At 40.9% G+C, this 57,671-nt stretch carries 56 protein-coding genes and 1 other annotated feature (2 of these 57 cut by a window edge); of the genes, 46 read left to right on the plus strand and 10 right to left on the minus strand.

Annotation, left to right across the window (positions count from 1 at the left end):
• Positions 1–598 carry the 3' portion of a potassium channel protein gene (locus I6N90_RS19460; protein WP_197937322.1) on the plus strand. The gene continues 419 nt to the left of window position 1, outside the view, so the window shows 598 of its 1,017 coding nt (coding positions 420–1,017); the start codon falls outside the window, past its left edge; the stop codon is at positions 596–598.
• A gap of 230 nt (positions 599–828) precedes the next feature.
• On the opposite strand, the gene I6N90_RS19465 is transcribed toward I6N90_RS19460, so the two are convergent.
• Positions 829–1,713: an SDR family oxidoreductase gene (locus I6N90_RS19465; protein ID WP_197937323.1), complete on the minus strand. Its 885-nt coding sequence runs from the start codon at positions 1,711–1,713 to the stop codon at positions 829–831.
• Between the two features lie 187 nt (positions 1,714–1,900).
• Here I6N90_RS19465 and I6N90_RS19470 point away from each other — a divergent pair, with 187 nt between their 5' ends.
• From I6N90_RS19470 to I6N90_RS19510, 9 genes are all read left to right on the plus strand, one after another.
• Positions 1,901–2,863, plus strand: coding sequence for a helix-turn-helix transcriptional regulator (locus tag I6N90_RS19470; RefSeq protein ID WP_197937324.1), 963 nt, complete (start codon positions 1,901–1,903; stop codon positions 2,861–2,863).
• 56 nt (positions 2,864–2,919) lie between these two features.
• Entirely contained in the window at positions 2,920–4,158 is a 1,239-nt protein-coding gene (locus I6N90_RS19475; RefSeq protein ID WP_197937325.1) for an aminopeptidase, read from the plus strand.
• Between the two features lie 70 nt (positions 4,159–4,228).
• Positions 4,229–6,238, plus strand: a complete 2,010-nt coding sequence (locus tag I6N90_RS19480) for a hypothetical protein (RefSeq protein ID WP_197937326.1) — start codon at positions 4,229–4,231, stop codon at positions 6,236–6,238.
• 190 nt (positions 6,239–6,428) lie between these two features.
• Positions 6,429–7,478, plus strand: coding sequence for a fatty acid desaturase (locus tag I6N90_RS19485; RefSeq protein ID WP_197937327.1), 1,050 nt, complete (start codon positions 6,429–6,431; stop codon positions 7,476–7,478).
• A 222-nt stretch (positions 7,479–7,700) separates the two neighbouring features.
• Positions 7,701–8,837, plus strand: coding sequence for a sensor histidine kinase (locus tag I6N90_RS19490; protein WP_197937328.1), 1,137 nt, complete (start codon positions 7,701–7,703; stop codon positions 8,835–8,837).
• Positions 8,834–9,436 (plus strand): response regulator transcription factor, encoded by a 603-nt coding sequence (locus I6N90_RS19495; RefSeq protein WP_197937329.1) that lies wholly within the window; start codon positions 8,834–8,836, stop codon positions 9,434–9,436. The genes I6N90_RS19490 and I6N90_RS19495 overlap by 4 nt, the downstream gene beginning before the upstream one ends.
• An 879-nt stretch (positions 9,437–10,315) precedes the next feature.
• Positions 10,316–11,707: an ABC transporter substrate-binding protein gene (locus I6N90_RS19500; protein ID WP_197937330.1), complete on the plus strand. Its 1,392-nt coding sequence runs from the start codon at positions 10,316–10,318 to the stop codon at positions 11,705–11,707.
• Between the two features lie 210 nt (positions 11,708–11,917).
• The gene (locus I6N90_RS19505; protein WP_197937331.1) at positions 11,918–13,351 is read left to right on the plus strand and encodes an ABC transporter substrate-binding protein; all 1,434 of its coding nucleotides are present in this window, start codon (positions 11,918–11,920) and stop codon (positions 13,349–13,351) included.
• Between the two features lie 216 nt (positions 13,352–13,567).
• Positions 13,568–15,040, plus strand: a complete 1,473-nt coding sequence (locus tag I6N90_RS19510; protein WP_197937332.1) for an extracellular solute-binding protein — start codon at positions 13,568–13,570, stop codon at positions 15,038–15,040.
• A gap of 60 nt (positions 15,041–15,100) precedes the next feature.
• Here I6N90_RS19510 and I6N90_RS19515 read toward each other — a convergent pair whose 3' ends face one another.
• Both I6N90_RS19515 and I6N90_RS19520 read right to left on the minus strand, forming a co-directional pair.
• Positions 15,101–16,066, minus strand: coding sequence for an acetylxylan esterase (locus tag I6N90_RS19515; protein ID WP_197937333.1), 966 nt, complete (start codon positions 16,064–16,066; stop codon positions 15,101–15,103).
• A 172-nt stretch (positions 16,067–16,238) separates the two neighbouring features.
• Entirely contained in the window at positions 16,239–18,647 is a 2,409-nt protein-coding gene (locus I6N90_RS19520; protein WP_197937334.1) for a beta-propeller domain-containing protein, read from the minus strand.
• Positions 18,648–18,894: 247 nt separating this feature from the next.
• On the opposite strand from I6N90_RS19520, the gene I6N90_RS19525 reads away from it, so the two are divergent.
• The 4 genes from I6N90_RS19525 to I6N90_RS19540 all read left to right on the plus strand — a co-directional run bounded on the left by I6N90_RS19525 (position 18,895) and on the right by I6N90_RS19540 (position 22,928).
• Positions 18,895–19,263 carry a GntR family transcriptional regulator gene (locus I6N90_RS19525; protein WP_197937335.1) on the plus strand — a complete coding sequence of 123 codons (369 nt, stop codon included), beginning with the start codon at positions 18,895–18,897 and terminating at the stop codon, positions 19,261–19,263.
• Positions 19,260–20,138 (plus strand): ATP-binding cassette domain-containing protein, encoded by an 879-nt coding sequence (locus I6N90_RS19530; RefSeq protein ID WP_197937336.1) that lies wholly within the window; start codon positions 19,260–19,262, stop codon positions 20,136–20,138. Before I6N90_RS19525 ends, I6N90_RS19530 begins: the two co-directional genes overlap by 4 nt.
• A complete protein-coding gene (locus I6N90_RS19535; protein WP_197937337.1) occupies positions 20,138–20,830 on the plus strand; it encodes a hypothetical protein in 693 nt (230 codons plus the stop codon). Before I6N90_RS19530 ends, I6N90_RS19535 begins: the two co-directional genes overlap by 1 nt.
• 187 nt (positions 20,831–21,017) lie before the next feature.
• Positions 21,018–22,928 carry a sensor histidine kinase gene (locus I6N90_RS19540; protein ID WP_197937338.1) on the plus strand — a complete coding sequence of 637 codons (1,911 nt, stop codon included), beginning with the start codon at positions 21,018–21,020 and terminating at the stop codon, positions 22,926–22,928.
• Between the two features lie 100 nt (positions 22,929–23,028).
• On the opposite strand, the gene I6N90_RS19545 is transcribed toward I6N90_RS19540, so the two are convergent.
• Both I6N90_RS19545 and I6N90_RS19550 read right to left on the minus strand, forming a co-directional pair.
• Positions 23,029–23,271, minus strand: a complete 243-nt coding sequence (locus tag I6N90_RS19545) for an NHLP leader peptide family RiPP precursor (protein ID WP_197937339.1) — start codon at positions 23,269–23,271, stop codon at positions 23,029–23,031.
• A 127-nt stretch (positions 23,272–23,398) separates the two neighbouring features.
• Positions 23,399–24,331, minus strand: coding sequence for a hypothetical protein (locus tag I6N90_RS19550; protein WP_197937340.1), 933 nt, complete (start codon positions 24,329–24,331; stop codon positions 23,399–23,401).
• Between the two features lie 341 nt (positions 24,332–24,672).
• Between I6N90_RS19550 and I6N90_RS19555 the strand changes: the two genes are divergently transcribed.
• The 6 genes from I6N90_RS19555 (at position 24,673) to trhA (ending at position 28,628) form a co-directional block, all read left to right on the plus strand.
• On the plus strand, positions 24,673–25,242 hold the full coding sequence (locus tag I6N90_RS19555) for a hypothetical protein (protein ID WP_197937341.1): 570 nt from the start codon (positions 24,673–24,675) through the stop codon (positions 25,240–25,242).
• A 110-nt stretch (positions 25,243–25,352) separates the two neighbouring features.
• Entirely contained in the window at positions 25,353–25,688 is a 336-nt protein-coding gene (locus I6N90_RS19560; RefSeq protein ID WP_197937342.1) for a LapA family protein, read from the plus strand.
• 9 nt (positions 25,689–25,697) lie between these two features.
• A complete protein-coding gene (locus I6N90_RS19565; RefSeq protein ID WP_197937343.1) occupies positions 25,698–26,630 on the plus strand; it encodes a TRM11 family SAM-dependent methyltransferase in 933 nt (310 codons plus the stop codon).
• A 32-nt stretch (positions 26,631–26,662) separates the two neighbouring features.
• The gene (locus I6N90_RS19570; protein ID WP_197937344.1) at positions 26,663–26,866 is read left to right on the plus strand and encodes a hypothetical protein; all 204 of its coding nucleotides are present in this window, start codon (positions 26,663–26,665) and stop codon (positions 26,864–26,866) included.
• Positions 26,867–27,153: 287 nt separating this feature from the next.
• Entirely contained in the window at positions 27,154–27,846 is a 693-nt protein-coding gene (locus I6N90_RS19575) for a hypothetical protein (RefSeq protein WP_197937345.1), read from the plus strand.
• Between the two features lie 137 nt (positions 27,847–27,983).
• Positions 27,984–28,628: a PAQR family membrane homeostasis protein TrhA gene (gene trhA, locus I6N90_RS19580; RefSeq protein ID WP_197937346.1), complete on the plus strand. Its 645-nt coding sequence runs from the start codon at positions 27,984–27,986 to the stop codon at positions 28,626–28,628.
• A 15-nt stretch (positions 28,629–28,643) separates the two neighbouring features.
• Here trhA and I6N90_RS19585 read toward each other — a convergent pair whose 3' ends face one another.
• Both I6N90_RS19585 and I6N90_RS19590 read right to left on the minus strand, forming a co-directional pair.
• Positions 28,644–29,459 carry a lipase family protein gene (locus tag I6N90_RS19585; RefSeq protein WP_232243172.1) on the minus strand — a complete coding sequence of 272 codons (816 nt, stop codon included), beginning with the start codon at positions 29,457–29,459 and terminating at the stop codon, positions 28,644–28,646.
• 127 nt (positions 29,460–29,586) lie between these two features.
• Positions 29,587–30,774: a magnesium transporter CorA family protein gene (locus tag I6N90_RS19590; protein ID WP_197937348.1), complete on the minus strand. Its 1,188-nt coding sequence runs from the start codon at positions 30,772–30,774 to the stop codon at positions 29,587–29,589.
• A 205-nt stretch (positions 30,775–30,979) separates the two neighbouring features.
• Here I6N90_RS19590 and I6N90_RS19595 point away from each other — a divergent pair, with 205 nt between their 5' ends.
• Positions 30,980–31,537, plus strand: a complete 558-nt coding sequence (locus I6N90_RS19595; RefSeq protein ID WP_197937349.1) for a general stress protein — start codon at positions 30,980–30,982, stop codon at positions 31,535–31,537.
• A 238-nt stretch (positions 31,538–31,775) separates the two neighbouring features.
• Here I6N90_RS19595 and I6N90_RS19600 read toward each other — a convergent pair whose 3' ends face one another.
• The gene (locus I6N90_RS19600) at positions 31,776–33,011 is read right to left on the minus strand and encodes an NAD(P)/FAD-dependent oxidoreductase (protein ID WP_197937350.1); all 1,236 of its coding nucleotides are present in this window, start codon (positions 33,009–33,011) and stop codon (positions 31,776–31,778) included.
• Positions 33,012–33,153: 142 nt separating this feature from the next.
• Between I6N90_RS19600 and galE the strand changes: the two genes are divergently transcribed.
• Positions 33,154–34,146 carry a UDP-glucose 4-epimerase GalE gene (gene galE, locus I6N90_RS19605; protein ID WP_197937351.1) on the plus strand — a complete coding sequence of 331 codons (993 nt, stop codon included), beginning with the start codon at positions 33,154–33,156 and terminating at the stop codon, positions 34,144–34,146.
• Between the two features lie 119 nt (positions 34,147–34,265).
• Positions 34,266–34,730 (plus strand): hypothetical protein, encoded by a 465-nt coding sequence (locus I6N90_RS19610; RefSeq protein WP_197937352.1) that lies wholly within the window; start codon positions 34,266–34,268, stop codon positions 34,728–34,730.
• Positions 34,731–34,862: 132 nt separating this feature from the next.
• On the opposite strand, the gene I6N90_RS19615 is transcribed toward I6N90_RS19610, so the two are convergent.
• Positions 34,863–35,090, minus strand: coding sequence for a DUF1128 domain-containing protein (locus tag I6N90_RS19615; RefSeq protein WP_197937353.1), 228 nt, complete (start codon positions 35,088–35,090; stop codon positions 34,863–34,865).
• A 169-nt stretch (positions 35,091–35,259) separates the two neighbouring features.
• Here I6N90_RS19615 and yyaC point away from each other — a divergent pair, with 169 nt between their 5' ends.
• From yyaC to I6N90_RS19705, 19 genes are all read left to right on the plus strand, one after another.
• Complete coding sequence (gene yyaC / locus I6N90_RS19620) at positions 35,260–35,805, plus strand: spore protease YyaC (protein ID WP_232243173.1); 546 nt, start codon at positions 35,260–35,262, stop codon at positions 35,803–35,805.
• A gap of 2 nt (positions 35,806–35,807) precedes the next feature.
• On the plus strand, positions 35,808–36,650 hold the full coding sequence (locus I6N90_RS19625) for an alpha/beta fold hydrolase (RefSeq protein WP_197937355.1): 843 nt from the start codon (positions 35,808–35,810) through the stop codon (positions 36,648–36,650).
• A 32-nt stretch (positions 36,651–36,682) separates the two neighbouring features.
• Positions 36,683–37,336, plus strand: coding sequence for a DUF6483 family protein (locus I6N90_RS19630; RefSeq protein ID WP_197937356.1), 654 nt, complete (start codon positions 36,683–36,685; stop codon positions 37,334–37,336).
• Positions 37,337–37,346: 10 nt separating this feature from the next.
• Positions 37,347–38,555, plus strand: a complete 1,209-nt coding sequence (locus tag I6N90_RS19635) for a class I SAM-dependent methyltransferase (protein WP_197937357.1) — start codon at positions 37,347–37,349, stop codon at positions 38,553–38,555.
• A 79-nt stretch (positions 38,556–38,634) separates the two neighbouring features.
• Entirely contained in the window at positions 38,635–40,314 is a 1,680-nt protein-coding gene (locus I6N90_RS19640; RefSeq protein ID WP_232243199.1) for a histidine kinase N-terminal 7TM domain-containing diguanylate cyclase, read from the plus strand.
• 158 nt (positions 40,315–40,472) lie between these two features.
• Positions 40,473–41,555 (plus strand): HD-GYP domain-containing protein, encoded by a 1,083-nt coding sequence (locus I6N90_RS19645; RefSeq protein WP_197937359.1) that lies wholly within the window; start codon positions 40,473–40,475, stop codon positions 41,553–41,555.
• A gap of 163 nt (positions 41,556–41,718) precedes the next feature.
• A complete protein-coding gene (gene thiL, locus I6N90_RS19650) occupies positions 41,719–42,783 on the plus strand; it encodes a thiamine-phosphate kinase (RefSeq protein ID WP_232243174.1) in 1,065 nt (354 codons plus the stop codon).
• A 13-nt stretch (positions 42,784–42,796) separates the two neighbouring features.
• Positions 42,797–43,285 (plus strand): tRNA (adenosine(37)-N6)-threonylcarbamoyltransferase complex ATPase subunit type 1 TsaE, encoded by a 489-nt coding sequence (tsaE, locus tag I6N90_RS19655; RefSeq protein WP_197937577.1) that lies wholly within the window; start codon positions 42,797–42,799, stop codon positions 43,283–43,285.
• Positions 43,282–44,094: a tRNA (adenosine(37)-N6)-threonylcarbamoyltransferase complex dimerization subunit type 1 TsaB gene (gene tsaB, locus I6N90_RS19660; protein WP_232243175.1), complete on the plus strand. Its 813-nt coding sequence runs from the start codon at positions 43,282–43,284 to the stop codon at positions 44,092–44,094. Before tsaE ends, tsaB begins: the two co-directional genes overlap by 4 nt.
• 2 nt (positions 44,095–44,096) lie before the next feature.
• Positions 44,097–44,591, plus strand: coding sequence for a ribosomal protein S18-alanine N-acetyltransferase (rimI, locus tag I6N90_RS19665; protein ID WP_197937362.1), 495 nt, complete (start codon positions 44,097–44,099; stop codon positions 44,589–44,591).
• Complete coding sequence (tsaD, locus tag I6N90_RS19670) at positions 44,588–45,658, plus strand: tRNA (adenosine(37)-N6)-threonylcarbamoyltransferase complex transferase subunit TsaD (RefSeq protein ID WP_232243176.1); 1,071 nt, start codon at positions 44,588–44,590, stop codon at positions 45,656–45,658. The genes rimI and tsaD overlap by 4 nt, the downstream gene beginning before the upstream one ends.
• A 160-nt stretch (positions 45,659–45,818) precedes the next feature.
• Positions 45,819–45,989, plus strand: a complete 171-nt coding sequence (locus I6N90_RS19675; RefSeq protein WP_197937363.1) for a hypothetical protein — start codon at positions 45,819–45,821, stop codon at positions 45,987–45,989.
• 213 nt (positions 45,990–46,202) lie between these two features.
• Positions 46,203–46,445, plus strand: a binding site (T-box leader).
• A gap of 88 nt (positions 46,446–46,533) precedes the next feature.
• A complete protein-coding gene (locus I6N90_RS19680; RefSeq protein ID WP_197937579.1) occupies positions 46,534–48,054 on the plus strand; it encodes a 2-isopropylmalate synthase in 1,521 nt (506 codons plus the stop codon).
• Positions 48,055–48,529: 475 nt separating this feature from the next.
• Positions 48,530–49,255, plus strand: coding sequence for an ABC transporter ATP-binding protein (locus I6N90_RS19685; protein ID WP_197937364.1), 726 nt, complete (start codon positions 48,530–48,532; stop codon positions 49,253–49,255).
• 4 nt (positions 49,256–49,259) lie between these two features.
• The gene (locus I6N90_RS24895) at positions 49,260–49,430 is read left to right on the plus strand and encodes a hypothetical protein (protein ID WP_232243177.1); all 171 of its coding nucleotides are present in this window, start codon (positions 49,260–49,262) and stop codon (positions 49,428–49,430) included.
• Positions 49,431–49,468: 38 nt separating this feature from the next.
• Positions 49,469–50,404 carry a polyprenyl synthetase family protein gene (locus tag I6N90_RS19690; RefSeq protein WP_197937365.1) on the plus strand — a complete coding sequence of 312 codons (936 nt, stop codon included), beginning with the start codon at positions 49,469–49,471 and terminating at the stop codon, positions 50,402–50,404.
• 126 nt (positions 50,405–50,530) lie between these two features.
• On the plus strand, positions 50,531–50,701 hold the full coding sequence (locus I6N90_RS19695; RefSeq protein WP_197937366.1) for a competence pheromone ComX: 171 nt from the start codon (positions 50,531–50,533) through the stop codon (positions 50,699–50,701).
• Between the two features lie 30 nt (positions 50,702–50,731).
• Complete coding sequence (locus tag I6N90_RS19700; RefSeq protein ID WP_197937367.1) at positions 50,732–53,128, plus strand: ATP-binding protein; 2,397 nt, start codon at positions 50,732–50,734, stop codon at positions 53,126–53,128.
• Complete coding sequence (locus I6N90_RS19705) at positions 53,106–53,756, plus strand: response regulator transcription factor (RefSeq protein WP_197937368.1); 651 nt, start codon at positions 53,106–53,108, stop codon at positions 53,754–53,756. The genes I6N90_RS19700 and I6N90_RS19705 overlap by 23 nt, the downstream gene beginning before the upstream one ends.
• A 66-nt stretch (positions 53,757–53,822) precedes the next feature.
• Here the strand turns inward: I6N90_RS19705 and I6N90_RS19710 are convergent, their stop codons facing one another.
• Entirely contained in the window at positions 53,823–55,757 is a 1,935-nt protein-coding gene (locus I6N90_RS19710; protein ID WP_197937369.1) for an ABC-F family ATP-binding cassette domain-containing protein, read from the minus strand.
• A gap of 143 nt (positions 55,758–55,900) precedes the next feature.
• On the opposite strand from I6N90_RS19710, the gene I6N90_RS19715 reads away from it, so the two are divergent.
• The 4 genes in view from I6N90_RS19715 to I6N90_RS19730 are tightly spaced (at most 27 nt apart) and all read left to right on the plus strand, a layout consistent with a single transcriptional unit that may run on beyond the window.
• Positions 55,901–56,530 carry a 5-formyltetrahydrofolate cyclo-ligase gene (locus I6N90_RS19715; RefSeq protein WP_197937370.1) on the plus strand — a complete coding sequence of 210 codons (630 nt, stop codon included), beginning with the start codon at positions 55,901–55,903 and terminating at the stop codon, positions 56,528–56,530.
• 16 nt (positions 56,531–56,546) lie between these two features.
• Positions 56,547–57,026 (plus strand): cyclic pyranopterin monophosphate synthase MoaC, encoded by a 480-nt coding sequence (moaC, locus tag I6N90_RS19720; RefSeq protein WP_197937371.1) that lies wholly within the window; start codon positions 56,547–56,549, stop codon positions 57,024–57,026.
• A gap of 27 nt (positions 57,027–57,053) precedes the next feature.
• The gene (locus I6N90_RS19725; protein WP_197937372.1) at positions 57,054–57,548 is read left to right on the plus strand and encodes a MogA/MoaB family molybdenum cofactor biosynthesis protein; all 495 of its coding nucleotides are present in this window, start codon (positions 57,054–57,056) and stop codon (positions 57,546–57,548) included.
• Positions 57,545–57,671 carry the beginning of a molybdopterin-binding protein gene (locus tag I6N90_RS19730; RefSeq protein ID WP_197937373.1) on the plus strand. Its footprint extends 926 nt past the window's final position, so only the first 127 of its 1,053 coding nucleotides appear in the window; it begins with the start codon at positions 57,545–57,547; the stop codon falls past the right edge of the window. The genes I6N90_RS19725 and I6N90_RS19730 overlap by 4 nt, the downstream gene beginning before the upstream one ends.

Consider the following 57,671-nt stretch of genomic DNA (forward strand, 5'->3'; position numbering starts at 1 on the left):
GTCGATTGTCATTATTGATGAAGTTGGGAAACATCCAATGGAGCATCAGCCGCAAGTACACTTCATAAATGGTGATCCTTCTGAGGATGAGGTGTTATCAAAGGCAATGATTGAGAAGGCTCGCGCAGCGATCATATTTGGCGATGTTCGAATAGATGAGGGGTCATTAGTTGATGGCAAGTCGTTGTTGATTGTTTCAAGCATTGAGAGAATTGCCCCTCACGTACATACGACTGTTGAAATTATTCAGGAGAAGCATATTCGCAACTTCCATCATGTTAAAGTAAATGAGTTTGTATTGTCCCATGATGCAATATCGCGCTTAGCAGTACGTTCGGTTATGCAAGAAGGTAATTCAGAGGTGTTCAGACAGCTATTAAGCAGAGATTATGGCGACGATATTTATGAAGTTGCGATTGATCGTGCTTGGCGGACTTATGGCGACGCATTTAAAGGTTTGTTGGAGCAAGGAGCGACATTGCTTTCTGATCGTGGAGATTTGGGCATAAATCGCAAATTGGATCAGCCTATTCCTGCGGATGCGAGATTGTATATTATAAGCGATGAAGCGACACATCGCCGTATTGTTGGAAAGTAAGAAAATAATGGAGCGCAGCCTCATAAGTAGGGTGATCTACTTATGAAGCTGCGCTTCGCTTTTCAGTGAAGGTAAAGCGAAGCGCAACGGTGCATGTAACCCGAGAAAATCGGGTTAGCGCTATGCGCTAGTGCGCAAGGATGCCAGAAACCCGAGAAAATCGGGTTAGCGCTATGCGCTAGTGCGCAAGGATGTCAGAAACCCGAGAAAATCGGGTTAGCGCTGAGCGTTTACAAGAACCCGCGCTCTTTCGCATACCGTCCCCAATGAGGGCGGTTTCCATCCGTGTCTGTGAAGCCGTATTCATCGGATAGTTCCCAGCTAGGCAAGACTTTCCCACTCTTCAAAGCGAAGTTAGGGTCAGCAGCTAAAGCGGTGATTCCGCGACCAATAAAGTAGGGAGTCTCTGATTGGCCGAAATGTTCATCTTGTGACTTACTCTCCCCGACTGCATCGCGCCAATTATCTTCGCTAACGCCAAAATGATCCAACATTTCCTCAGAACGCAGGAAACCAGGAGTAACTGCAACTGCGGATACGTTGTGAGGGCGCAGATCTTCCGCCATAGCTGTTGCGAGATGGATTGGAGATATTTTGGCTAGACTGTAGAAGAGATTTCCCCGATAACGGTAGTCAATTCCATCGGTAACTTCAATGATAAGACCAGATTTTCTCGCCACCATTAATGGGGCTCCGTAGTAGCTTGTAATGAGATGTGCTTTGACTGCTCTATCTTGGACAAGTAGGCCATTAGTGAGGGAATGCTCCCAGAACGGCTTATCCCATTCCACTAGCTTCTCCCCACCCCAAATATTGTTTACTAGAATGTCCAGTTGCCCCTGTTGTTCTTCTTTGATTCGTTCGAATAAAGCTGCTACTTGATGATCGACAGTATGATCGATTTGTACAGGTATCCCGATGCCGCCCGCAGTAGTAACAAGCGCGGCAGTTTCTTGAATCGTTTCCGCACGATTTAAATCAGAAGCTTGGCCTGTTACACTTCTGCCTGTGCAGTAGACGGTTGCTCCAGCTTCACCTAAACTCACAGCGATTCCTCGACCGGCACCTCTCGTTGCTCCAGCTACGACTGCAATTTTCCCCAATAATGGCTTCATTATAATTTCCCCTATTAATTGACGTATTTTAAGTTTGGCCCTATTAAGCGGTATTCATCTATCCAATAGCTTCAAACGCAAAACCATTTGAACATCCTAAGTATATCAACACATATACGACAACTACTGTCATATATGAAAGGGTATACTATCATTAGTATCAATAACGTGCATAAGGAGAGAGATTATGCGAGCCAGTCGATTGTTATCGATCGTATTATTGCTTCAAAGTGAAGGGAAAATGTCTTCAAAGCAACTAGCAGAGCGGCTGGAGGTGAATGTTCGGACGATTTTACGTGATATGGATGAGCTAAGTTCGTCCGGAGTTCCGGTATATTCTGAACGAGGGCAACACGGAGGATGGCAACTATCTGAAGGTTACCGAACAAGCTTAACAGGTATACATCCAGACGAACTCGCTGCACTTTTAGTATCCAGTCAAGCAGAGCCACTTAGTGATCTCGGGCAGTTGAAGCAGCTCGATACCGCGATGCAGAAAATATTAGCAGCAACAACTGAAGCTGCACGCTCGAATGCGGCAGCCGTACGGAAAAAAATTCATATCGATGGGGCTAGCTGGTATGCGAGCTCTAACCAAGTAATATCGGGAAAGTCACTATTAGCTGTAGTACAAGAAGCGTTGTGGCAGAATAGAGCGTTAAAATTAACATATCAACGTGAAGAGATGCAGGTGGAGCGGACTGTTTTGCCTCTTGGACTTGTTGCGAAACGAAGCATCTGGTACTTGGTAGCAAAAACTAGTGAGGACGAATTGCGTACTTTCCGCATTTCTCGACTACTATCAGTTGAGGTACTTCCGGATTCATTTACTCCTCCAAGTGACTTTGATCTTGCCCTGTACTGGCAGCAATCGCTAGTACAATTTAAAGAAAGCTTACCTCGGTATCCTGCTCGTATAAAGCTGAAACAATCACAATTACAGCGGCTTCAGAATGAACGTTTCGTAGCAATTGGTATAGCCCGTTCTGTACAAGAAGGTTGGCTGGAAGCAGATGTTACCTTTGAAACAATCGACTCTGCCTGTGAAATGATCTTAAGTTACGGTGCGCGAATTGAAGTATTGGAGCCAGCTGATCTTAGACAGCTAGTTATGGATGAAATAGAAACGATGAGAATGGTATACTTATAAAGTCCATAGCAATAGGACATTGATAATCCATTTTAAACACTTAAGGAGATGTACATATGAGCATAGCGATGGAAACTTATTTTGAAAAATATGCCGAACTAATTATTAGAACGGGTGTAAATGTTCAACAAGGACAGCCGGTATATGTAAATGGAGCTTCAATTGAAATCGCACCACTAGTGAGACTGATTGCAGCAAAGGCATATGAAGCAGGTGCATCAAACGTTCATGTAGAATGGTCGGATGATAAGCTCGCTCGATTGAAATACGAAAAAGCTTCCGACGAAGCTTTCAGCTACTTCCCTCAGTGGGAAACAGACAAGCGTAACGACTTTGTTGAAAAAGGTGCAGTTTTTATTTCCATCACTTCTTCCAGCCCGGATCTTCTAAAAGGTATACCTTCAGAGCGTATTTCTGCATTCCAGAAAGCAGCTGGTCAAGGACTTAAGGAATTCCGCAGAGCTATCCAATCTGACAAAGTGAGCTGGACAGTTGTAGCGGCGGCTGGTTCCGATTGGGCACAAAAAGTGTTCCCGAATGCTTCTCCAAGTGAAGCAGTTGAGCTGCTATGGAAAGCAATCTTTGATTCCGTTCGTTTGCATGCTGACGATCCGGTTGCTGCTTGGGAGACACATAACGATACGTTGCACACGAAGGCTGATATTTTAAACAATCATCACTTCCGCAAGCTTCATTACACTGCACCTGGAACAGATATTACGGTTGAACTGCCAGAAAAGCATATTTGGGTAGCAGCGAGCAGTACTAATCAGGATGGAAATCCATTTATGGCGAATATGCCAACTGAAGAAGTATTTACAGTGCCGCTTAAGACGGGCACAAACGGTTATGTGTCCAGCACAAAGCCACTTAGCTATGGTGGTAACCTAATTGACCGTTTCAAGCTAACGTTCGAGAATGGCCGAATTGTAAAAGCTGAGGCTGAAGAAGGCGAAGAAATTTTAAATAAGCTGATTGAAATCGATGACGGTGCTCACTATCTTGGGGAAGTAGCTCTTGTACCACATGAGTCGCCAATCTCACAATCGGGTATTTTGTTCTACAACACGTTGTTTGATGAAAATGCATCGAATCACTTTGCGATTGGCAGCGGCTATGCTTTCAACGTAGAGGGTGGCAAAACAATGACACCGGAAGAGCTTGAAGAGAGCGGAGTAAACGCAAGCCTTACGCATAACGACTTTATGATCGGATCTGCAGAGATGGATATCGACGGTATTTTGGATGATGGTACAGTCGTTCCTGTGTTCCGCAAAGGTAACTGGGCTATTTAATATTTGCTCAACGGATTTACACGAAGTAACTAAAACTAGAAGCTAATCATAGTTCAGAGGAGTCTTGGTTATGCCGGATTGGTCTTATCAGACCTTGTTTCGTCCTATATTATTCCGACTGCCTTCGCGAATTAGCCGTTCTATTACACTTCAAGCAATGGGGCGCATTAGCAAAATACCTGGCGGTTCATTCGTTATTCGAACGTTAGGTCATATGGAACAATCTCCATTGCTCGAACGCAAACTTGGTGGACTTTCCTTAACATCTCCGATAGGTCTGTCTGGTGGAGTTGATCTTGAGGGGACGGCGCACCGAGCGCTTGCACAATTTGGGTTTGGTTTTATCGAGATTGGACCTGTTACAACCGAAGCGATTCGAAATCATGATCCGATTGACAACAATGTAAAAGATGAACGAATCAATTACCCTTCTTACTTTGAAAATGAAGGTTTGACTGCGGTAGCTGAGCGACTAAAACGTCCTCGTCACAAGCTGCCGCAGCTTGTTCGTCTTGCACCATTGCCGGGAGCAACTCCGCATGAAGCGATAGAACAGCTCGAAAGTATGATTCAAAAGCTAAGCGCTTCAGGAGCCGCTGGATTCTATTTAGATGTTGCTTCGGGATCTCGTTCTTGGGAGGATATAGAGCTAATTTACGCGGAAATTCCTCAAATGATTAAGCAGGCGATCGATCTACCTTTTTTCCTCTATGTCCCACTCGAACTTTCAGAAGATAGATTAGCAGAGCTGCTTAAAAGACCAGAAACAACATTATTAAAGGGTGCGGTAATTGGTGAAGCAGCTTTTACTTGTCCTTCCCGGGTTGGAAGTGTAGTAGGTGAGGGGGCGAGCCCATCCCAAGATCAAAGCTTTGAAGAGGCTCAAACCTTCCCAGTTTTCGTAGGTAAAGAAGGTCTGGAACTAGCGCTAAGGAAGACCGCTTTTGTGAAGGGAATGTGTGGTGCTTCGTTTATCGTCAAAGCTGGTGCAGGTGTACATGAGCCTTATGATGCTTTGTTATTGCAAGAGGCAGGGGCTGATCTCGTTATTTTGCACAGTGGACTTGTTTACTCGGGTCCAGGGCTTCCTAAGCGGATTAATGAAGCGATTATTTACGAGACAGTGAGGCATGAAGAAGCGCCCAGTTTGCCATCTTTTTGGAGTAATTGGGGCTGGATGTGCTTGCTCGGGATAGGCATGATTATAGGCGGATTATTGGCTTGGTGGATAGGAGAAACTACTGTCCTTCTTCCTTATGATCTTAGTTTTCTAGGAATGACGATAGATGAAATTCATAACGTGAATCATCACTTGATTCATTTTATGTCACATGATCGAATAACACTCGCAGGAACGATGATTTCAATAGGTATTCTCTATTATCAACTTGCAAGATACGGTCAGCGTTTAGGTCAACATTGGGCGAAGACTGCGCTAATGACTTCTGGAATTGTTGGATTTTCAGGTTTTTTTCTGTATTTAGGTTATGGTTACTTCGATCCGCTTCATGCGATGGTGTCTGCTATCCTTTTGCCGATGTTTATTTTGTCACTAAGGCGGAACGATGATCGGCCAAATCGTAAACCTGTTAACCTTCATAATGACAAAGCCTGGCGTCTTGCTATGTGGGGGCAACTTTGTTTCGTCGTATTAGGTTTTGCTCTTACAATTGGTGGAATCGTAATTGCAGGAGTTGGTATTACAAATGTATTTGTGAAGGCTGATTTGGCTTTTTTGAATACTACGCGAGATATATTAAACGCAGTAAATCCGAAACTAATGTCTCTTATTGCTCATGATCGAGCAGGTTTCGGAGGCGCATTACTCTGTAATGCATTAGCGATTCTTATTATCGCATTATGGGGTATAGGTCAAGGTGAGCGCTGGCTTTGGTGGACGCTTCTGGTAGGCGGCGCTCCGGGCTTTTATGCGGGATTTAGTGTGCATTATGGTATCGGTTATACAGATTTCATTCATTTGTCGCCTGCCATATTTGCTTTATTTCTATATTTCGCAGGACTTATTTTACTTTACCCTTATATGATGAGTAAGCCTAAGACGGCCAAAACGATGAGATAAAACTAGATATTGCACCACTTATCTTCCATAAAACAGCCCTTTTTTATGCGCCTATATGACATTTGTCATATAGGCGCATTGACGTTTATGACTATTAGAGAAGATTTGATTTCCTTACAATGAATATAGTGAAAGCTGGAGGAAATAATTTAATCCATGTGATAAGCGATATTCCAAGGAGGAAGTCAGCATGACAGAGCCTAAGCAGGCCCACTTAAAGAAAAGTGTTGCCCCATTTGAAAAATCCGAACTAAAAGTAAGTATTAGGCAAATATTTAATACGCTCGTTCCGTTGTTTGTACTCTGGTATGCGGCTTATTACAGCTTGTCTATTTCTTACTGGCTGACCCTTGCTATTTGTGTATTAACATCTGGATTTGTCATTCGAGCATTCATCATATTCCATGACTGTTGCCATGGCTCTTTCTTCAAAAGTAAAAAAGCAAACGACATAATGGGGATTATAACGGGTGTCTTGACGTTAGTTCCTTATCAACAATGGAAAAATTCACATGCGATTCACCATGCTACAAGCAGTAACTTGGACAAGCGCGGAATAGGCGATATGTGGGTGTTGACCGTAGAAGAATTTGCGGCAGCATCATGGAAGACAAGGCTTTATTACCGTATTTACCGTCATCCATTAGTGATGTTCGGCATTGGTCCTATCGCAGTGTTCGCGATTCAATACCGCTTTAATCGTAAAGATGCACGTCGTAAAGAGCGTTTAAATACTTACTTAATGAATGTATTGATTGTTGCTGTGTATGCACTAATGTGCTTTGCTATTGGCTGGAAAGCATTCCTTTTGATTCAAGGACCAGTTTTCTACATTTCAGCGATGCTTGGAATATGGCTCTTCTACGTACAGCATCAATTTGAAGATTCTTATTTCGAAAATGAAGATGAGTGGAGTTATGTGAAAGCAGCTGTTGACGGAAGCTCCTATTATAAACTGCCGAAGCTGTTGCAATGGCTGACAGGCAATATCGGTTTCCATCATGTACATCATTTAAGTCCAAAAGTTCCGAATTATTATTTGGAAGATGCGCATGAATCTACTCCACCGTTGCAAAAAGCAACAACGATAACGATTCGCCAAAGTTTGGCATCACTTAAATTCCGTTTATGGGATGAAGAAAATAAGCAATTTGTTAGCTTCAAAGCAGTGAAACAACGGCTAAATAAGCTTAGGGAACAAGCTGCATTATCAAAAAGAGATCCTCTAAAAGCTAGCTAAATTCACGATAAGCGATCAACTCGCACATACGGGTTTTTAGTTAAGGATTATAGCAGGCGGCCAAGGTTGGTCGCCTGTTCTGTTTTGGTGAATCATTGCGCACGATATCGTTTATGCTAAAATATAAACAAACAAGTTATGGATGGTTTGTCGTTTCAGCATTACGACGAAAGGCTGCGTTAAGCAGAGGCTGCCACGGCACAGCAGAGGGATGGTCTTCCAATGAACAAATGGTATCAAATTTTCCATCGTAATACGGGTCTCAGTCCTTATGTATGGGTCGTATTTTGTATACTGCCTTTTTACTTTATTTTTCGATCATCATCTACACCTGAGGTTGTATCTGGCATCGTAATGATCGTATTATTTTTCGTTTGTTATCGATTGTCCTTTGTATCGAAGGGTTGGCTCATCTATTTTTGGACCAGCGTACAAATAGTGATCTCTATAGCGATGACGGTAAACTTCAGTTACGTCTACTTCTCCATATTTCTAGCCTTTTTTATCGGCAACATTCAGAGCAGGGCTGGATTCTTTACGTTATATGCCATTCATTTAACGAGTACATTTGTTACCGTAAACTATGGCTTTGCTACAAAAAACGAACTTTTTTTCACGCAGTTTCCGTTCATTTTGATCAGTCTTATCGTCGTTATTCTATTGCCGTTTAACACCTATAACCAAAAGAAGCAAGGAGAGCTTGAAGATCAACTTGAGGATGCTAACAAGCGAATTTCTGAGCTTGTAAAGTTGGAGGAACGGCAGCGGATTGCTCGTGATTTGCATGATACGATAGGTCAGAAGCTTTCATTAATCGGTTTGAAAAGTGATCTTGCAAGTAAGCTCATTCATAAAAATCCAGATAAAGCGCAATCGGAAATATTAGATGTACAGCAGACAGCTAGGACAGCCCTTAAGGAAGTTCGTGAGATGGTGACGAATATGCGGGGCATACGTCTAGATGATGAGATGCATCGTGTCGTACAAATTTTGGGAGTAGCTGAGATGGAGCTTACGATTGAAGGTGACCCGAAGCTAACCAATACTACGCTGCTTACGGAGAACGTGCTCAGTATGTGTTTAAAGGAAGCAGTAACGAATGTCGTCAGACATAGCAGAGCGAAAAAATGTTGTATTGCGATCAGCTCTACTTCATCTGAGCTTACTTTGTCTGTTCGTGATGATGGAGTCGGGATGAACGTAAGCCCTGGCTACTATCGGGGAAATGGCCTGCGCGGAATGAAGGAACGACTTGAATTTGTTAATGGCAGCTTGGAAATATTATCTGAATCGGGAACGGAAATGATTATTAAAGTGCCCCATGTCGTTATGAAACCAGTAAAGGAGATGAGCGAATGATTTCTATAGTCATTGCGGAAGATCAACGGATGCTGCTAGGCGCGCTTGCTTCGCTTCTGGATTTAGAAGAGGACATGAAAGTCGTCGGAAGAGCTAGCAACGGGGAAGAAGTTATAAAGCTTGTGCAGCAGCATAAGCCGGACGTTTGTATTATGGACATTGAGATGCCAGCCAAAAGCGGCTTAGAGGCAGCGGAGGAAGTTAAGGGTCAATGCAAAGTCATCATTCTGACGACATTTGCAAGGGCGGGCTACTTCGAACGTGCGTTAAAAGCAGGAGTAAGCGGCTATTTGCTGAAAGATAGTCCAAGTGAAGAGCTTGCTAGCTCTATACGCAGCATTATGAATGGACGCAAAATTTATGCCTCAGAGCTTATGGATGAAGCGTATGGAGGCGGGCATGACAATCCTCTTACGGAAAGAGAGAAGGAAGTGCTTGGACTCGTAGCAGATGGGAAAAATACGAAAGAAATAGCAAATGAGTTATTTCTGACGACAGGTACGGTTCGCAATTATATCTCAGTTATTCTAGATAAGTTAGACGTGAGTAACCGAATAGAAGCAATAACAAGATTTAAGGAGAAAGGCTGGTTTAAGTGACCAGCCTTTTTTTGTTGTCTATTGGGCTGGACGTGTGTGGATTTGTGAGTTGGAAGCTTATGCTAGCGGTAGCCCGCCAGAAGGGCTCTAACCCGAAAAAATCGGGTTATCCGCCCCCGCGTCCCATCGGAAGGACATGATCCTGTATGAATAGGTATGGAGTAGTCCTTAGTTATTCATCTTAATATTGTGCGTAGTCTTATAACGAACTGTTTCGTTCTTATCTTGCCAAAAACCTCGTTTCATTTTTTCTAACGAATCCTACCAGCGTTATATCCTCATATAAAGCAGAAATTACGCTATTTTTCTTGAATTAAGGATTCTATAGTTCGTTACAAGTCAAAGTTACTCCAATTTGATTAAATAAGAGTTTGTAGGTTCGTTAGCGGTTTATCTGGTCAAATTGAATTTCATAATTTCCAGTAATCCTGTAAGTCAGCTAGCTTGTAACTAATTAGGGCGCAGGTGACTACTGGTAAGAGCATCAGTAACAGTAACTTTGAATCATTTTTATATATTCAACAGAAGGTAAAAAAGGAATCGAAGAAGCACTTGAATACCTTCAAGTGAAAGGTGATGAGTTGTTAGCACAAGAGCCAGTAACCGATAAGAAGTAATCGAAAAGGCGTTTGGATTGGTCAAGACTAGACTCATCCGAACGCTTCTTTTTCATTAAATGGTGAAATGCTATGCGATGTATTTGTATTTTACGTACATTGAAATAATTATTATAGCGAGACAATGTTAAATAGTTACTGAACAAATGTATCTTTCCATGGAAATTGTAAACAAAATGTAACTTGTTATAAAAAAATAACGTTTATCATATGGAACATAATGGATTCATAAAAGTTAACAATAATGGGAAGGAAGACTGACATGAACAAATGGTTTAAAAAAGCCGCACCTATCATTTTAGCAGTATCCTTGTTAACTGGCTGTAGTTTTGGAGGAGACAAAGAAAACAAAACAAAAGAACAGTCTACACTAAAAATTATGTATTACGACGAAAGCAGTTTTTATCAAGAGTATGGCATGTTGTTTAGTGCACTTCATCCTGAAGTAGATATACAAGTTGTAAAGACACCAGACCTATACAGAGGCGGCAATGAAGGGGAAGAAATAGATAGGGAAAAGGTGATGAAGGAATTTATTGAGAAAGAAAAGCCCGATCTTCTGAGGTTGAATCTTCAAGAATATGAGAAGAAGGCCGAAGAAGGTACTTTGTATGATATAGAAACGTACATGACAAAGGATAAATTCAATACCGAAGGACTAGTACCGGGTATGATTGATCATATGAAGGAGCTTGGCGGCGGTAAATTGTACGGAATGCCATCAGCAATTAGCGGTCAAGTTTTGTACTATAATAAAGCACTATTCGATGAATATGGCGTTGCCTATCCAACTGACCAAATGAGCTGGGATGAGGTGATCCAGTTGGCAAGACAATTCCCAACAGAAGGGGAGCCAGCAGACCGCGTCTATGGTTTAAAGGTTGGTTATAGCGGATCTTTGCACGATTTTAGTACGATGCTCGCTGAGTCTCAAGGATTAAAATATATGGATACAAAAACGAAAAAAATGACAATAAACAATCCTGGCTGGGCAAGTTCGGTGAAAACCGCTTTGGATGCGATCAAATCGAAGGCTCTTTACGTGGAAGATCCAAATAGCAACATGAATGGTGGATCTTATGAGGATTACTTGCTTAACAACCCCTTTATCAGTGGACAACTTGCTATGACGCTTGAAGGTAATCATTTGGTGAATCAAATCATGGAAGCTAGCAAATTCATTAAGGAAGAAGGGGTAGTTGTTAAAGATTGGGATATGGTTACATTCCCAGTAAGCACACAATTCCCAGACGAAAGCAACAATGTTTGGTACAGCAACATATTTAGTATTGCTAAAGATTCACCGAACGCTGATGCTGCATGGAAATTCATTTCTTATATTTCTAGTGAAGAATATGCTCGTGTAAAAGCTAAGATGGACAGCTATGAAGGGTTTCCAATTCATACTAAGTATATAAAAGATGATGAAGGCCGTAACTTTGCAGCATTTTATAAGCTTAAGCCATCAAGAAACAATCAGTATAGAGATTATGATAAGTTGCCGCCTCAATTCGATTCGGCGTTCTATGACATCATGAACCAAGAGCTTAGAGCTGTTGAGGAAGGAAAAAAAGAAATTGAAGAGGTTCTGGAATATCTTCAAGTGAAAGGTGATGAGCTATTAGCTCAAGAACCCGTGACTGATAAGAAATAATAGGAAACAAGAAATATTTTCATTAGATTTAAAGCTATTTAAGTAGTTCATTATACTTATAAAGGAAATGGATTGTTAAATAGCCCTACAATGTTTATGGATTTCTTTATAAACTATTAAATAAGATGTAACTTTATCTTAAGAAATAACGTTTAACATATGGAACATACTGGATTTATAGAGATAATATTAGTGGAGAGGAAGTCTATTATGCAGAAATGGCTAAAGAAAGCTGCTCCGATTGTGTTAGCGGTATCCTTGTTAACTGGCTGTAGCTTTGGAGGAGACAAAGAAGGTAAGGCGAAAGAACAATCAACATTAAAAGTTATGTATTATGATGAAAGCAGTTTTTTCCGTGAGTATGGTATGTTGTTTAGTGCGATCTATCCTGAAGTAGACATTCAAGTTGTGGAGACGTCAAGTCTATACAGAAGCGGTAATGAAGGTGAAGAAGTAGATAGGGAGAAATTACAACAGGAGTTTATTGAAAAAGAAAAACCGGATCTTCTGATGTTGGACATTAAAGATTATGAAAAGATGGCTGAAGAAGGTAAATTGTATGATCTAGACACTTATGTAGTAAAGGATAAATTTAATACTGAAGGATTAATACCTGGTATGGTCGATTATATGAAGGAGCTTGGCGGTGGTCAATTGTATGGCATGCCATCTTCTGTTAGCAGTCAAGTATTGTATTACAACAAAGCACTATTCGATAAATATGGGGTCCCACATCCAACGGATCAAATGAACTGGGCTGATGTGATTGGACTTGCGAGACAATTCCCAACCGATGGAGAGCCAGCGGACCGTGTCTATGGTTTGAAGGTTGGCTATAGCGGAGCATTAAGCGATTTTAGTACGATGCTTGCTGATTCTGAAGGACTAAAATATGTAGATCCAAAAACGAAAAAAATGACAATTAATACACCAGGCTGGGCAACTTCAGTACAAACTGCTTTGGATGCGATTAAATCAAAGGCACTTTACTTTGAAGATCCAAATAACAGTATGAACGGTGGATCTTATGAAGATTATTTATTGAAAAACCCATTCATTAGTGGCAGGTTGGCTATGACGATTGATGGTACTTATTTCATGAATGAAATTAAGGAAGCAACTAACTACATTAAGGAAGAAGGAGCTGTCGTTAAAGATTGGGACATGGTTACAGTACCTGTAAGTGCACAATTGCCAGACGAGAGCAGCAGCGCTTATTACAGTAGCATATTTAGTATAGCGAAGGATTCTCCTAATGCAGATGCAGCATGGAAGTTTATCTCGTATATTTCTAGCGAAGAATATGCTCGTGTGAAAGCGAAGATGATCGATTATAGTGGGTTGCCAATTCATACAAAGTATATTAAAGATGATGAAGGTCGTAACTTTGCAGCATTTTACAAACTTAAGCCATCAAGAAACAATCAATATTCAGACTTTGACAAATTGCCACCTCAATTCGGAATGATGTTCCACGACATCATGAACAAAGAGTTTAAAGAAATTCAAGATGGCAAAAAAGAAATTGAAGAATCACTTGAATATCTTCAGGTGAAAGGTGATGAGCTATTAGCTCAAGAGCCAATGACCGATAAAGAAATGAATGAAATGATGCAGAAGCAAATGGAAGAATCTCAAAATTAAATGGAGTAAAGAGGTAAAGTAAAAGTAGTATTGGAGGGGCGTTTTGATTGGTTAATGGATAACTAGTCGAAACGCTCTTTTTAGAATACTTTTGGACTATTTTGGATAATTTTGAATGATTCTTTCATTTTACTGCAACATTTCTGTAATAAAAAGCGTAAGTGATATGGAACATATTGGAATGAAAATGAAAATATACAAAGAGAGGGTGTTCTTATGAAAAAATGGTTTAAAAAAGCTGCCCCGATCGTATTGGTAGCATCGATGCTTGTTGGTTGTAGTTTCGGTGGGGACAAAGATGCAAAAAAGAATGAAACCGCTACGTTAAAAGTTATGTTTCATGATGAAAGCAGCTTTTTCCGTCAGTATGGTATGTTGTTTAGTGCACTTCATCCAAACGTAGAAATAGAAGTTGTTTCAACTCAAAGCCTTTATAATAGAGGTGGTGAAGGCGAAAAAGATTTTGATCCAGTAAAAGCAAAACAAGAATTTCTTGAAAAAGAAAAACCAGACCTTATTATGTTGGATCTAAATGAATATGAAACGATGGCTGCAGATGGAAAACTTTATGATTTAGAAACGTTAATGACAAGGGATAAATTTAAAACTGAAGGTATCGTACCAGGCATGATGGATTATATGAAGGAGCTTGGGGGAGGCAAAGTATATGCAATGCCAACTTCTGTAAGCAGCGAAGTTATGTTTTATAACAAATCTCTATTTGATAAGTATAATATTGAATATCCAACCGATCAAATGAACTGGTCTGAAGTGCTTCAATTGGCTAAACAGTTCCCTACTGATGGTGATGCTAAAGATCGAGTTTATGGTCTAAATCTTGGTTACAATGGAGATTTAAATGGCTTTAGTACGATGCTTGCAGGCGCAGAGGGCTTAAAATATGTAAATCCAACTACAAAAGTAATGACAATAAATACACCTGGTTGGGAAAGTGCGGTACAAACTGCGCTTGATGCAATGAAGTCGAAAGCGATATATGTACGGGACGAGAGTAACGAAATGATGAATAACTCTTATGAAGACTACTTACTTAGTAATCCGTTTACGAGTGGCAGAGTCGCTATGAATATTAACGGAAGTTATTATATTGATGAGCTGAAGAATGCGAAAGAATACGTAAAAGAGGAAGGGAAAGTCGTTGAAAATTGGGACATGGTTACGGTACCGGTAAGTGCACAATTGCCGAATGAGAGCAGTAACGCTTGGTACGGCAGTATATTCGGTATTGCTAAAGATTCACCAAATGCTGATGCAGCCTGGAAGTTTATTTCCTATATTTCTAGCGAAGAATACGCACGTGTTAGCTCCAAGACGATGGATTATAACGGTTTACCGATTCATACAAAGTACGTTAAAGATGATGAAGGACGCAACTATGCAGCTTTTTACAAGCTTAAACCATCTAAAAATGATTATGCAGAATATCAAAAGCTGCCTAAACAATTTAACGAACAGTTCTACGGTTTAATGAGTACAGAGTTAAAAGAAGTTCAAGATGGCAAGAAGGAAATTAAAGAAGCGCTTGATTTTCTCCAAGTTAAAGGTGAAGAACTGCTAGCTACACAAGATCCGAAGGAAGAAGAAGCGGCTACAGGAGAGGCGACAACAGGAGAAGCAACAACAGAGGAAGCGACCCCTTCAGCTACAACTGAAACTAAGACTGAATAGAGTGTAAAGTGGTAAAGGGAGTTTTGATGGTCAACTGTTGACCACTCAAAACTCCCTTTTTTATTTTTGTAAATAATCCATAAAAAGCTGTAGTCGTGTCGTAATAGAGCCTGGTACTAACTCATGTCCATAGTAACGATAAACAGCAATATCCTTTTCACACGTAAGGTGGTTAAAGGCGGCAAAGACAGTAGATGGTGGTGTAATCGTATCAATAAGGCCGATGGTTAGCCACGTGTAGCAACTAATTTGTGATGCTAGGTTCATCATGTCAAAATAGCTTAAAGTCTCGATCGCTTTCGTCTCAATTTCTGGCTTTCCTGAGTAGCGGCGGAAATATTCGTTCAGCTCATTGTAGGGCAAACTTGGCGAAATATCTATTGCCCTCTGGAAGTTTGAGAGGAAAGGATGATCGGCTACTACGAGCTTTGGTATGCTCGAAAAAGCAGCTGCAGCTAGCGCAAGAGCACCACCTTGGCTTCCCCCTGTAATCGCAATACGGCTTACATCAACTTCAGGTATTGCTGCTAATACATCAATGGCACGAACGGCATCCATGTAGACAGCGCGGTAGTAGTATTCGTCCTTGTCTTGAATACCTTTAGTCATCCATCCTGTTACATGGCCGTTAGAAGAGACAATATTGTCCGCACTTTCACCATATTGTCCACGACAATACATTTTGAGTACGGCGTATCCTTTAAGTGCGAGATTGACCGTTTCATGAATGTCACCGTCGATGCACCAATTATAACCGTGGTAAGAAACGATGCCAGGCAAAGGCACCTCTGAGTCAGGAAGAGCTAGTAATGCTTCAATGTTCGAATGGTGAAAGCCTTTATAAACGATTCGGTATACTTTTATACCCTTAGAAGGGTATTGAATTTCGGTACGATCGTAGCTGAGCGGTACTTCAGCTAGTTTCGCTAAGGTCGTTTCCCAGAAAGAATCGAAATCATTTTGTTTTGTTAAAACGGGTTTATACGTTTGAAGCTGATCAAGTGGAAAATCATAGGGTTGAGCCATTTAGAGTACCCTCCTTTAAATGTATTAACTTTAAATTATTATATCAAAGATGAGTAGATGCTTTCTCAAAAAAGATGCACAAGGCATAGGTCCTTGTGCATGTAAGTGTTCTATTGTGTCGTGTAGAGTAACGGCACTTCATATGTTATTCTCCCGAATGATCTTTAGTCTACTAGGGGAGAGCAGGATAAGTTAACGTTCCACGTTCATTCAAGCTATTGAGGTCATTTGCCCTCAGCTGAGCCTCGGATAAAGTATATAACGTATCTCCAGCATACAGTATTCGTTTGACTGACTTCGTATAATCAAAGCCGTATTGACCACTTTTTTTCATATCTTCTTCCGTTAAGTGGCTAATACGTCCGCGTAACTTAAATCCACTCTTCAAATCGATTTTATATACATAGGCACCTTGATAAGTGAATTGTCCATAGGACGATAAGATATCTCCCTTAGTCCCATTTTCACTGGTTTTAATTTCATGAAGCTGAACAGGGAAAGCCATAAGTCCCTTTTCTTTAGAAAATAGGAGAGCTTTATGATCCTGTAACAATTCAGAATGTGTTCCTCGATCTCCAATGACTTCTTTAAACTTTTCTTTTGGATAATTGACATCCGTGACATCAAATAGGGCAATCTTTAATCCTTGTGTAATGGCAATTGATTCATCTTGACCGGTTCCTTTGGAAGGGATTTCTACGGTATCTTGACCAAACCCGATCAGATGATTGTCATCATAGGGATGTAGGTAATCACTATAACCAGGTATTTTCAGTTGCCCGAGTACAGTTGGCTTTGTTGGCTTGCTTAGATCGATAGCGAATAAAGGATCTACGTTTCGGAATGTAACCATATAAGCTCGTTTTCCCATAAAACGAGCAGAATAGATACGTTCGCCTGGAGCCAGCCCTTCCAGTTTCCCAACTGTTGCGAGGCTTTCATCGAGTACATAAATATTATTTGTGGAGCCTTGCTCACCCGTGGCCCACATATTGCCTTTCGTAAGTGCTACTCGGAAGTATCCTTCATGCTCATCCATAGAAAACTGATTCAAGAGCTGTCCAGGCACAGTTCCCGCACCAACGTAAACGACTTGGCCTTGGTCTAAACGGAATTTGTGAAATTGTGTTTCTTGTTCATAAGAGGTGCCTTTTTCTTTATAGTGCGACTGAGCGATATAAAGATGTTTTTCTGAAGCGTACATTGTTTCTCCAGCACCAAGAAAGGCTGATAGTTGCAATTGTTGCTTTGATTCATTTAGATCAACGGAGCCTACGATCATCATCGAGCTGTTAGTAGGTTCAGGGAAATAACGAATCTGATTCAGTGGCAAAGTAAGTTGCTTTTTAGAAGTAGCAGAGTCTCTATAGATCGGTTCGAACGCATTTGCTACGTCTGGATCATCGCTGCTTGCTACAATATCGTAGCCTTGGTAAATGTAATTGTGTTTATTAGTCACGATATATAAGGAACTGTCGATCTTCCGAGAGGACAAATAACTGCCTTCTTGTTCGAGCTGGCGGGTTAACTTTGGTTCACCAGTCTTGTTTAGTTCGTAAATGAATGTTTTCACAATACTTTTAGTTTGATAGGGCGGCCATATTCCAATCATCGCGTTTTTAGAATTTTCGACTGGGACGCTAACATTAGTTGAAATATTTTCGCTTATAGCAGGTTCTTCTATCGGCTGATCGTGTGTCGTATATGAAGTGTAAATATTTTCTTGACCGATAACTACAAGTTGCTTTTCGTCAACATACAACTCAAGCGGTGTGAAGTTATCTTTTGCCGTATATTCTAGTTGTGCACTTAGTTTAGGAGAGTGAGGATTAGATATATCGGTAATAAAAATGCGCGTGCCGCTAATTTGATAAATGTACCGTCCGTCTGTTTTGGCCCAGTCTGCTTCATCTACCCCATCAACTTGAACATTAGTTTTCGAATAATCATCCTTTTTAGTCGTATTTGGAGCAGGTGAAGTAGGTTCCGCTGATATTGAATTTTCTTTATTTGCTAGCGCGCTATCGATTCCTGTTAATGCTCCTTTAGCATATAAATCCGAACTAGATTGTTTAAGAAGCTCTATCAACTTCTCAGTAGAATCGACTGTAGGTAGTTTTTTTGGTTCTTGAATCGTAACGGTACGTGTAACTCCATTCCAATATACGATTGTGCCTAACGCTTCAGAGATCTCTCTTAATGGAACCATCAATACTCTTTTTACTATTCGGGGAGCAGTATGGAGTGTGATCTGTTTTTCGTTTACTTTCATCAGTTTCGAACCGATAGTTAACTCGGCTTCACGCTCGTTACGGATGATCCGAACAGTTTGAGTACCTTTCGTGGATTCTAAGTAGGTTACCTCAGCATGTAGTGCTTTTGTTATTTCCCCAAGAGGAACAAGTATTGTCCCGCTCTCTGCAATAGGTGCGGTTGTAAGTGGTAGAGTAGCTCCTTCGATTTTAATCGTAATGTTTGCTTGAGCTTGAACGTGAGTTGAATGTTCTACTGTTCCATTTAAGGTCGGTAATACACATAGGGCCATCGTTAAGACGACAGCTACAATCGTTTTTATCTTCATTAAACAGGGCTCCTTTGCTAAAATTTATTATTTTGCAACCAATCGGTGGATGTAGTAAGTGGATAAGGCGGGTATAACTGTTTAAACGCTTATGATATGGAAATTGTTTCATACAATAGGAATGAAAATTTTATGAAAAAGAAAAAGTGTATTACTCAAATTGTAAAAGAAGGGCTTGACGAAATATTCGCTTGGTTATATGGTTAATTATATAAGTAATGAACCGAAGAAGTGAAGAGGTGATCACATGTTTGATGATCGAAGTCCCATTTATCAGCAAATTGCCGATGGGATAAAAGAGGATATCGTAAGCGGCACACTTAAAGAAGAGGATCAAGTGATGTCGACCAATCAATACGCAGCATTTTATCGTATCAATCCAGCTACAGCGGCGAAAGGTTTTCAGCTTCTAACCGATGAAGGTATTTTGTATAAGAAGAGAGGAATCGGCATGTTTGTAAGTACGGATGCGAGAAGTACGTTACTGAAGCAGCGCAGAGATCGATTTTTTGAGGAAGTTGTTGATCGGATGGTAACAGAGGCAAATAAGATCGGTGTGCCTATTACAGATATTATAAGTCGAATTGAAGAACTGAAGGGGAGGGATGAGGAGTGACATTAGCAATTGAAGTAAAGAATCTAACACTCCGATATGGAAAAACGACAGCGTTAGAGGATGTATCGTTTAAGCTTGCTCCTGGTAAAATATATGGTTTACTCGGCAGGAATGGATCAGGGAAAACCAGTTTATTGTCTGTTCTTGCCTCGTTTCAGTTGCAATCCGATGGGGAAGTAACAATAAGCGGAGAAGCTCCTTTTGAAAGTGAAAAAATAATGCGTCAAGTTTGTTTCATTCAAGAAAGTGGAAATATGCAGGATGGTTATTATGTTCGTGATGCGCTCCGTTTTGGGGCTGATTGCTGGCCAGAATGGGATGCGGAGTTTGCAAACAGACTTATTAATCTTTTTGAACTTCCATTAAATAAACGGATTCAAACGTTATCACGCGGTAAAAGATCTGCACTTGGTGTTACCATTGGACTTGCGAGTCGTGCTCCGGTTACTATTCTTGATGAAGCGTATTTAGGGATGGATGCTCCTTCTAGATATGTCTTTTATGACGAACTGCTTAAAGACTATTTAGAGTATCCACGCACTTTTATTTTATCATCCCATCTCATTGAAGAAGTGGGCACTTTATTTGAGGAAGTGCTAATTTTGGATAAAGGTAAACTTATGCTCCACAATGAAGTGGAAACGTTCAAAGATCGTGGTGTATCTATTACAGGGCAACCGAAAGTAGTCGATGAGTTTACGATAGGCATGTCCGTCATCGGCACGAAGCAGCTTGGGAACACGAAGTCCGTCACGGTTTATGGCGTGTTAAATCAGGAGCAACGTATGGAAGCAGTGAAATCGGGACTAGAGTTAGGAACGGTAACTTTGCAAGATCTATTCGTTCATTTGACGAGCGGAAAGGTGGGGCAATAATGACTAAAAATAAAAGATTGATGCATCCAATCTGGATCGTTGCACATAGGCTGTTTCGAAACTATCGATTACTTCTTTTCGTTTACTCATTAATATTTCTCAGTATTTTTTTACTCATTAATATTTCTTATAGTACGGGTTTAATTTCGAATCCAAGTACAACTATGCCAGAAATATGGGATAGTGTAAGTATATCACCCAATATTTTTCTGCTAGTTCTTGGGATTATGATTACAACATTAACTTTATCTGGCTTTGTTTCAAATGGATTAACAAGAAGACACTTTGTAGCAGGAACAACCTTATTCATGCTTGCTATGTCCCTCGCATTCTCAATTATAATGTTGATAGGATACCCACTTGGTAACTTAACATTGCAAGCGTTTGGCGTACCTTGGGATCTTCAATATCCTCATTTATTAAGTATGATACTGAACAATATATTTATCTTTTTCGGTTATTTTAGTACAGGATGGCTTATAGGTTCTACTTTTTACCGCTTCAACTGGAAAGTTGCGGCGCCACTTGCCCTCATTTCATACATGCCTGCTATAGGTATGGAGTGGATAATTGAAATAGATAACATGCCATACTTTATCAAAATCGTCATTTTAGTAGTCGTATCCGCTTTAATTGTCGCCCTCAATTATGTTATGCTCCGCCGTGTATCAATTAAGCGTAAGCTAGTGTAGTTTCTATAGATATTACCTAAAGGCCTAAGTGGATTCTATCATCCATTTAGGTCTTTTTTGTAAAAATGTTACCAAAGGTAGTTGCTATTCTTTCAGCGATAGCGGAAAATAGAAATAGGAAAAATTTGCCGAAGATTGTCGAATTTTCGGTAAAATAAATATAATCGTTGGGTCAGAGGTGCTGGGAATGATTAAAAAGCGCAGTGTTTCACAGAGATTTTTTCTGTTACTACTCTGTTTTATTGGGGTAGTTCTATGGACTCAGTCTGCGCACGCTGAGAGTACAGATAAGCCATTAAAAATTACAGAGTGGCAGATGTTATGGGAAGAGCAAGGCAAGGAGTCTACTATTACAGAAGTAAGTGCATTATCTAATGACAAGAGATGGTTTTCCGTCAAAGCGGGAGAAGAGTATCCTGCTTTACCAGAGGGTGTCAGTGTTGCATGGATAAAGTTTCAATTGCCTGAGATGACGCAGAAGCGTCCTGCACTGGAGTTTAATAAGTTGTATGCCAGAAATGTAGTCATGTATCTTGATAATGAGGTAATGTATGAGCGATATCGCGACTATTATTTTGATCAAAACGAAATGGTTATACCTGTAAGTGAGTCTGAGTCATTTAAAATAATTTACGTTAAGCTTCAATTGAATTCTGATAGGCTCGGAATGTATCAGGAAGTAAAAATTGGAGAGTACGATACGCTATTAAGACAGTTTATAAAAAAGGATCTATTAGACGTTGTAGTAGGAGCCTCTTTAATTTTTATTTCGTTATTTATGATGGTAAGTGTAGGTTTTCTTAATCGCTCCTTTCAACCAGGATGGAACTCATTGCTGTTGATGATGTTATCAATTGGAATAATGATTCTTACGTATTCACCTTTTTTAGATAAGTACTTTCCTGAGTTCGGTACCTTATTTCTAATACTATTCGAGCTAGCATCTTGTTTCTTAATACCATCCCTTTTCTTCTTTCTAGAGAAAGTATTTGGAAAAGGCCCTTTTTCATTGATCTCTAGGTTCAAAAAGATACAATTTTATTTAGCACCTTTTCAAATTATAATGCTCATTTTAAGCTATAACTTTGAGCCGGTTGCTAATTTGTACGGTGGATTTGGCTATTATAGCCTTGGTTTGTCCATCATTATTGGTAATGTTTTATTAATATCTACTTTGATCTATGAGTTTGCTAGCAGGAATAAGGACGCAAGAATATTATCTATTGGCATTAGTATTTTTGCTGGAGTAGGGTTAGTTGAGATAATCTATTATTTTTATAGCGATGCTATGTATCGATTATATTATTGGAAAATTAGTATTCTATTTTTCTTAGCATCGTTAATTATTATTTTAGTTAGAAGAGTGATGTACAATTACAAATTGGCAGTTGAATATTCTAATCAAATTGAAATATATAATGACGAACTTCAACGTACTGAAAAGATTGAATTAATCAGCAACCTTGCCGCATCTATAGCGCATGAAGTAAGAAATCCATTACAGGTAACAAGAGGCTTCTTACAGCTTTTAGGGAACAAAGCAATCGGAACCAATGACAAAAGCTACATAAAGTTAGCTATTGACGAACTCGACCGGGCATCAGAGATTATCACTGATTTTCTGACATTCTCAAAGCCGGATTTGGGTGGTGTGATGAAGTTGAACACATTAGATGAAATTCAGCAAGTAGTTGCTATATTATCGCCACTTGCTAGTATGCAAGGTGGTGCGCTCAAAATTATTCCAGAAGAGAAATTATTTATGAAAGGGAATTCATCCCGATTTAAACAAGCCCTAATAAACATCATCAAAAATAGTATTGAAGCATTTCGTGAAGATGGTGAAGTGATTATAAAAGTATTTAGGGAGGAAGAGAGCAGCCGAATTGTTATTCATATTGCCGATAATGGCGAGGGAATAGATGAACATGACCTAAAACGTCTTGGTGAGCCCTATTATTCTAAAAAAACAAAGGGAACAGGTTTAGGCTTGATGGTCACTTATCGAATAATTGAAGCAATGAATGGTGAAATACGCTTTTATAGTACACGAGGTGCGGGTACAGAAGTATTTATTAAAATTCCAGAAGCTATTTAACCATCAGTTTGAATAACCGACGCGCTATCTATTGCTTTAGCGAAAAAAGACGTAACAATCGTTTGACGATTGTTACGTCTTTTATATATGTAACGTAATTCTATCTCCAGCGACCAAGACTTTCATAACTCATGCGCGCAACATCTTGAGGATTTTCTGGAATAACTAAGTAATAATTATCTTGTGTTTCCTCCAAAACTTGTACGTTAAAATGAGCAGGAATCTCAATGCCAAAAGCATCTCTAATAGCTGATTTTGGATCTGCGATTAGCTGTTCCTTAAATGAAGCATCAGCCCATGCTTTTTCAATAATTTGATCTCTAAGCTCTTGCTCTCTCGACATAAAGGTCACCCTTCCGAATATGTATATGTTTACCAAAAGTAGTGTATCATTTATATTCGACAGAATCTACAACTATTTTACTATATTCTACATTTAATAGTTCGAAAGTTGTAATTCCAAGGTAACGCTATTTCGAAAACATATAGTTTAATCCCCCGCCAAGCAACTTCCGCTTATTATCATCAATTTTTAGAGCTATTCCTCGTAAGCTTTCTACCAAGTCGGAGTGGTATTTGATTAGTGGTGTAATTGATAATTGGAGGTGAAGCAAATGAGCATGATTCCGTTCAGCTATTTCTACAAATCGATTTAAATATCCATACACATAGATTTGCGTCTCAACTTGTGCTTTTGTCACCATATCGAAAGTTGTTCCTTCTCCCATTTGTGAAGCGATTAAAGCAAGCAATCCGTTATAACTTCCATCTTCCATGTCTTGCTGCCAATCTGTCCAATCATCTAGCATTTGCAAAGTCGTCAGGGCTAGATCTACAGCAGTCTCAGTGGCTTCGATTCGCTCAGCTTGTCCAATGAGAAGCAAAGCACCAGTGCTTGCAATTTTAACTGGACCAGCCTTCCCGGCAGTAAGGATAGGATCACTCATAAAGAAGTTGTGTTCTCCCTCATTTACAACGCTGTCAGCCCAAGTAGTAAGATAGCGTTCATAATAGTTCCAGAACGTGCTATTAGTAGGAAATAACTGCTGTAAGAGGTTAAACATATTTAAATAGAAGAGATTGGCTAGCGCTAGCAGTAGTTTTCTTTTTGAATTATCCTTATCATCCATCACATCATCTTGAATAAAAAAGTAAAGCATGCCATATATATTGACAAGTACAAGTTTTTCGCACTGTTCGTCCGAAAGGTCAATTGCTTCTTTCATCCAATAGGGAAGTAGCGTACAAATAAAGTCTGTTCCGTCATCATTAACTAATGGATTAAAGGCTAGGGTGTACTCTAGACCAATTTCATTTAATGGGGGAGGAAATTTGGCAATTTGTCCATTGGCACTAGTAAATACAGCCTCTAGTTGCTTCTTATAAGGTTCATACCAATCCATCGTTCATGTCTCTCCAATTCTTGAATATAGTAAAAAGGGCTTCTTTAGAGTTATCCTAACTATATCACTTGAAATGATAATAGATTGAAAAACTTAACAAATTATGCAGATAGTTTGATGATTCTTTTGCTGATTTAGGTTGAGTAAACTATAATAATCCAGTAGAATGTAGTAGAAATGATTAAATTTTATTCATTACTTGCAGTGTCCGTGCACCCAGTCAATGTAGTACTAGACTAAAGTAGGGGTATCATCCAGTGCTAAAGCAGGTTTAAAAAGTGGTTCTCCTGCATTAAAGTAAATACTAATTGAGAGTTCTTGGATAGTGGAGGTTATAGAACATGAGTAGGGACAAAGAAATATATGTGCTATTAACGGATACCGGAACTGTCCTCACTAAAATAATTAGATCCTTTACAAAGGATCCGCTCAACCATGCTTCAATTGCGTTTGATCAGGATTTAAACGAGGTGTATAGCTTCGGAAGGAAAAATCCAAGCAATCCTTTTTTTGCAGGTTTCGTTAGAGAGGACATTCGTGGTGATTTTTTTGAAGAATCGATGTGTGCCTTATATAGGATTCAGGTTAGTCAATCTACCTACAACAACATACGATCACAAATAAGACATTTTGAACAATATCAGGAATTGTACAAATATAATTTAGTTGGTATGTTAGGTGTCGTTTTCAATATCGAATGGGAACGTCGTTATGCTTACTTTTGTTCTCAATTTGTAGCTACCGTATTTGACAGGAGTGGGGTTTGTCTTGTTGAGAAATCGCCGCTACTCGTCACTCCTGGTGATTTGCAGAATACACCGGAGCTTGAGTTAGTATACCACGGAAAGCTACATGCTTATGCAGGGTGTGAGTCGATTACAAGTGGTGCCAGTACGTTCCGAACTGCATAACAAAAGAGATCTCTTTATATTCGAGGTCTTTTTTTTATTGCCTGGCTGCCAGATGCCTCTCTAGACTATTTTAGTCGTTTGTGAGAATCTGTATGTAGGAGGGAATGCTCATGAAGGGTCAAGGAATGCTCATATCTGCTTTCGTATTTGCTTTAGTTATCGCAATCTTTGCGGTCATTAATGTAGAATCGGTGCAAGTTAACTTTTTATTTACTAAAACAACAACACCACTCATTCTTGTTATTCTCGTATCGACACTTCTTGGTGGGCTAACTGTCGGATTGTTTGGTATGATTCGTATTTACAAGCTGCAGAAGACGTTGAAAGCATTTGAGAAGCAAGCTGTCGATCAATCGATTGATGCTGGAACATTTACATCTAAAGATGAGTCGTTTTCTTCAACAGTTACTGATGAAGTGAGTGGCGACAAGACGAAGAACGGATAAGGTAAGCAAATGAAATATATGTACACGTATGCTCGGCATGAAGATGAAGCACAATTATGTGATTTGGAGCTGCGCTGCTTATTCGGTAAGCATGCAACTAGATATAATGGAGTTGTTGCATGTGAAATGGAGCAGCCAGTCCATATCGATCGTAGTCCATTTTTCAAACGAAGGTTAGAGGTAACTCTTGAGGCGTCCACGTTGTCGGAGCTAGAAGCACTGCTACCTGCTTATGATTTAGAAGGCGAGACGTTTAAAGTGTTTTATACCGCCGGTAATGAGACTTTCACTTACGAGGAACAACGACAACTCGAGCGAACTGTAGGCGCATCTCTGATTGGTCACGCAGACATGCGAACGCCTAGTCGCAGGCTAGGTCTAATGCGATTTGATGGCCAGTGGTTGTTTGGGCCATGTGAAGATAACGAAGCGCTATGGCTTAAACATCAGCGTAAGCCACAAAACTATTCGACAGCCTTACCTACACGAGCAGCTCGTGCAATTGTTAATATTGCAGCTGGTTCGGACCCGACTGGAAAATCGATGATCGATCCTTGTTGCGGTATGGGAACGGTGCTAATTGAAGCATTATCCATGAATATAGCTATTGAGGGGATGGATATTAATCCACTCGCTGCAAGAGGGGCACGGATCAACCTTTCCCATTATGGTTATCCAAACGTCGTGCAACTCGGAGATATGCGATTAATTTCTCGTCGGTATGATTCGGCAATTGTTGATTTACCCTATAACTTATGTTCGGTGCTTGAGAGGGATGAACAGCTTGAAATGCTTCAATCCATTAGAAAAATAGCAGATAGAGCCGTTATTGTAACGACTGAACCGATACTTCAACAGTTGCAAATGACCTCATTTGAGCTAGTCGATTGTGCCGAGCTTAGTAAAGCCTCTTTTACACGGTATATAAGTGTAGTAGAATAAAGAAGATGTGGAACATAAAGCGAGGTGAACCTATGTCTACGAATGAACAGAACCAATCAGAAGAGCAGCCGAAGAAGCTGTCTCAAGCAGAACGAGCTAAGCAATTGCTAGCTCAGAAGAAGCAAGGCCAAGCTGGCGGAGCGCCAGGCCAAAAAAACTTCTCAACCGGGACTCAGGAACTGCGGAGCCAAAATACGAAAAAAGTTAACAACCAACGTAAAAAAATGGGTGTATAACATCAGAGTGAATGCTGGACTATCAGCTAACACCATTCTAAAGACGGAACGCCGATCGCAGTCATTGATTGCGACAGGCGTTCTTTTTTTGTGGGCGAACGGTAATGTATGAGCATTCCATTACGGTATGGAATAGGATATAGCCTAGAGTGAGGTATGCCCTTAAGTGTGGATATAACGCAGTTGTGGTCGTAACTGTCATCTGAATTTACGTATGAGATGACGCGAGTCCCCGCATAATGAGGGTAACAACTTCACCATAGTTATTAGGATGGAGGGATTCGAAGATGGCAGCAAAAACAACTACTCTTAACGTTTACTTACTGGCAGGCGTCAAAACAACTACAGGCTCCTTCAATGCTTGCAAAGAGCGATTAAATGAGCAACTAAGGTTGGAAGGAATCGAACCAACAATTCATGTGTTGTATCCGTACGGGGATTCAAGTCGAAATTGGGTTAGACAAGTGTTTGAGGTGAAAACGGATCTTTCGAATCGAATGAAGGCGGGACGTATTGGCGGTCGTAATGTTTGGCAACAAATTAAAGATACCGTATCAAGTGAGCGTACGTTATTGATTGGACATAGTGGCGGAGGAGCGGCTGCATATCAAGCAGCAAAGATGTTGGAGGAGGATGGTGTTTTACGCGATTTTCGGATCGTGCAAGTCGGTTCTCCTCGCACACCAATTCACCCAAGACTACAGAAAAAAGTGAGTTACTTTCATTCCATCGACAACTCAGGCAAGATGAACGACCCGATAAGCCGAATTGGGAGCTGGGGCGGGTGGATAAGGGCAGGTGGATTGATTCCGCAATGGAACAGCTATAAATATGCTCCAGGCTATGTGGAAGGCATCCCAACGGTCGGAGGGCATGCTGACTATTTCCGTAATACAGAGGCATATATGGATAAAGAAGCTGTATGTAACTTAGACAAAACAATCGGCTGCGTTCGAGCGTGGTTGAAAGGGTGGCTTTAATCCTTTAAACTTAAGCTTACGAAGAAAGTTTGCTACGCAAACGAGGCTTATGCTTACGAAGAAAGTTTGCTACGCAAACGAGGCTTATGCTTACGAAGAAAGTTTGCTACGCAAACTTTGGAGAGAGGAGAGTTACAATGGCTAATACGCATACTTTTTCTAAGGGGGAAGAAATTGCAAATGCAATTACACATGGCATAGGGGCGCTGCTAAGCATAGCCGCGCTAGTATTGCTTATAGTGTTTGCTGCAATAAAGGGAACAGCTATGCATGTCGTCAGCTTTACAATCTACGGTTCAGCGATGCTGCTTCTTTATTCTGCCTCAACGCTTGTCCACAGCTTCCCGAAAGGAAAGGCCAAGCGAGTATTTGAATCACTTGACCATTCTTTTATTTATGTCTTTATTGCCGGTACTTATACGCCAATTTTATTCCATATTGTACAAGGTGTGCTTGGCTGGGTTTTGTTTGGAATCGTATGGGGCGTCGCCGTTGTTGGTGTTGTATTCAAATCCATTTTCCCTTCAAAATATTTGTTTACATCAACGATTCTTTACATCGCAATGGGATGGATCATCGTATTTGCTTGGAAGCCATTAACGACACATCTAGAACCAGGTGGCTTGCAATTGCTAATAACAGGTGGCGTATTGTATACAGTCGGAACGATATTCTATATGTGGCGCAGCTTCCCTTATCATCATGCAGTATGGCATTTGTTCGTTTTAGCTGGATCGATTGTTCATTTCTTTTGCATCATCCTTTACATATTGCCTGCTTAATATGGGCAAGCCCAGTCAAGGATCTATTGCAGGACACCAGCCTGGAGGCTCAGCGCATAATGCAGCTGCGACTTCAGGCTGTTCTTTTGCCAAATCGTTAAAATAACTTGATAAAATATGATTGCTGGACACCGATCCCATTTTGAATGCACGTAAAACTTCGCCTTTTACATGCAAATAAAAGTAATTGCCTTTTGTTTTTGGAGATTGGTATACAAGCGGTGGTAGATGGGGAACGATATCAAATTCATTTTGAAATCGCCAGTGGGTAGGTACCGAATAGTTATAGGTTTGAACGAACTTGGGATCTCCAACGCGGGGTGCCCCGAACGTATAGACGATAGGTGCAGTGAATGCTGTGTTGCGAGCGATATCGAGTGCAGCAAGCGTTGCTAAAGATCCACCCAGACTATGTCCAGTAATGAATAGCGGTCTATTAGGCTCAAGCTGATTAAGCAGGGAAAAAACGTCATCACGTGCGGACATATAAATATCGGTAAATCCTTTATGGGTTAGACCAGCATTTTTGACTGGTCGGTAAGGAGTCTGTTGGGCAATAAAGTCAGATACCCAGTCAACAGCAGAACCACTTCCACGAAAGGCTAGTATGATGCTTTGTTCCGAAGCGATAATAAAACCGAATCGTTCTGGTCGATTGTCATAAGCTTTAGCACTAAATTCACCAACTAAACTGTACGTACGAGGAACTAGAAATAGGCCGTCCTCCTTATTGGTAAACTGAATATATGTTTGTCCACAAACGGCAGCCAAAAAGATTGCGCTTTGTATATCAGGCTCTTGCCCTCTTAAGTAACCTTTTCCAGCCATCATTATTTCCTCCGTTCGATTACATCTGACACTGATGTAATACTGTATGTGGAAGGCTTCGGATGGGTACCAGCGGAAGGAACGTAATTATTGGGCAAAAAAATATTCCCGATTATCGTAGTAGCAGACGCTACACACGATTTTTTCGGGAACGCAATAGTGAGTTTTTATCGTGTTCTCCCATTGTAGAGAGCTTTGATGAACTTTTTTTCTGTTTGCCGTGTCTAGAAGATCGGCCAGCAGGTTCATCTTGTTCAGGAAGTAAAAATGGACCTCTACGTCTATTAAGTAGATCGCCAGTCCAGCCTTTTTTCCACAACCAAATGTAGATGCCAATTGTTATTAAGGATACCCCTGCTACCATCACAGTAAAGCCCCATTTATGATCTTGATAAGGAAGAGTGTCGAAATTACTTCCCATTAGTGTTCCAACTATAGTTGCTGGAAGGAATAATACGGTGAAAATCGTCAACGTCTTCATAATGTCGTTGCCACGGAAGCTAGAGATAGCATCGTCCATTGAGATTAATGTGTCTATTTCAAGCGCATAATGTTTTAGCAACGTTTCAATTCGCTCAAGCTTATGTGACATTTTTATAAAAGAATCCGTTTCAGAAATTTCCGATACAAAAGATTCCTTAGCAGCTCCATGTAATTCTCGGATCGGAATAAATAAATGGCTCCAGTGTAACAAGTCATATCTTCTCTCAAATATGACATCGATTAAGCCTGTCCGATTTTGAATGCGCATCGTTTTTTCTAATTCACCAAGTCTACGCTCGAAACCATCCAATCCAGTATGGAATGGCTCCAACATAACGCCAATCATAATAAAAAAAGCTTCCGGAGCAATTTGGCATTCGTCATATTTTAATGTATGTGATCCATTTTGCAGTCGCATCGGGATACGCATATCTTCATGCATTGTAATTAATCGTTTTCTTGAAAGCCAGAAGTGGAATGGTTGAACGTCAGATTGTTCCTCCGACACCTGAATCATTAATGTTCCACATAAAATAGGGCCAATGCCAGGGTAGTCGTCAACGGAGATATGATTAGTACGTCTTCCTGCACATTCATCAACCCAAGTTGAACATTCGACAAACTGACGCTTAAGTTCGGCTATTGCCTCTTCACCAAGTGTCTGCTCATCCTGCTCTTGTGAATGTATGTTCTTACGTATTGAAACTCCCGCTTCTGGGGCTCTCTGTACCGACTTCCTGCTTGGAAGAGGCTTCTGCTCTTGGGGCAGATGTCTTGCTTGCTGTACGATATGCCAGTTCCAACCTGCGGGATATCGCAGCATACGATGAATCATCGTCCCCTCACCTCTTCCCTCGAAATTTCTTCAGATACACTCAACATCATACCCCGAATCTAACTACTCGCACAACCTACCTAGGAGCTATCCGACTGTATTTGTCAAAACTTATTGTTATTCGACATATTCGATTGAATAGATGATCGGATGGGAATACCAATCGTATAGAACCTTACATGAAACAAACAACGGAGGAAGCGGTATGACTAAAAAGATAGGTTTGTTTGATAGTGAACAACAAGTGATTGACGTTATTAATCAACTGGAGCAAGAAGGATTTGCCCCTGGAGAAATAAAAGTGTTAACGAAGGACTTGGAGCATGCAAGGCGTATAAAGGTTGAAACGGACATCCATGCTGACGGCATGCATGAGCTTACTGAGACGAATGAAAGAAGTAGTGAAAGCAGCACTTCTGGAAATCCAATGACATCGAGTTTTGGCGATAGCAACGCACCAGGTGGGTATGGTATTGCAAGTTACGGTAGTTATCCCGCTGTAGGCGGCATTTATTCATTCGGTTCACCGTTCCCTTTTTTGGAAAGTAAACAATTAAGCTCCTATCGTGCTTTAGGGTTAGATGACAATGAAGCGGAGCTGTGCTTCAACGGTGTGGAAAGTGGAGGTTTTGCTATTGTTGTTGAAACGGATGAGAGCAAGTCGCTTATGGACAAAGATGATGGAGCCGATTTATCGAAGCTGAGTGTAGCAGAAGGAATATTTCGGCAGCGCGGAGCGACACGTATTACAAATGGTAAATAGCTGCCGGACACCAGATCCCTTATTTGCTGCATATCGCCTGTATGGAGACTTTAGAGGACACTTTGTCCTCGAGCGTGCCTTTTTGATTCATTTATACATGAATAGGATTTGGTGTCCTCTTGAATAGGACCTAACCTATGTACAGTCTCAACAAAAAAACTACCGTAAATGCATCCGGTAGTTCATTCGTACTTGGCAACGGGCAGTACGGTCTACAGTCATCAGTAAATGTTAACGATCACGAATCTGTTAAGGAAGCTCTCGATAAAGAAACAATTTCGGTTAACGGATGTTGTCCGCCTTTTCCTTGAATAAGATCCAGTAACAAATGAGCAGCAATCATGCTATAGACCGTTCCATTTCCTCCATAACCAAGGCTGTAGTAAACATTAGGCCATTTTGGGTCTTCACCGATAAAAGGAAGATTATCTTGCGACTCTCCAAAAGTTGCACTCCATTCGTATTCTACAGTTGGTTGTATATCTGGGAAAAGAGCCAGAAGCTTCTCCATTAATTGCTTGCTTCTCCGACTAATTGTCTGCTGGCTATGTACAGGTTGCTCAGTCTCTTCATCAAGACCTCCAACGACAATACGATCATCGATCGTCGTTCTCGTATATAAATAGGGTCTAGCAGTCTCCCACAGCATAAACCTTTTATGCCAGCTTTCAAGATGGGATTGCACCCCAGTTACGATTGCATAGGAGCGGTTTAGATTTGCTTTTACAAGCCGTCCCCGTAGCTCCTCAGGTTCATATCCGACAGCATAGATAACATGTTCTGCTTCGATTGTATAACCTAATGAGGTGTGTAAGTGGTGAATACCATCCTCTAATGTTTGAAGATTATTGACATCGGTCTCCTCAAAGATCCGAGTTCCAGCTAACTGAGCAGCATCGGTAAGGCCGTTAACGAATTGGTAAGGATTCACTTCTGCATCACCATGAGTGACGATTGCACCAGATTTCCTAAACGGAAAGTGAAGGGCAATCTTGTCTGGCGTCCAATACTCCACATCAAATCCGCAAGCAGCAAGCGCTTCGTATTCCTTCTTAAGCTTAGGCAAATCTTGCTCTGACGAAGCAAAGTAAAGACTGCTTCTATCTCTATAGCCTACGTCTACCGGTAGGCTTTGGGCTACGGCAGCTAACTGTTCTACCGCTTTTTTGCAATGTGTATAAAACGTTTCGGCTGGCCCGCGTCCAATTTGTTTAATTAAATCAACTAACATGACATCGTTGCAAAATTGTAGAAGTCCTGTATTGGCCGAAGTACTTCCTTCAGCTATCTTCCCACGTTCGATCAGAACAACGTCCATTCCTCCAGATGCTAAAACATACGCACAGGTTACTCCAGACATTCCACCACCTACAATGGCTACGGTTGTTTTTATATTCTCCTTCAAAGATGTGTGGTTTCTTGATACTGCTAACGTCGTCGGCCAATAAAGTCGGCCAGTATGCAGTTCTTTCATATGATCCCTCCTGACGGTAGTATGTCCATCAAGCTGCATATTAAAGTCATTCCGTTTTGTCGAACCATAAATTATACTAAGAGAATACGTATAAACTACTATTCCAATAGAAGGTACATAGAAGAATCGAGGAGATTATAAAATGGCGATTTTAGTTACTGGTGGAGCGGGATATATAGGTTCACATACAATAGCAGCACTTCAAGAGCGAGGAGAAGAGGTTATCGTCGTTGATAACTTGCAGCAAGGTCACAAGGAAGCACTACTTGGAGGTAAACTCTACGTGGGCGATTTACGCGATGAAGATTTTTTGGACGAAGTATTTAAGGAGAATGATATTGACGCTGTAATCCACTTTGCTGCTAATTCATTGGTAGGGGAAAGTATGAAGTCTCCAGGGAAATATTATCATAACAACGTGTATGGCACGTTATGTTTGCTTGAGAAGATGAATGAGCACGGTACTCGCAAAATCGTCTTTTCTTCAACAGCAGCTACATATGGAGAACCAGAAAATGTACCGATCGATGAATACGACAGAACGTTGCCTACGAACACCTATGGTGAAACGAAACTTGCAATGGAAAAGATGATGAAGTGGTATGATACCGCTCATAATATCAAATCTATTTCGTTGCGCTATTTCAACGCTGCAGGGGCACATGAAAGTGGTCAAATCGGTGAGGATCATCATCCGGAGACGCATCTTATTCCAATCGTACTGGAAGTGGCTTTAGGCAAACGACCGCATATTTCTGTATTTGGTGATGATTATAAGACACCTGACGGCACTTGTGTACGCGATTACGTCCATGTTAGCGATTTGGCTGATGCTCATGTGCTTGCGGTTGATAAGCTGCTAAGCGGGGCGGAAAGCGCAATATACAACCTTGGTAATGGAACAGGTTTCTCTGTAAAGGAAGTTATTGATATTGCCCGCTCTGTCACAGTGAAAGAGATTAAAGCAGTCATTGAACCACGTAGAGAGGGGGACCCTGCTACGTTAGTTGCTTCTTCTGAACGAGCTAGAAACGAGCTTGGTTGGAATCCTAGACGCAGTAGGTTAGAGGATATTATTAAAAGCGCTTGGAGATGGCATGAAGCAAATCCGAACGGATACAAAAAGAACGATTAAAATAGTTTAATCGTTCTTTGTTGTATTCCAATAAATATTATGGTATTTTTTATATAATAAATATTATTTTTAGAATAATTATTTATTACATTGTAAATGACCTTATTGGAGGGATCGGAATGCCAGAAAAAATGCTGCCGCTAGACGACTTCCTGTTACTCAGCACTGATGAGCAGGTAGAGAAGTTGAAGCGTTGGAAGATGGACTACACACTTAAAGACATACGCGAGGCTTGGAACTTTAAACATTCCGCTCAATATTACATGTTGCTTAAGAAGCTTCGCATCTATGAGCGTGTAGTTAATAAATCGGATAAGTTTCATCCTGCCCAAGAGCAATTGCAACATCGACCAGGGATGCTCGAAGAAAGGGGTTGGAGAGCGCAGATCGGTCATATTGGCCAATCAATCAAATTACCTTCCGACAGCTTCGATTATCATTTGAATTTGACGCTAAGTGGTCCTGAGTTAGCGGATAAGTTGGAGCGTCTTGCACATTTTCTTAAAGGCGAAAGGAATGAAATTACGATCAAACTTTCCATTGTATCCAATGAGCCTGAAATTGCTCAGGATATAGAGGATTAAACGAAATAGTACAAAAAAACCGAAATCAGTTATTTACACTGATTTCGGTTTTTTATGTCGAAACATGAAATATAATGTATCATTATGGAAATTAATATTTTGTAATAAAAGTAAACATTACAAAATTTCATATTATTTCAATCGAAGCTTTCCAATCTCGGATACAAGTGCTTCAACTTCACTGATACTGAAGTTAGGTTTGGAGGCAACGAGGTCGTATATATCTTTAATGTCCTCATATTGTTTGATGTCAAAATGAGATGCTTGCATTGCTGCACCAGAAGCCATTCTGAGCTTTGTTTTGATAGCTTCGATCATAAACTCGACGTTTTCTTGTGTAACTTGTTGTAAATCGGACATATAACTTTCCTCCTTCGATCTCTAATCATTCTCGTCATTGTACCATGACATAGAAGGGCAAGGCTACAAATTGAAGCGGCACGAAAAATTCGCTACAATTAATGTTTAGAAGATGAGGGCTGTGCGGCATTATAGATAAGGGAAGGTGCAGATTACGATACATAACCAAATGAATCAATCAGACTTGCAATTGGAGACCTTTTTTTCAACCATTTCTGAAGCACATCCTGATCCAAGCCGTATTATATTTGTATGTATAGGAACGGATCGTTCGACTGGTGACGCATTTGGTCCATTTGTCGGAACAATGTTGGTAGATCGGGGTTGGAAAGTAATAGGTACATTAGAAAAGCCATGTGATGCATATGCTGTTGATGCTACAGTAAGAGACATCAACCGTCTTCAAGAGGATGAGGCTCTAACTGTTATTGCGATAGATGCGTGTCTTGGTAAGTCCAAATCGGTGGGTAGCTTTATTACAAAAAATGGTCCACTTCAGCCAGGTGCAGCAACGGGTCGAAGATTGCCATTCATCGGCGATTATAGTATTGCCGGTATTGTAAATATAGAAGGTCCCAAAGCGTATTGGATGCTACAAACAACTTCGCTGCATCAAGTCATGGGAATGGCAAATCATGTTGTTACAGCAGTTAATAATGCTTGGAGTGGTAAAGAGGAGTATCCGAAACCTATTCATCAACTGGAGGTTAAATGATTATGACAACTAGTGGAAGCATTGACGAAAGTACGATAGCTACAGATTCGCTGCAATTACAAAATGGTCTAGAGATAGCCTATTATGATTCTAAAGAAGATCACGGTTTACCGTATACACTTGTACTACTTCATGGCTATTGCGGGAGTTCTGCCTATTGGGATAAGGTTGTAGGTAACATTGCATCGACAGTAAGAGTTATTGCTCCTGATGCAAGGGGACATGGGAGTAGCTCAGCTCCTAATGATGAAACCTATTCAATGGAACTGTTCGCAGAGGATTTATCACAATTACTGGATCACTTAGGTGTGACGAATGCAATCGTGCTTGGTCATTCTTTAGGTGGATATATTACGCTTGCTTTCGCAGATAAGTACAGCAATAGTCTTTCTGCCTTTGGACTTATTCATTCTACACCGCTACCCGATGGTGAAACAGCTAAGGAGAATAGAGACAAAGCCATTGCTGCAATTGGGCAAAAGGGGGTAGCTACTTTCGTAGATGGACTTGTTCCTAAATTGTTTGCAACTGACCGTATCGACGGACTTCAGCCGGAGCTGGCGAGAAGTAAAGAGATTGGTTATGGCACATCGCAACATGGAGCTGTAGCAACTGCAAGAGGAATGAAAGAGCGAATGGACCGCAGTGACATTATTAAGGGATCAAAGCTACCAATATTGCTAGTAGCAGGTGCCAAGGATAATGTTATCCCTGCGGTGAGTACTTTCTCAGCAAACAACGATGACACAAGAAAAGTGGAGCTAGAAGAAGCAGGACATATGAGTATGATGGAATGCGGACATCAGTTGTCTGAAGAAATTTTGTCATTTATAAGATCAGTGTAAGGAAAAAGTGAAGCTGGAGAGGAGCTAAGCTTATGTTCCAACGTGACTATTTTATGAGAATGATTGAGGAAATGACGCAAGTACTAGCACAAGTATTAGGATTAAGACAAGAGCGGAAGATTGAAGAGGCTCTTCTTGTCATCGATGAACTTCTCGATAAACATTTCAGGTTGAGCAGTAATCTAATTCGATCACTATCAGACGATGATTTAATTAAAGTGATGTCTACAAATGGGGTTGTAGAAACTGATCATTTACAGGCTATCGCCGTTCTTATAAAGCAAGAAGCGCTCCTCCATGGTGATATTGGCAGGGAGAAGGAGTGTTACGATTCATATGTACGATCTCTGAGACTGTTTGTTCGATTATCTCTCCTTAATGCGGAGCCTACTATTGTAGAGCCGAGAGAGCAAATAGCAGAATTACTGGAACTATTGAGTCCCTTTGAGCTACCAATACCCACGAAACGGCTTCTAATGGAGTGGTACGAAACAGAAGGGAAATATGATCAAACCGAAAATGTCATGCACGAGTTACTTGAAGCGAATGTGTTAACAGCAGCTGATGCAATAGGAACCTATCAACGTTTACTTAGTCAAAGTGACGAGCTGCTGACAGCAGGCGGTTTACCAAGAGAAGAAGTTGAGCAAGCACTTGCAGATATTAAAGGCGCAATGAAGGAGTGACCATGTAAGGATGGAAGCACAATGGCAACAAGATATTCAAGGATGGATTAATAATGGGGAGCTAATTCAAGCGACACTTAGCCAGCCAAAACGGAAAGACGGAGATCATGCACCGAAAATGATCATTCGTCCTGTACGGCTTAAGGATGGGGCATACTTTCAGTTTGAATCCCACTTTGCTAACAAAGTGCTTCATCAAAATGTAAGAGCTGATGAGACATCTAGCCAGTTATTTGAGTTGCTTGGACAGCATTATCGGCAAGCGCTAGTAAAAACACCAGATCACGATGTTCAACTACTTTTTAACAAAAAGGGAAGTGCGGCTGTTCGGAAGGGACCTTCTAGCGCTGGAGGAGCAAGGCAAGTTAGTACAGACCATAATCGTCAGAAAAATAGAATATTGGAGGAAGGTAAACCTGCTCCTTTCTTAGTAGAGCTCGGTATTATGACGCCAGAAGGGCGTGTACATGCCAAGAAGCAGGACAAGTATCGTCAAATCAACCGGTTCCTTGAAATGGTTACAGATGTTCTTGATGCTTTGCCTAAAGATCGAGAAATAAAAATTGTAGACTTCGGATGCGGTAAATCTTATTTGACGTTTGCTTTGTATCATTTGCTTGCTGTAGAACAAGGACGAGAAATTTCTGTGGTGGGATTAGATTTGAAAGCGGATGTTATTTCTTTCTGCTCATCTTTAGCGGAGAAGCTAGGGTACGATAAGCTTCGATTCCTCGTCGGTGATATCGCTGACTATAATGAGCTGGAGTCTGTAGACATGGTAGTAACGCTACATGCATGCGACACGGCTACTGATGCTGCACTTGCGAAAGCCGTAGGATGGGGTGCTTCAGTTATTATGTCGGTGCCATGCTGTCAGCATGAGTTGTTTCGTCAAATCGGCAATGATACATTGACGCCATTACTGTCACAAGGATTACTTAAAGAAAGATTTTCTGCACTTGTGACAGATGCTGTAAGAGGGAATTTATTAGAGGTGCTAGGTTATAAGGTGAATATGCTCGAATTTGTTGACCCTGAACATACACCCAAAAACTTATTAATTCGTGCAGTAACATCTCCTCATAAAGAACTATCTATGAAGAAGTGGGAGCAGTACGAAAGTTTCAGAAATTTCCTGAATATATCTCCAGCACTAGAACGGATTCTATCAGATCGATGGCCATCCAGTGACAAAAATGTATTGGATTCCAATAAATAGCTAATTGTCGATAGTGATAACTTTTGCTACAATGGAAGAAGATGGCTACCAAATGAATGGGTGAACCGTATTGGAATGGATGATTTGGTTAGATTTTAGTATGTTTTTGGTGCTGATGGGTTTATTTCTATACGTGTTTTCCTCAAGTTCCGTAACAGTTCTTCACCGAATCTATCTTTTATTACATGTCGTATTTATGCTGTGGCCTCTCTTTCAATTTGCCTCGCAAACTACGACTTCTCTTCCTTTTAGGCTATTCTACCTATCTGCTTCATATGTAGGACTTTCGTTACTTGGGATCGGATGGTTTGCATTTATTCTTGTTCTGACCGGACATTATTATGTCATTCGGAGAAGTCGCTTAATTCTGCTCTCCATTCCAGCAGTCATATCGGTTGCAGTAGTAATATGGAACCCTCAAGGAATGTTTTTAAGCATTAATACGCAATTAGAATCAATGAAGCAACTTCAACATGGTGCGCTTTATTGGGTAATGATTGTGCAATTAATTTTGTATTTATCTGTTTCGCTTATTATTTTATTGTACAAGTTAAGTAGGCGAGATGATTCTGTTCGTCATCGAAAGATGGTTCGCACCGCGCTTAACGGTGTTTTTGTTCTTTCTTTTTTTGCGATTGTAGATTTTTGCATAAATGTAACTTATATTGATTATTTCACTCGCTATATTCCGCTCGTTTCTATAGGTATGACAGTAACAGCTGCTTACATCGTTCATGCGATTAGTCGCAATAAGGTGTTCGATATTATTCAAATCGTGCAGAAAGACGTAATGAACACGATGTCCATGGGCATTATTGTTATGGATGAGAATGATATGATTATAGAAGTAAATAAAGTTATCAAGCCGATTATAAGGCTCAGAATCGGAGATTTCTTTAAACCGGAAGCGCTTGCTGCACAGTTTAAGGAAGGCACATCCAAACAGTTGTTAGCTTTTTTTGAAGCACAACGAGTTCGTCCAATGGATCGACATGAGGTGGAACTAACGATTGATTTGGCTCAAAGTCTACATATCATCGTGCAGACGGCCCCGATCTTGAATCAGAAGAAACGTATTGTAGGCCGCGTACTGACATTTCAAGATGTAACGGAATTACGTATGCTCGTTGAGGAAACGAACACACAAAATGAGCTTCTGCATGAAAGAAACAAAGAATTGTTAATTATGCAGGACGAGCTTTCCCAGGCTAATAAGAAGCTAGAACATATGGCGATAACAGATGGGCTGACAGGTTGTTTCAATCGAAGATATATGTTGCAGCAACTAGAGAGCGAAGTTGTAACCAGCTTGCGTTATGGTATACCGTTTTCTATTTTTATTTTCGATTTGGATTACTTTAAGAGTATCAATGACCGATTTGGACATCTGACCGGAGATGAGGTGCTCTGTAGTACTGTAGAAGCTGTCCGAAGTGCATTAAGACTAACTGATGTTTTGGCAAGATTCGGTGGGGAAGAATTCACTGTATATTTGCCACATACGAACAGGGAACAAGCGGATATTATTGCAGAGCTAGTTAAAAGTACGGTAGAGGAAAATAGGGTTCCAACGGGCGTTGGGGATGGTTCTGTAACAGTCACAATTAGTATGGGTGTCGTCTCTATTGAACGACATGACTCAAATGAGCTAGAAGACCCTAAATCATTTCTACGAGAGCTAATGGCACAGGCGGATGCGGCTCTGTATGAGGCCAAGTATAATGGTCGTAATCGAATCGTGAATCGCAAACTGGCATGAGGACTCATCATTATGTAGGGGTCCTTTTTTGCTTATAGCAGGAACATTTCCTGTAGTAGTTTACCTGTAGCTTACATGGAAAGAATGAACGGAGTCTGCTAGAATAGACTTAACTGGTTGCAGGTATATAGTTATGTTTAAAAGGCGGGAACAATCTAATGAGAAAAGTGCAACTTGGTGCAGCCAAGCCTGGGGACAAGGTTGCAAAGCCGATTTTTCAAGAAAACGGAAACGTACTTCTTGGAGAAGGTGTCGAGTTAAGTGAACGATATATTAGTCGCTTACAGGCATTGGGCATAGATTTTTTGTTCATTGAGGATGGAAGAACAACAGATATCCTGCCAGAGGATAGCATCCGGGACGAAACACGAACTCAGGCGGTAAATACGATTTATAAGACGATGAACTCTTTTAAAGATGAGGTTGTTTCGAAAGGTCGTACGATTGCTCCTGATATGGGTCGTAACTTTCGTTCTGTATTCGGAAATATAATGCAGGATCTTGCCACGAGACCGAATATGTTAGTTAATTTGACTAGTATTCATTCGATGGATGCTTATTTATTTCAACATTCGTTTAATGTAGCTGTCTTATCGGGCATAATGGGGATCGCAAAAGGTTTTAATAGAAATCAATTAGAAGAACTTGGTATTGGAGCGCTTCTGTACGATATTGGCATGACGAGAGTACCGCAAAAATTGCTTACACACACTGGCCGTTATTCCAGCGAAGAGTTAGAGCAGCTGCGGGCACATCCGAAGGAAGGTTTCGATATCCTCCGGAAATATCATGATATTTCCATCGTCTCTGCGCACTGTGCACTGCAGCATCATGAACGGTTTAACGGTTCTGGCTATCCACGTGGATTAAAGCAGGACGAAATTCATATGTATGCTCAAATTGTAGGGCTAGCAGACACGTATGATGCGCTTGTATCTCCAAGACCACACCGTAAGCGTTATACGACAAGCGAAGCGGTTGAGTTTCTATTCGCAGCTGGTGGAACTTTTTTTGATTTGGATCTCATTAAGCTGTTTTGTAATCATATTTCAGTTTATCCCGTATCAACGACATTGTTATTAAGTACGGGACAAGAAGTTGTAGTTTCACTTAATAATGAGCTAGCTGTACATCGTCCACGCGTTCGGGTTATTAAGGAAGCTGACGGCTCTATTCCGAAATCTCCTTATGATATCGAACTGAAAAACGAGCTTCATATTACGATTGTGAAGGAATTATAAATAATTTAGGTTTTGTATAAGCTTCTTTTGTTCTGGGCGTAGACCGAGGATGAGGGAAGCTTTATTGTTGTCAGTAAGCTGTAATTACTTTGATTATGGGCATGATTGAGGTAAAATGATGAGAAATAGATTGCTTATATGTAAGCAAAAGGAGATTGCGCTCTTGGATGAGTTCGCAAGCATTGGGCATTGGACAGCTGATAGGCAAAGTGACAATTGGCAGAAAAAGCGCGGCGTTGCACTAGGAATTGGTGATGACACTGCCTCTATTGATATAGAATTAGCGGAAGTAGGGATTTCTGGCCCTAAGCGAATCTTACTTACAGTTGATACGATGGTCGAGAGCGTACACTTTAATGGAACAACGATGAGTGATGAAGATGTTGGTTATAAAGCACTTGCTGCTAATGTTAGTGATATTGCTGCAATGGGTGGTGTCCCTCTTCATGCACTAGTTGCGGTAAGTGTTCCTCCTTCTTATCATCCAGAACGAATACGACGTGTTTATGATGGGCTATATGAATGCGCTGAAAAATATGGCATAGCGATAATCGGCGGGGACACGACTTCATCACCCCAGCATATGATTATTACCGTTACGTTAACAGGGATGATTGAATCAGGTGCCGAACTCAAGCGATCCGGCGCGAAGGCAGGAGATGTTATCTTTCTGACGGGGATCGCAGGTAAATCTGCTGCAGGGCTACACATATTGATGGCTAGTGGTGTAGGGACGAGTAGATCGTTATTGCTAGAAGATAAAACGTACACAGCGTTACTTACATCACATAAACGTCCAGCTCCTAGTATTAAAGCGGGGAGATTGTTGTTAGGATCAGGTGCTTGTCACTCTCTAAATGATGTGAGCGACGGTTTAGCGAGCGAAGCGTGGGAAATTGCTGAAGCTTCAGGGTTACGTCTTGTGTTGCATGAGCGACAGTTGCCGAAGAGCGGAAGCTTGAGCTCCTATGCATCGATCGTAGGAATAAACCCGCTGGAATGGATTCTTTATGGTGGCGAAGATTATGTGCTGCTCGGAACGATGGATGGAGGAGTTGCACAGGAAATCAGGGACATGTTCCATTCAGAAGGAATGCCGTTTTATATAATCGGTGAGACGGAAGAAGGAGACCCTGGTGTCGATCTCATTCGTGCAGGCAATGACGGGAATGGTAACGCATTTAGACAATCGATAGAAAAACGTGGATACAATCATTTTCAAAGATGAACGGGTGGATGGAATGGAGCAGAAGAAGGGACAAGCCGCTTGGCAGGTCAACAGTTTGCAAGAAACGATTACATTTGCAAGGCGACTTGCCGAACTCGCTGAACCTGGTGTTATCATTGCATTGGATGGCGATTTAGGGGCAGGGAAAACAGCTTTTTCACAAGCTTTTGCCGGAGCTATTGGCGTACAAGGAATCGTTAATAGTCCTACTTTTACGATTATTAAAGAGTATGAAGGGGCGAATTTCCCCTTTTATCATATGGATGTATATCGTTTGTCGCAGGATGAGGCGGATGATCTTGGACTTGATGATTATTTTTACGGCTCAGGTGTAACGATCGTAGAGTGGGCCAGTCTCATCGAAGATCTTCTACCACCACAGCGGCTGGAACTATTTATTGAAAACTTGGGTGAAGAAGCTAGACGATTTCGGATGATTGGAATAGGAGAACCATATGCCAACTGGTGTGAGGAATGGAACAGGGCGGAGGAGACAGAATGATGGATGAACAAAACAAGGGGGAATATCGTTCGCTTATTGCACTCGATACTTCGACGGCAGCAATGGCCGCTGCGATCTTAAAAGGAGAAGAAGTAGTAGCTGAAATTCAATCTTTGGCGGAGCGTAATCACTCAGTACATGTCATTTCCCATTTAAAGGCGCTTATGTTAGAAGCGGGCATGAATCAAGAAGAGTTGGGAGCAATTGTTGTTGGCAATGGACCAGGTTCTTATACGGGCATGCGTATTGCGGTTACTGCTGCGAAGACGTTAGCTTGGGTTTGGGATAAACCATTAGTTGGCGTTTCTAGTCTTGAAGCTATCGCTTATGGCGCTTGGCATAATGGGCTAGGGAATGATAGCGAGCAAATCGTTAGCCCTACAGAACATTGGATTCTCCCCATTATGGATGCAAGGAGAGGTCAGGTTTATAGTGCTGGTTTCTCGACGACTGAAGGAGCGGAATGGACAAGATGGCTCGATGACGGTGTTCGGTTGATGCACAATTGGGTAGATGAACTTATTGCGAAGCTTAAAGTGGAGCAACAAGGAAAAGAGATCGTCATATGGCTTGTAGGTGATTTATCTCTACATCAACAGTCTGCTGAACTGCTCAAAGAACTTGGACAAGCTGCTGGAGCAGATGTTCGATTATATTCATATGTGCTTGAAGGACAATATTTGGCGAAATTAGGGAAGAAGAAGTTAGAAGCAGGACAATTAGAACATGCACATACCTATACACCTAACTATACACAGCTTACTGAAGCGGAAGTGAAGCTTAAGGCGAAGCAAGCGGGTGAAGCTTAGAGATGAGTGCACAAGTTGATAACATCATATATCGTTTAATGACGTTAGAGGATATACCTGCGATCATCGCGATCGAACAGGAGGCTTTCACTAGTCCATGGACAACAGAAGCTTTTACGAATGAGCTCACGAATAATATGTTTGCGAAATATATGGTTATGGAAGAAGAGGGCATGCTGCTTGGTTATGGTGGCATGTGGATCATTATGGATGAAGCACATATTACGAATATTGCTATTCGTTCAGATCGAAGAGGCTATGGCTTAGGGCATAAGCTGCTGGAACAGTTGCAACGTACGGCTGTATTTTTTGGGGCAGTCAAAATGACACTTGAGGTTAGAGTGACGAACGCACTTGCTCAGCATATTTATCGAAAATTTGGATTCCAGTCTTCCGGCATTCGTCCGCGTTACTACTCCGATAATGATGAGGATGCGCTTATTATGTGGGCTGAGTTAGATACTGAGCAGTTGAAGACAGGAGAGAGCATGTTTTGAGCATACAACAATTAGGTCAAAATGAATTAGTAGCGCACGAGCATTCGCTTATATTGGCAATTGAGACGAGCTGCGATGAAACGTCAGCTTCAGTTATTCGAGGCGGCAAACATATATTGTCAAATGTTATTTCTAGCCAAATTGACATTCATGAGCGATTCGGTGGCGTTGTCCCTGAAATTGCATCAAGAAAACACGTCGAGACGATTACGCTTATTATTGAACAAGCGGTGCAGCAATCTGGTTATAAGCTTAAAGATATGTCTGCTATTGCCGTAACCCAAGGTCCTGGCCTTGTTGGAGCGCTTTTAGTTGGTATTGTAGCAGCTAAAGCTTTAGCGTTTGCTCTTCATATTCCGCTTATCGGAACTCATCATATTGCTGGACATATTTATGCAAATGAGCTCGTACATGAGCTTGAATATCCTTGTATGGCACTGGTTGTATCTGGAGGACATACAGAGCTCGTCTTACTTGAAAGTGAAGGGGATTTCCAAGTTGTTGGACGTACAAGAGATGATGCAGTAGGCGAGGCTTACGATAAAGTAGCTAGAGCACTCCATCTTCCGTACCCGGGTGGCCCTCATATCGATAGATTAGCGATGGAAGCTGCAAGTTCGATTACTCTTCCTAGAGCTTGGCTTGAGTCTGATAGTTATGATTTTAGCTTCAGCGGATTAAAATCTGCTGTTCTTGCTGTAATCAATCAGTCACGAATGAAAGGGCTTGAACTTGATGAAGCAGCGCTCGCACGGGGATTCCAAGAATCCGTTATTGAGGTGCTTGTAACTAAAGCGCTACGTGCTGTGAAACATTATGGTGCTAAACAATTACTGCTTTGTGGTGGAGTTGCGGCAAATCGAGGATTGCGAGCGGTTCTTACGGAACGTTGTAATGGCGAAGGTATTCCATTACTTATTCCACCAGGAACGCTTTGTACAGACAATGCCGCCATGATCGGAGCTGCTGCACATTTGAAGCTCAAGCATGGATTATTTTCCGATTTGGATTTAAGAGCAGACCCTGGCCTTTCTTTGGAACAGTGGTCTATCCATAATAAGCAATAAAAATGATCCATTTAGATATCTGAATTGACAGATAATTATTGAGCGCATATAATAAACAACAATACTAAAAATCACATAGTGAACAAACGCAATGAACAGGAATAGTAAAGCTAATCAGGAATGATCAGGAGCAATGTTTTGCTCCACGATCCAGAGAGCTGTGGGATGGTGCAACGCAGTCGAAGATTGGTTTGAAGCTCGCCTGGGAGCGGAGCGATGGAAGCTTGTAGCAACATTTGTCGATGATCGGCAAGGGAGCGCATGTTACATGGTTACGGTTAACCTCCGTGAAGAGGTTCGTAAGAATCAGCATCCGGAGCTGGTCTTATGATTAAGGTGGGCATACCTTGTACGTTGGTAACTGAAACGTAGGGATGTCAACAAGGGTGGTACCGCGCGGGTCGTAATAGCCTGTCGTCTCTTGAATATAGAGATGACAGGCTTTTTTTGTTGGGAAAACAAGGAATTATCCACATGTGAATAAGTATTAAACGCGAAGAACAGGAGCAAGTAAAATAGAGGCGGGTATAATGAGGGATGATCAACAATCGCAAAGGCGATAACAGATCAGAAATCGGACAGAGAGCTGCGGGTCGGTGCGACGCAGTCGAAGCCAATATTTGAATCTCGCCTGGGAGCGGAACGAGGGAAAAGCGACTCATCATGCGCAGATGATGTCACGTAGTACTTCGTTACGGTTAACCACCGTGAAGGGGTCTTAAGCGGGCTATAACAATAGCCAAGTAGAGTGGTACCACGGCATAAGCGAAAGCTTGTCGTCTCTTATTCAGAGATGGCGAGCTTTTTTTGTTCCCAAAAAAGAGCATTCAAAAACTAGGAGGTCTTTAACAATGACAATTCAAAGAAATAATGAAATGAAAAAAATTCAAATTTTTGATACAACACTTCGTGATGGTGAACAGTCCCCGGGTGCTTCGATTGCTCCTGAACGGAAAATTATTATCGCTCGCCAATTGGCTAAGCTTGGAATTGACGTTATTGAGCCTGGTTTCCCAGTGTCGAGCCCAGGCGAGTTTGCCGCTGTACAGCAAATTTCGAGGGAGCTGCAAGGTGTTGAAATAGCGGGATTTGCAAGAGCAGTTAAAGGTGATATCGATGCTGCGGTTAGAGCAACGGAGGATGCAGCGCGTAGACGCCTTCACCTGTTTATTTCCTCCTCGGACATTCATTTGAATCATCAACTACGTAAGTCGCGTGATGAAGTCGTACAAATTGCTCGCGATATGGTCGCTTATGGCAAGCAGTTTGTCGACGAGATTGAATTTTCGGCGATGGACTCTACACGCTCTGGTCGAGAATTTGTTATCCAGCTTGTTGAAGCCGTCATAGCTGAAGGAGCAACAATTATTAATTTACCGGATACGTTGGGATATGCACTGCCGCATGAAGTTACCCAGTTGTTCCAAGCAGTTCGTAAAGAAGCAAGAGGTGGAGATACTGTTCGTTACAGTGCTCATTGTCATAATGATTTGGGGCTTGCAGTTGCTAACAGCTTGGCTGCCATTCAAGGTGGTGCAACTCAAATAGAGGTTACGGTAAACGGAATAGGTGAACGAGCAGGAAACTGTTCATTAGAAGAGCTAGTTATGGCCATCGAAACACGTAAAGATGCTTTGTGCGCAGAGACAGCTATTAATATCGGAGAAATTTATGAGACATCACGTTTAGTAAGCAGAACGATGAATTTTCCAATTGCGTACAACAAACCTATTGTCGGCCGCAATGCATTCCAGCATGAATCTGGTATACATCAAGATGGTTTGCTGAAAAATCGTAACACCTACGAAATAATGAACCCAGAAGCGATGGGTATTTCGCGGAGTATGATCATTTTGGGTAAACATTCCGGCAGTCATGCCATTAAGCATCGTTTAGCTGAGTTTGGTATCGAGGTAACAGCGGAACAGTTCAAGGATGTGTATAACCGATTCAAGGAAGTAGCGGATGGACAAAAGATCGTCACGGACGATGAACTTATTCGTATAGCTGGCGACTTGACGAAAACAAAGCCGAATCCGTTAGAACTGCTAGATTTGAACGTTCATACCGGTACACAGCAATCGAGAAGTGCAACAGTTACAATTCGCGAAAACATTTCCGGTACGGAAAATGCATATACAGCAATAGGAGAGGGACCTCTTGAAGCTGTCATTCAAGCGATTGGGCAAGCAATTCCAGAATCGGTTGAGTTCGAAGATTTGGAGCTTCATTCCTTATCCACTGGTGAGGATGCTCATGGTGAGGCAGTGGTAAGCATTATTTACAAAGGGAAGAGATTCCGTGGCTCGTCGATTCACAAAGACATTATTTTGGCGGCAGCACAAGCCTATATTTCAGCATGCAATCAGGCGTTGATGACGGTTCAGATTACCTAATTTTCAGAATTGTGCACAAAGTTACCCACATACCAACAATTGCCTGTGTATAAATGTAAAATAAGCTTATATTATGAGGGTTTATAAGATTGGATATAAAAATGTAAACGTGGATAGTTTTTTCACTTGCACGCTGTTGATAGTGTGTATAACGTGGATAAATATCCACGTTCTTTATTGCGTATGAAGAAATGGTGAAAAAAGCAATAAATTCGTGCACAAGTTCGTTATATGTATCGACAGAATTTACTAACAATTTATCAAGTAATGTGCATAACTCTGTGCATAACTATAGTTATACCTTGTGTCTGACTCAGAATGAGCTGTTTTTAGAAGAATTGGTCTTGTTCACTTGTTAGTTCCTACCATAAGAGCGCAATATTAATTTCGCAAATTACTAACGAATTTTTCGGTGTAATCAATGGAATCATACGCTATCGTAAAAAGAACTAGTATGATCACGGAGGTACCCCGAATGGATGGGCAAGCAATTATTCAGGTAGAGACTATAAGTAAACATTACGGCGCGAATATTGCATTAAAGCAAGTATCCTTTCAGGTGAACCAAGGCGAAATTTTTGGTATTACGGGCACGGATGGATCTGGGAAATCAACGTTACTGACACTAATGAAGGGTCAGAGTATTCCAGACGAAGGCGTAATAATGGTGCTAGATTATGATGTGTATGCAGATATAGAACGGTTACGAGAACATAAAAATTTATTTATGAGAAGTGCTTTTCTCATTGAAAAATTAACAGTAGTCGAATCGTTAGAAATGTTTCAAAATCTATATGATGGTTTTGATAATGTTGATATCATTTTAAAGCAATTTGAGCTTTTACCGTATCGGGATAACCTAGTCAGAGACCTACCTGTAGAATTAAAACAACGAACGTTGCTTGCGACTATGGTTGTTCTTAATCCATCCATTATTTTTTTGGATGAGCCTACTACAGGCTTAAATGCAGAAGCAAAAAAAGAATATTGGAACATACTGTCACTATTAAAGATGCAGGGGAAGACGATTATTATTATTTCTCATGACATGTCAGAGATTCAGTATCACTGTGATCGGGTTGGAGTGATGAAGGGAGGAAGACTTGTCGTATGTAATTCTCCCAAAAGATTAATAGGTGAGCTTCCTAAGGAAGGATATTCGATGGAAGCTGTGTATATGTATTATGCTGTTGGGTCTTAAGGGGATGTTGACATTTAAGTGGAATAAAGAAGAATGGCGCGGTGACAATCGGTCCAGTGAACATAGTCAGATTTTACAGAGAAGGATGGAGATGATCGCACTAATTCTAACAAATCGAACGAAGGAGGAATATAAAAAAGTAGAAAAAAAGGATGTGTTGAAGCAAAAACCATAGTATAATTGGCCTATTATTGAAGGTTCCGGGGGTTTTTTATGGAGGATCTTAACGAGCGATTAGGCCATAGGATGCAGGAAATTGTTCAAAGATGGTTTATTACATCTCATCTTTCTGAATACGCACTTACGTTTATTGAGGATAGGCTGCAAGAGTCGCTATTATTCGGTCAGTTGACGATAGCTCATTATCGTATGTTCGAAGGGAAAGAGGCTGACATCGAACAAGCCGCTGCAGCTGTTGAGCTATTTAAATTGGCAGCTGACATCTTGGATGATCTTCAAGATGGTGATGCCCCTTCTAAACCTTGGATGAATACCCCGCAACCTCTGGTACTTCATGTGGCTACATCATTTATTATTTTGTCTCAGCAAGCATTACTTGAAAGTGTGAACAGTGCTCAGCTTCGTGGGGAATTAGCCCTAATGATGAATAAGCAATTGTTGCAGTCGGCTAATGGTCAAATGATAGATCTTATGAATGATATAACAGATGAGCAAGATTATTTGGATATGGTGAAGCAAAAAACTGGTGCACTTATGGTATTTACTTGTATGGCTGGTGTCATATTAGCTGGACGACCATGGGATGATACCGTTGAACAGTATGCGTTAAATTTGGGGATATCTGCACAAATACGTAATGATGTAAGAGATTTGCTCAGTTGGGATGAAAAAAGTGATTTTCTTACACGTAAAAAAACGTTGTTAACACTGTATTTACTAGATACCTTATCAGAAAATACGATGTGGTTAAAAGAGTATTACGACGGAGATTTGGAGTATAACGAAATATCTAATCGAGAAACTGAATTTCAACAGTTTTGTGATCGTTCAGGCGCAACTTTGTATGGTTCGGTTATAGGACGTATGCACTACAATTTGTTTGAGAATATGTTGGGCAATCTTCCTGTTGAAACATGTTGGAAGGACGATATTTTGCAGATCCTAAGCGAAAATAGGGAGAGAAATTAAAGACGCAAAAGATATTTCGTTAAATACGAAACACGATTGCGTTTTACAATAGAATAGTTGCTGTTATAGTAACTTTGTACCATAGGAGTGCGCTTACATAAATTAGTACGAAGCGGGGGCGTTGAAATGTTGAAAGAAGTGATTCGCCAACTGGCAAACAATTCTGATAAAATGTCTATGTTTATGGGCGGGCAGCTTCATTTCGCTGGAGTTACGGTTGAAGAGAATAGGGCACTTATGGGAGAATTGAAGGATAAGAACCCCAGTGAAAATGGATATGTGTTTAAATGGCACTGAATAAATATTAGTTTGAGAGGAAGAGATTGCATGATAACTAGCTGGAAAAATCGTACCATTACAATTCTCTTCCTTCTAGTTTTGATCTCGATTGTAGTTAATCTTACTCTTGTAATAGCTAAAGCTCCTTCTATACGTGTTGATTTAACGAAAAACGCATCAAACGAAAACATAGTTAGGATTGCTGAACCGGAGGGACAAGGTAATCAGTTAGGAATTCAGATAGGAGATCGCATCCTTGAGATAAATGGAAAACCGGTTAATGAGTTTTATAACTTTTTAAAATACAACTCATTAGAAGGTGCCGAAAATGTGCTTATTCTACAAAATGGTAGCGTGACTAAGTTCATAGCATTTGCACAACAATGGTCCAGTGACCATTCCGCATTGGAACTATTACATCAATTATATATTCCTGGTGTATCCCTAATTATCTTTTTCGCTTTTTCTGCTTTTCTTTATATTAAAAGGCGAGATGATTTTGCAGTAATTATCCTTATTCTTTTTTTTATAGCGATAGGAATAAGTTATTATGGGTCAGCAGCTTCTACGTTAAGAAACCCTGTTGGGAATTCAGTTATATATGTCGTTTTACCTAATATCCCTCTCATTTTTATGAGTTTTATGAATATTTATTTGAAAAGGTTTAGCTCCAGACTTATCGGTAAAGGAACGCTTAGATTTTTATACATCATAGTTGGAATCATGTCTCTAGCGAGTATGATTTATATTTGGACGGATGTTTTTTCTGTAGAAGCATATCGTTACATTTCAACTACCTATGTGTCTTTAATTATGGTGAGTAATTTAATCTGTACTTTCACGCTACTAACAAAATTTTTAATACATCGAAAAACAAAGCTTAAATCATTATTTACCATTACCTTATTGGCTCATCTAGTAGCGTTTATGCCATTTTCAATTTTTAATCTACTACCGGGTATGTTAGGTGTTAAAGAGTTATTTCCATCAGCCTTTTCAGCATTGTTTTTGTTTGTGTTACCGATTGTTTACTTTTATCTCTCAACCTCAAACCAGTTGTTCGATATCGATTTTATTATTACTCGATTTAAATACTATACCGCAATATCGTTGTTGCCCGCATTACTTTTAGCTGCTCTAGTTTCATTTGTATTAATAAGTAATGATGGCAGTTTGTGGTCGGATTGGATAGTTACTTTTGTTATCGTATACATAGGAATGACATTGTTCTTGTATGTGAAAGAACAGATCGACCAACGGTTCAGACCAGGGTTATTTAAAGCTATGTACAGCTATCAAGATAGTTTGGATAGATTTTCCCGAAATATTGCTAGAGTTATGAAACATTCTGATTTAGAGGGTGTTTTAAAGCAAGAAATAAATGACCTTCTACCAGTTAATCGAATAACCTTTCTTGTAGTCGATCAAATGGAGCAATCGATCTTTCCAATGAGTGATAACCACGAGGAGAAGGTTACGGAAGATTTTTTACTTGGCATGGTAGATTCGTTAAAACTAGGGGAATTGATAGATTTACCGTATGGACTTGGTCTAATCATCGGAAAGCAACGAGCGCGTTATCATATTTTGTGGATTGGTCTCAAATCGAATCATACTCGTTATAATTCAGACGAGATCCGTTGGCTGAAGACAATGGCTAACTACTCTAGTATTGTCTTCGAGAACCTTTATTTAATTGAAGGTTTAATAGAGGATTTACAATCTGAGGTGCGGAAAGAAAATACGGCATCACCATGGGTGCTACGGATGTTATTTTGTTTATCGGAAAATGAAAGACGTAAGCTCGCTGCCGATTTGCATGATTCAGCCTTGCAAGATCAGTTGTTATGGTACCGTAAATTGGAAGCCATTAAGACAGATCATTTGATTTCAGATGAGCTAGGGCTGGAACTAGACGATATTAAAGAAGGTTTACTTGATGTCATTCATCAAATCCGGGAAACGTGTAATGAATTACGTCCACCGCTGCTCAAAGAAATGGGTGTTGTAGAAGCGGTTGAATCCATCATTGAGCATACCCAGATGAGAGTAAACTTTGAGGTTCAGTTCCGTTCTCATTTGTTTAATGAACCATTAGATGAGGAACAGATTACGGCCATCTATCGGATCGTGCAAGAGTTATTGCGTAATGCCAATAAACATGCGGCTGCTAAGCTTGTGCAACTTGATCTAGAACTACGTGAAGGAACACTTTATTTCCGTTATCAAGATGATGGTATTGGTATGGAAACGAGACATATGATGGAGTCATTTGAACATATGGGGTTATCAGGTATAAAAGAACGTGTAGCAAGTCTAGAAGGAGATATTTCCTTCTACTCAGAACACGGGAAAGGTTTGGAAGTTATTATTCTTATGCCGATTATCAGTTCATATGGTCGATCGGAGAGGGGATTATTACGTGATTCGTATCTTATTAGTTGACGACCATCCTTCTGTTGGAGAAGGAACCAAAACAATGATTGAGCAAGATAGCGACATGGTAGTAACAGTAGCGATGTCAGCTCTTGATGCGTTAAGTAAAGTTCAGGGTGAACCGTTTGATCTTATTTTATGTGATCTTAATATGCCAGGAATAAGTGGTCTAGAGTTGACGAAACGTCTAATACAATCTGACCCAGAATGGAAAGTTATTATATATTCCGGATACGAAATAGGATCGCATTTCAACTTGTTAGTGGAATCTGGCGTTTCAGGTTTCATCTCAAAGACAGCTTCTAGAGAACAATTACATAACTCCATTCGCTGCGTATTACGTGGAGAAGCAGTAATTCCAATATCATTGCTCAAGCAGCTTCGTAGAAATGAAGTAGCGATCTCAAGATCAGAGTTATCAGTAGAGGATGTTTCTATTAACGAGAAGGAAATGGTCATTCTTAGCGAAGTAGCAGCTGGTATTAGCAACAAAGAACTAGCGGCTACACTTCATGTAAGCCAGCGGAATGTAGAGTATCAACTGACCAAAATATTTGAAAAACTAAATGTACGGTCACGGTCAGAAGCGATAAAAGAAGCGAAGCGACTTGGATTAATAAGTATGGAGCAATATTAGAATCGAATGGAAAAGACAACAAAAGAACAGAACAGCCTCTAGTTACAAGGCTGTTCTGTTCTTTTGTTACATCAATTGTTCCCATTGTTCATAAGCGAAAGATAAGGAAGATTTTCGTTTTTCAATTTCTGCCTGTAGCTCTTGAATACGGATGTAGTCGTTAAATACTGCAGGATCTGCTAATTGTTCTTCAAGTTCAGTAATCGCTACTTCTAACGTAGCAATTTCACCTTCTAATTGCTCAAGCTTACGTTGGCGGTTACGTTCTTCCCGTTTCGCCTGTTTATCTGCTTCATATGAGCCTAGTGTAGGGCTTTCAATTGTTTGGTTAGGTTTCTTGAGTGCATTTTGTGCCTCTATTGCTTCGAGCTTTGCATCTTCAATTTCACGTTTTTTCTCCAACATTTCGTCATAATTTCCTAGGAAATGCTGTGTGCCTTCTGATCCGAGTTCGACAATACGTTCTGCCATTTTGTTTAAGAAATAACGGTCATGAGAGATGAAGAACAAAGTACCTTCGTAATCGAGCAAAGCTGCTTCAAGAACTTCTTTACTAAATAAGTCCAAATGGTTCGTGGGCTCATCCAAGATAAGAACATTAGCTTGTGCGAGCATAAGCTTCGCAAGCGACACGCGTGCTTTTTCCCCGCCGCTAAGAGAGGATATTCGTTTTAAGACATCTTCGCCGCTGAATAAAAAGTTTCCTAATACAGTCCGAATGCGTGCTTCCTCCATATGGGGATAGGTGCCCCATACTTCCTCAAGAACAGTATTCTGACCAGTTAAGCGAGTATGTTCTTGGTCATAATAGCCGAGTTTGACGTTTGTGCCGAATTGGATGGTTCCGGTTGCAGGTTCCAATTGACCAACAAGTGCTTTGAGTAATGTCGACTTTCCGATCCCGTTAGGTCCGATAAGGGCAACTGTCTCTCCACGTGTTAACTTAAAGTTAACGTGGTTAAACAATGGTGTGTTTCGACCAGGGAAAGTGACAGAAAGCTGATCGACAGCGAGCACATCTTTTCCTGTCATTCTTTCAATTTCAAACGTAAAGTTGGCCTTCTTTAAATCGCCTAGCGGCTTGTCCATCTTATCCATCTTATCAAGAGCTTTACGTCTACTTTGCGCACGTTTTGTAGTCGAGGCGCGCACGATATTACGCTGAATAAATTCTTCCATCTTTTGAATTTCATCTTGCTGTTTTTCAAAGTGCTTCAACGTAATTTCGTATTCAGCTTCTTTTATTTCTAAATAACGGCTGTAGTTGCCTGTATAGCGTTTAGCTGTATGTCGTTCAATCTCGACAATTGTATTTGTTAAAGCGTCTAAGAAATATCTATCATGGGAGACGACAACAATTGCTCCAGGATATCCTCGTAGATAGGACTCGAGCCAAGTTAACGTTTCGATGTCTAAATAGTTGGTTGGCTCATCAAGCATTAATAGATCAGGAGATTGTAATAATATTCTTGCTAATGCTAGACGAGTCTTTTGGCCTCCACTTAAGGTGGAGATGAGGGTATGAACATCGAAGTGGCCAAAGCCCATACCGTGTAAAACACTATTGATTTTTGTGTTGATCTCAAATCCACCTTGCTCACGGAACCAGTCGGAGCGCTGTGCGTATCTTTCAAGTGTAGCAGCGTACTTCTTTTCATCTCCATGAAGAGCCGGATCTGCAATTTTGTTCTCAAGCTCGCGAAGCTCCTTTTCTGCTTCAATTAGATGTGCGAATACAGCACGCATTTCTTCTATTATGGAGCGTTCGGATTGCAAGCCGCTATTTTGCGCTAAGTAACCAAGTTTAGTTTCTTTGGATTTATGAATATCACCAGAATCTGCAGAAATTTCTCCAGCAATAATTTTTAGAAGCGTGGACTTTCCGGCGCCATTTACGCCTACGAGGCCAATACGATCCTTTTCAAGTACTTGCATAGATATATGGGATAATATGGCGGTCACGCCATAGTTTTTTGAAATGTTGGATACCTGCAATAACATATCGACATATACACTCCTTCATTGCATTAATCATTTCCTTCTAGTTTACCACAAACTAGCGCTTCCATTGGCGAAAGTTGTATAACAATGGTACACTACATGTAAGTTTAGTTGACGACGGGAACAAGAATGGATGAGGGGAAATGTATGCTCAGAACGAAGTGCCTAATAAGGCCGCCATTCGCACAAAACTCTCAAGCTTAAGAAACACTATAGATATACATACTAGGTCGATATGGTCAGTCGCTGCATGTAAACAACTGGCTCAATTTGTAGAGAAGCGCAAGTATAAATCCATTATGGTTTATATTTCATTCCGAAGCGAATTGGACCTAAAAGATTTTATCGTTTGGTGCTGGGAAAACAAGATGGACGTTATCGTTCCTAGGTGCCATGCTGTGGATCATTCGATGACACTACATAGACTAAGGAACTGGGATGAACTAAGGGAAGGTTCCTACGGCATTTTAGAACCCGATCCCGAATTGTCACCGGCACTACCACAGTCATTTGTACCTGATATGGTTGTTGTACCAGGACTAGCCTTCGATACTGGAGGTGGCCGAATGGGTTATGGCGGAGGTTACTATGATCGGTTTGCACAATCGATAGGTGCGTCGCCAAACGAAAGAGATAATGAGGTCGTATGGATTGGCGCTGCGTTTGAAGCCCAACTTGTTGAACATGTGCCGACTGAGGCACACGATCTGAGATTGGATGGCGTTGTGACGGAGAAATCGTCCTATTTTGTACATAAAATGATTCAAGAGTAATGAAAGGGCGAAATCGATGGAGTTAACACACTTCAATGAACAGGGCAGAGCCCGAATGGTCGATATTACAGGCAAAGAAATTACGTCAAGGGAAGCGACAGCTCACACCATAGTAACAATGGAGAGTTCGACATTGACGCGAATTAAGGAAGGGAAAATCGGCAAAGGCGATGTACTTGCTGTCGCTCAGGTTGCGGGAATAATGGCAGCCAAGAAAACGTCTGATTGGATTCCAATGTGCCATCCACTACCGCTTACAGGCATCAACATTGTGTTCAGCGATAATGGTTTAGATGAGCTTTATATAGAAGGAACAGTTAAAACAACGGGGAAAACAGGGGTAGAAATGGAAGCACTGACTGCAGTGTCTGCTACCGCACTTACGGTATACGACATGTGCAAAGCGTTGCAAAAGGACATGGTCATCGGGCCGACACAGCTATTAGCGAAAACTGGCGGCAAGAACGGGGATTATAGACGTCCGACAACCCCTTGATCGAAATAGAGATAGGAGGAATGGGAGATGCAGTGGAAGGTTGCGTTACTTACAGCTAGTGACAAAGGTTCGCGTGGTGAACGCGAAGATACATCTGCACAGGTTATTCGAGAACTTATTGAAGAGGAGCTAGGCGGAGTCATTGTAGACTACCGAATAGTGCCAGATGAGCAAGATGAAATTATGGCAGCATTAATTGAGATGACGGAATATTATCAAGCTGATCTCGTATTGACGACAGGTGGTACAGGACTTGCGCCCCGTGACATTACACCAGAGGCGACGCTTAAAGTAATAGACCGTCAAGTGCCCGGACTTGCTGAAGCTATGCGTATGGGCGCATTACAGAAGACGAGACGTGCCATGTTGTCGCGAGGTGTATGCGGCATAAGAGGTAGTTCGTTAATTGTAAATTTGCCAGGTAGTCCAAAGGGCGTCCATGAAAGTTTAATGGCAATTATGGATCAGTTACCTCATGCGTTAGGAATCCTGTCAGGCCAATTGGGAGAGCATAACGGATGATACTGGGAAAAAACGACGATAATGTGGTTACAATCGGAAATTCAACAGTTCTAAGGGAAGTTTCCGTATATGACGCTGTTGGATTACGACTTGCACATGATCTGACTCGTATTATACCAGGAC

The sequence above is a fragment of the Paenibacillus sp. GSMTC-2017 genome (genome assembly GCF_016019935.1).
In the GTDB taxonomy this organism is placed as follows: domain Bacteria; phylum Bacillota; class Bacilli; order Paenibacillales; family Paenibacillaceae; genus Pristimantibacillus.

What these genes read in the sequence shown, in the direction of transcription:
- I6N90_RS19465 (WP_197937323.1), bottom strand. Translation starts at nt 1,713, where the DNA reads ATGAAGCCATTATTGGGGAAAATTGCAGTCGTAGCTGGAGCAACGAGA.
- I6N90_RS19470 (WP_197937324.1), top strand. Translation starts at nt 1,901, where the DNA reads ATGCGAGCCAGTCGATTGTTATCGATCGTATTATTGCTTCAAAGTGAA.
- I6N90_RS19475 (WP_197937325.1), top strand. Translation starts at nt 2,920, where the DNA reads ATGAGCATAGCGATGGAAACTTATTTTGAAAAATATGCCGAACTAATT.
- I6N90_RS19480 (WP_197937326.1), top strand. Translation starts at nt 4,229, where the DNA reads ATGCCGGATTGGTCTTATCAGACCTTGTTTCGTCCTATATTATTCCGA.
- I6N90_RS19485 (WP_197937327.1), top strand. Translation starts at nt 6,429, where the DNA reads ATGACAGAGCCTAAGCAGGCCCACTTAAAGAAAAGTGTTGCCCCATTT.
- I6N90_RS19490 (WP_197937328.1), top strand. Translation starts at nt 7,701, where the DNA reads ATGAACAAATGGTATCAAATTTTCCATCGTAATACGGGTCTCAGTCCT.
- I6N90_RS19495 (WP_197937329.1), top strand. Translation starts at nt 8,834, where the DNA reads ATGATTTCTATAGTCATTGCGGAAGATCAACGGATGCTGCTAGGCGCG.
- I6N90_RS19500 (WP_197937330.1), top strand. Translation starts at nt 10,316, where the DNA reads ATGAACAAATGGTTTAAAAAAGCCGCACCTATCATTTTAGCAGTATCC.
- I6N90_RS19505 (WP_197937331.1), top strand. Translation starts at nt 11,918, where the DNA reads ATGCAGAAATGGCTAAAGAAAGCTGCTCCGATTGTGTTAGCGGTATCC.
- I6N90_RS19510 (WP_197937332.1), top strand. Translation starts at nt 13,568, where the DNA reads ATGAAAAAATGGTTTAAAAAAGCTGCCCCGATCGTATTGGTAGCATCG.
- I6N90_RS19515 (WP_197937333.1), bottom strand. Translation starts at nt 16,066, where the DNA reads ATGGCTCAACCCTATGATTTTCCACTTGATCAGCTTCAAACGTATAAA.
- I6N90_RS19520 (WP_197937334.1), bottom strand. Translation starts at nt 18,647, where the DNA reads ATGAAGATAAAAACGATTGTAGCTGTCGTCTTAACGATGGCCCTATGT.
- I6N90_RS19525 (WP_197937335.1), top strand. Translation starts at nt 18,895, where the DNA reads ATGTTTGATGATCGAAGTCCCATTTATCAGCAAATTGCCGATGGGATA.
- I6N90_RS19535 (WP_197937337.1), top strand. Translation starts at nt 20,138, where the DNA reads ATGACTAAAAATAAAAGATTGATGCATCCAATCTGGATCGTTGCACAT.
- I6N90_RS19540 (WP_197937338.1), top strand. Translation starts at nt 21,018, where the DNA reads ATGATTAAAAAGCGCAGTGTTTCACAGAGATTTTTTCTGTTACTACTC.
- I6N90_RS19545 (WP_197937339.1), bottom strand. Translation starts at nt 23,271, where the DNA reads ATGTCGAGAGAGCAAGAGCTTAGAGATCAAATTATTGAAAAAGCATGG.
- I6N90_RS19550 (WP_197937340.1), bottom strand. Translation starts at nt 24,331, where the DNA reads ATGGATTGGTATGAACCTTATAAGAAGCAACTAGAGGCTGTATTTACT.
- I6N90_RS19555 (WP_197937341.1), top strand. Translation starts at nt 24,673, where the DNA reads ATGAGTAGGGACAAAGAAATATATGTGCTATTAACGGATACCGGAACT.
- I6N90_RS19560 (WP_197937342.1), top strand. Translation starts at nt 25,353, where the DNA reads ATGAAGGGTCAAGGAATGCTCATATCTGCTTTCGTATTTGCTTTAGTT.
- I6N90_RS19565 (WP_197937343.1), top strand. Translation starts at nt 25,698, where the DNA reads ATGAAATATATGTACACGTATGCTCGGCATGAAGATGAAGCACAATTA.
- I6N90_RS19570 (WP_197937344.1), top strand. Translation starts at nt 26,663, where the DNA reads ATGTCTACGAATGAACAGAACCAATCAGAAGAGCAGCCGAAGAAGCTG.
- I6N90_RS19575 (WP_197937345.1), top strand. Translation starts at nt 27,154, where the DNA reads ATGGCAGCAAAAACAACTACTCTTAACGTTTACTTACTGGCAGGCGTC.
- trhA (WP_197937346.1), top strand. Translation starts at nt 27,984, where the DNA reads ATGGCTAATACGCATACTTTTTCTAAGGGGGAAGAAATTGCAAATGCA.
- I6N90_RS19585 (WP_232243172.1), bottom strand. Translation starts at nt 29,459, where the DNA reads ATGATGGCTGGAAAAGGTTACTTAAGAGGGCAAGAGCCTGATATACAA.
- I6N90_RS19590 (WP_197937348.1), bottom strand. Translation starts at nt 30,774, where the DNA reads ATGATTCATCGTATGCTGCGATATCCCGCAGGTTGGAACTGGCATATC.
- I6N90_RS19595 (WP_197937349.1), top strand. Translation starts at nt 30,980, where the DNA reads ATGACTAAAAAGATAGGTTTGTTTGATAGTGAACAACAAGTGATTGAC.
- I6N90_RS19600 (WP_197937350.1), bottom strand. Translation starts at nt 33,011, where the DNA reads ATGAAAGAACTGCATACTGGCCGACTTTATTGGCCGACGACGTTAGCA.
- galE (WP_197937351.1), top strand. Translation starts at nt 33,154, where the DNA reads ATGGCGATTTTAGTTACTGGTGGAGCGGGATATATAGGTTCACATACA.
- I6N90_RS19610 (WP_197937352.1), top strand. Translation starts at nt 34,266, where the DNA reads ATGCCAGAAAAAATGCTGCCGCTAGACGACTTCCTGTTACTCAGCACT.
- I6N90_RS19615 (WP_197937353.1), bottom strand. Translation starts at nt 35,090, where the DNA reads ATGTCCGATTTACAACAAGTTACACAAGAAAACGTCGAGTTTATGATC.
- yyaC (WP_232243173.1), top strand. Translation starts at nt 35,260, where the DNA reads ATGAATCAATCAGACTTGCAATTGGAGACCTTTTTTTCAACCATTTCT.
- I6N90_RS19625 (WP_197937355.1), top strand. Translation starts at nt 35,808, where the DNA reads ATGACAACTAGTGGAAGCATTGACGAAAGTACGATAGCTACAGATTCG.
- I6N90_RS19630 (WP_197937356.1), top strand. Translation starts at nt 36,683, where the DNA reads ATGTTCCAACGTGACTATTTTATGAGAATGATTGAGGAAATGACGCAA.
- I6N90_RS19635 (WP_197937357.1), top strand. Translation starts at nt 37,347, where the DNA reads ATGGAAGCACAATGGCAACAAGATATTCAAGGATGGATTAATAATGGG.
- I6N90_RS19640 (WP_232243199.1), top strand. Translation starts at nt 38,635, where the DNA reads ATGATTTGGTTAGATTTTAGTATGTTTTTGGTGCTGATGGGTTTATTT.
- I6N90_RS19645 (WP_197937359.1), top strand. Translation starts at nt 40,473, where the DNA reads ATGAGAAAAGTGCAACTTGGTGCAGCCAAGCCTGGGGACAAGGTTGCA.
- tsaE (WP_197937577.1), top strand. Translation starts at nt 42,797, where the DNA reads ATGGAGCAGAAGAAGGGACAAGCCGCTTGGCAGGTCAACAGTTTGCAA.
- tsaB (WP_232243175.1), top strand. Translation starts at nt 43,282, where the DNA reads ATGATGGATGAACAAAACAAGGGGGAATATCGTTCGCTTATTGCACTC.
- rimI (WP_197937362.1), top strand. Translation starts at nt 44,097, where the DNA reads ATGAGTGCACAAGTTGATAACATCATATATCGTTTAATGACGTTAGAG.
- I6N90_RS19680 (WP_197937579.1), top strand. Translation starts at nt 46,534, where the DNA reads ATGAAAAAAATTCAAATTTTTGATACAACACTTCGTGATGGTGAACAG.
- I6N90_RS19685 (WP_197937364.1), top strand. Translation starts at nt 48,530, where the DNA reads ATGGATGGGCAAGCAATTATTCAGGTAGAGACTATAAGTAAACATTAC.
- I6N90_RS24895 (WP_232243177.1), top strand. Translation starts at nt 49,260, where the DNA reads ATGTTGACATTTAAGTGGAATAAAGAAGAATGGCGCGGTGACAATCGG.
- I6N90_RS19690 (WP_197937365.1), top strand. Translation starts at nt 49,469, where the DNA reads ATGGAGGATCTTAACGAGCGATTAGGCCATAGGATGCAGGAAATTGTT.
- I6N90_RS19695 (WP_197937366.1), top strand. Translation starts at nt 50,531, where the DNA reads ATGTTGAAAGAAGTGATTCGCCAACTGGCAAACAATTCTGATAAAATG.
- I6N90_RS19700 (WP_197937367.1), top strand. Translation starts at nt 50,732, where the DNA reads ATGATAACTAGCTGGAAAAATCGTACCATTACAATTCTCTTCCTTCTA.
- I6N90_RS19710 (WP_197937369.1), bottom strand. Translation starts at nt 55,757, where the DNA reads ATGTTATTGCAGGTATCCAACATTTCAAAAAACTATGGCGTGACCGCC.
- I6N90_RS19715 (WP_197937370.1), top strand. Translation starts at nt 55,901, where the DNA reads ATGTATGCTCAGAACGAAGTGCCTAATAAGGCCGCCATTCGCACAAAA.
- moaC (WP_197937371.1), top strand. Translation starts at nt 56,547, where the DNA reads ATGGAGTTAACACACTTCAATGAACAGGGCAGAGCCCGAATGGTCGAT.
- I6N90_RS19725 (WP_197937372.1), top strand. Translation starts at nt 57,054, where the DNA reads ATGCAGTGGAAGGTTGCGTTACTTACAGCTAGTGACAAAGGTTCGCGT.